The 57460-nt window shown below is 66.7% G+C and carries 49 protein-coding genes and 1 other RNA gene (1 of these 50 cut by a window edge); 30 read left to right on the top strand and 20 right to left on the bottom strand.

Translation table 11 applies throughout. The features are described 5' to 3' along the window. The 3 genes from CCS01_RS24410 to CCS01_RS24400 form a co-directional block, all read left to right on the top strand. On the top strand, positions 1-263 hold the final stretch of the coding sequence (locus CCS01_RS24410; protein ID WP_146101941.1) for a hypothetical protein. The gene continues 1303 nt to the left of window position 1, outside the view; 263 of the gene's 1566 nt are visible here — the last part of the coding sequence; its start codon lies beyond the left edge, outside the window; the stop codon is at positions 261-263. Between the two features lie 164 nt (positions 264-427). After that, positions 428-2686 carry a glycosyltransferase family 2 protein gene (locus CCS01_RS24405; protein WP_104521372.1) on the top strand — a complete coding sequence of 753 codons (2259 nt, stop codon included), beginning with the start codon at positions 428-430 and terminating at the stop codon, positions 2684-2686. Positions 2687-2778: 92 nt separating this feature from the next. Then, entirely contained in the window at positions 2779-3738 is a 960-nt protein-coding gene (locus tag CCS01_RS24400) for a tetratricopeptide repeat protein (RefSeq protein WP_146101940.1), read from the top strand. 25 nt (positions 3739-3763) lie between these two features. On the opposite strand, the gene CCS01_RS24395 is transcribed toward CCS01_RS24400, so the two are convergent. Next, the gene (locus CCS01_RS24395) at positions 3764-5500 is read right to left on the bottom strand and encodes a glycosyl hydrolase family 28 protein (protein WP_104521370.1); all 1737 of its coding nucleotides are present in this window, start codon (positions 5498-5500) and stop codon (positions 3764-3766) included. A gap of 271 nt (positions 5501-5771) precedes the next feature. Between CCS01_RS24395 and CCS01_RS24390 the strand changes: the two genes are divergently transcribed. The 4 genes from CCS01_RS24390 to CCS01_RS24375 all read left to right on the top strand — a co-directional run bounded on the left by CCS01_RS24390 (position 5772) and on the right by CCS01_RS24375 (position 10165). Further along, a complete protein-coding gene (locus CCS01_RS24390) occupies positions 5772-8384 on the top strand; it encodes a glycosyltransferase (RefSeq protein WP_104521369.1) in 2613 nt (870 codons plus the stop codon). A gap of 246 nt (positions 8385-8630) precedes the next feature. Next, a complete protein-coding gene (locus CCS01_RS24385) occupies positions 8631-8831 on the top strand; it encodes a hypothetical protein (protein WP_104521368.1) in 201 nt (66 codons plus the stop codon). A 122-nt stretch (positions 8832-8953) separates the two neighbouring features. After that, the gene (locus CCS01_RS24380) at positions 8954-9235 is read left to right on the top strand and encodes a ribbon-helix-helix domain-containing protein (RefSeq protein WP_104521367.1); all 282 of its coding nucleotides are present in this window, start codon (positions 8954-8956) and stop codon (positions 9233-9235) included. A gap of 588 nt (positions 9236-9823) precedes the next feature. Further along, positions 9824-10165: an EthD domain-containing protein gene (locus CCS01_RS24375; protein ID WP_104521366.1), complete on the top strand. Its 342-nt coding sequence runs from the start codon at positions 9824-9826 to the stop codon at positions 10163-10165. A gap of 41 nt (positions 10166-10206) precedes the next feature. Here CCS01_RS24375 and CCS01_RS24370 read toward each other — a convergent pair whose 3' ends face one another. Both CCS01_RS24370 and CCS01_RS24365 read right to left on the bottom strand, forming a co-directional pair. Further along, on the bottom strand, positions 10207-10728 hold the full coding sequence (locus tag CCS01_RS24370) for a cupin domain-containing protein (RefSeq protein ID WP_104521365.1): 522 nt from the start codon (positions 10726-10728) through the stop codon (positions 10207-10209). Positions 10729-10751: 23 nt separating this feature from the next. Then, positions 10752-11120, bottom strand: a complete 369-nt coding sequence (locus CCS01_RS24365) for a hypothetical protein (protein WP_204848421.1) — start codon at positions 11118-11120, stop codon at positions 10752-10754. 150 nt (positions 11121-11270) lie between these two features. Between CCS01_RS24365 and CCS01_RS24360 the strand changes: the two genes are divergently transcribed. From CCS01_RS24360 to CCS01_RS24340, 5 genes are all read left to right on the top strand, one after another. Continuing rightward, positions 11271-12914: a GMC family oxidoreductase gene (locus CCS01_RS24360; RefSeq protein WP_104521363.1), complete on the top strand. Its 1644-nt coding sequence runs from the start codon at positions 11271-11273 to the stop codon at positions 12912-12914. Positions 12915-13516: 602 nt separating this feature from the next. Beyond that, on the top strand, positions 13517-13897 hold the full coding sequence (locus CCS01_RS24355; protein WP_104521362.1) for a GxxExxY protein: 381 nt from the start codon (positions 13517-13519) through the stop codon (positions 13895-13897). Positions 13898-13959: 62 nt separating this feature from the next. Then, entirely contained in the window at positions 13960-14805 is an 846-nt protein-coding gene (locus tag CCS01_RS24350) for an AAA family ATPase (protein ID WP_104521361.1), read from the top strand. Then, positions 14806-15984, top strand: coding sequence for a vWA domain-containing protein (locus CCS01_RS24345; RefSeq protein ID WP_104521360.1), 1179 nt, complete (start codon positions 14806-14808; stop codon positions 15982-15984). It abuts the gene before it with no gap. 212 nt (positions 15985-16196) lie between these two features. Continuing rightward, complete coding sequence (locus tag CCS01_RS24340; protein ID WP_104521359.1) at positions 16197-16577, top strand: GxxExxY protein; 381 nt, start codon at positions 16197-16199, stop codon at positions 16575-16577. A 35-nt stretch (positions 16578-16612) separates the two neighbouring features. Here CCS01_RS24340 and CCS01_RS24335 read toward each other — a convergent pair whose 3' ends face one another. From CCS01_RS24335 to CCS01_RS34810, 4 genes are all read right to left on the bottom strand, one after another. Continuing rightward, a complete protein-coding gene (locus tag CCS01_RS24335) occupies positions 16613-17503 on the bottom strand; it encodes a ribokinase (RefSeq protein WP_104521358.1) in 891 nt (296 codons plus the stop codon). A 119-nt stretch (positions 17504-17622) separates the two neighbouring features. After that, positions 17623-18558: an alpha/beta fold hydrolase gene (locus tag CCS01_RS24330; RefSeq protein WP_104521357.1), complete on the bottom strand. Its 936-nt coding sequence runs from the start codon at positions 18556-18558 to the stop codon at positions 17623-17625. Positions 18559-18569: 11 nt separating this feature from the next. Beyond that, positions 18570-19964: an amidase gene (locus tag CCS01_RS24325; protein WP_204848420.1), complete on the bottom strand. Its 1395-nt coding sequence runs from the start codon at positions 19962-19964 to the stop codon at positions 18570-18572. Further along, positions 19961-20152: a hypothetical protein gene (locus CCS01_RS34810; RefSeq protein WP_204848419.1), complete on the bottom strand. Its 192-nt coding sequence runs from the start codon at positions 20150-20152 to the stop codon at positions 19961-19963. The genes CCS01_RS24325 and CCS01_RS34810 overlap by 4 nt, the downstream gene beginning before the upstream one ends. A 316-nt stretch (positions 20153-20468) precedes the next feature. Here CCS01_RS34810 and CCS01_RS24320 point away from each other — a divergent pair, with 316 nt between their 5' ends. From CCS01_RS24320 to CCS01_RS24310, 3 genes are all read left to right on the top strand, one after another. Next, on the top strand, positions 20469-21677 hold the full coding sequence (locus tag CCS01_RS24320) for a CaiB/BaiF CoA transferase family protein (RefSeq protein ID WP_104521355.1): 1209 nt from the start codon (positions 20469-20471) through the stop codon (positions 21675-21677). Positions 21678-21699: 22 nt separating this feature from the next. Continuing rightward, a complete protein-coding gene (locus CCS01_RS24315) occupies positions 21700-22221 on the top strand; it encodes a CHAP domain-containing protein (RefSeq protein WP_104521354.1) in 522 nt (173 codons plus the stop codon). Positions 22222-22634: 413 nt separating this feature from the next. Further along, complete coding sequence (locus CCS01_RS24310; RefSeq protein ID WP_104521353.1) at positions 22635-23507, top strand: NAD(P)-dependent oxidoreductase; 873 nt, start codon at positions 22635-22637, stop codon at positions 23505-23507. Positions 23508-23619: 112 nt separating this feature from the next. Here the strand turns inward: CCS01_RS24310 and CCS01_RS24305 are convergent, their stop codons facing one another. Next, complete coding sequence (locus CCS01_RS24305) at positions 23620-23910, bottom strand: hypothetical protein (protein WP_104521352.1); 291 nt, start codon at positions 23908-23910, stop codon at positions 23620-23622. A 2-nt stretch (positions 23911-23912) separates the two neighbouring features. Further along, on the bottom strand, positions 23913-24143 hold the full coding sequence (locus CCS01_RS24300) for a hypothetical protein (RefSeq protein ID WP_104521351.1): 231 nt from the start codon (positions 24141-24143) through the stop codon (positions 23913-23915). A 222-nt stretch (positions 24144-24365) separates the two neighbouring features. Between CCS01_RS24300 and CCS01_RS24295 the strand changes: the two genes are divergently transcribed. From CCS01_RS24295 to CCS01_RS24280, 5 genes are all read left to right on the top strand, one after another. After that, positions 24366-24746, top strand: a complete 381-nt coding sequence (locus tag CCS01_RS24295; RefSeq protein ID WP_104521350.1) for a rhodanese-like domain-containing protein — start codon at positions 24366-24368, stop codon at positions 24744-24746. Positions 24747-24861: 115 nt separating this feature from the next. Further along, positions 24862-25125, top strand: coding sequence for a type II toxin-antitoxin system Phd/YefM family antitoxin (locus CCS01_RS24290; protein WP_104521349.1), 264 nt, complete (start codon positions 24862-24864; stop codon positions 25123-25125). Continuing rightward, positions 25115-25477, top strand: a complete 363-nt coding sequence (locus CCS01_RS33155; RefSeq protein ID WP_146101939.1) for a PIN domain-containing protein — start codon at positions 25115-25117, stop codon at positions 25475-25477. Before CCS01_RS24290 ends, CCS01_RS33155 begins: the two co-directional genes overlap by 11 nt. A gap of 341 nt (positions 25478-25818) precedes the next feature. Beyond that, complete coding sequence (locus tag CCS01_RS33150) at positions 25819-25956, top strand: PIN domain-containing protein (RefSeq protein ID WP_146101938.1); 138 nt, start codon at positions 25819-25821, stop codon at positions 25954-25956. Positions 25957-26530: 574 nt separating this feature from the next. Further along, positions 26531-27718, top strand: coding sequence for an MFS transporter (locus tag CCS01_RS24280; RefSeq protein WP_158258580.1), 1188 nt, complete (start codon positions 26531-26533; stop codon positions 27716-27718). Here CCS01_RS24280 and CCS01_RS24275 read toward each other — a convergent pair. Continuing rightward, entirely contained in the window at positions 27666-28232 is a 567-nt protein-coding gene (locus CCS01_RS24275) for a 2'-5' RNA ligase family protein (RefSeq protein ID WP_104521346.1), read from the bottom strand. The two genes, CCS01_RS24280 and CCS01_RS24275, sit on opposite strands and share 53 nt — an antisense overlap. A 176-nt stretch (positions 28233-28408) precedes the next feature. On the opposite strand from CCS01_RS24275, the gene CCS01_RS24270 reads away from it, so the two are divergent. After that, a complete protein-coding gene (locus CCS01_RS24270; protein ID WP_104521345.1) occupies positions 28409-28840 on the top strand; it encodes a hypothetical protein in 432 nt (143 codons plus the stop codon). A 77-nt stretch (positions 28841-28917) separates the two neighbouring features. Here the strand turns inward: CCS01_RS24270 and CCS01_RS24265 are convergent, their stop codons facing one another. From CCS01_RS24265 to CCS01_RS24245, 5 genes are all read right to left on the bottom strand, one after another. Beyond that, positions 28918-29877, bottom strand: coding sequence for a branched-chain amino acid ABC transporter permease (locus CCS01_RS24265; RefSeq protein WP_104521344.1), 960 nt, complete (start codon positions 29875-29877; stop codon positions 28918-28920). A 1-nt stretch (position 29878) separates the two neighbouring features. Then, the gene (locus CCS01_RS24260) at positions 29879-30766 is read right to left on the bottom strand and encodes a branched-chain amino acid ABC transporter permease (RefSeq protein WP_104521343.1); all 888 of its coding nucleotides are present in this window, start codon (positions 30764-30766) and stop codon (positions 29879-29881) included. Positions 30767-30803: 37 nt separating this feature from the next. Then, positions 30804-32033 carry an ABC transporter substrate-binding protein gene (locus CCS01_RS24255; RefSeq protein WP_104521342.1) on the bottom strand — a complete coding sequence of 410 codons (1230 nt, stop codon included), beginning with the start codon at positions 32031-32033 and terminating at the stop codon, positions 30804-30806. A gap of 1022 nt (positions 32034-33055) precedes the next feature. Continuing rightward, on the bottom strand, positions 33056-33751 hold the full coding sequence (locus CCS01_RS24250; RefSeq protein WP_104521341.1) for an ABC transporter ATP-binding protein: 696 nt from the start codon (positions 33749-33751) through the stop codon (positions 33056-33058). Beyond that, complete coding sequence (locus tag CCS01_RS24245) at positions 33744-34496, bottom strand: ABC transporter ATP-binding protein (RefSeq protein WP_104521340.1); 753 nt, start codon at positions 34494-34496, stop codon at positions 33744-33746. Before CCS01_RS24245 ends, CCS01_RS24250 begins: the two co-directional genes overlap by 8 nt. 229 nt (positions 34497-34725) lie before the next feature. Between CCS01_RS24245 and CCS01_RS24240 the strand changes: the two genes are divergently transcribed. The 4 genes from CCS01_RS24240 (at position 34726) to CCS01_RS24225 (ending at position 42547) form a co-directional block, all read left to right on the top strand. Next, complete coding sequence (locus CCS01_RS24240; RefSeq protein WP_158258579.1) at positions 34726-36234, top strand: efflux transporter outer membrane subunit; 1509 nt, start codon at positions 34726-34728, stop codon at positions 36232-36234. Positions 36235-37113: 879 nt separating this feature from the next. Continuing rightward, positions 37114-37500, top strand: a complete 387-nt coding sequence (locus tag CCS01_RS24235; protein WP_146101937.1) for a hypothetical protein — start codon at positions 37114-37116, stop codon at positions 37498-37500. Positions 37501-37574: 74 nt separating this feature from the next. Further along, positions 37575-39422, top strand: a complete 1848-nt coding sequence (locus CCS01_RS24230) for a glycoside hydrolase family 15 protein (RefSeq protein WP_239992376.1) — start codon at positions 37575-37577, stop codon at positions 39420-39422. A 641-nt stretch (positions 39423-40063) separates the two neighbouring features. Then, positions 40064-42547 carry a methyl-accepting chemotaxis protein gene (locus CCS01_RS24225; protein WP_158258578.1) on the top strand — a complete coding sequence of 828 codons (2484 nt, stop codon included), beginning with the start codon at positions 40064-40066 and terminating at the stop codon, positions 42545-42547. A 199-nt stretch (positions 42548-42746) separates the two neighbouring features. Here the strand turns inward: CCS01_RS24225 and CCS01_RS24220 are convergent, their stop codons facing one another. Then, a complete protein-coding gene (locus tag CCS01_RS24220; protein WP_104521335.1) occupies positions 42747-43049 on the bottom strand; it encodes a hypothetical protein in 303 nt (100 codons plus the stop codon). Positions 43050-43410: 361 nt separating this feature from the next. Here CCS01_RS24220 and CCS01_RS33945 point away from each other — a divergent pair, with 361 nt between their 5' ends. Further along, the gene (locus CCS01_RS33945; protein WP_158258577.1) at positions 43411-43572 is read left to right on the top strand and encodes a hypothetical protein; all 162 of its coding nucleotides are present in this window, start codon (positions 43411-43413) and stop codon (positions 43570-43572) included. Between the two features lie 1021 nt (positions 43573-44593). Here the strand turns inward: CCS01_RS33945 and CCS01_RS24215 are convergent. Beyond that, complete coding sequence (locus CCS01_RS24215; RefSeq protein ID WP_104521334.1) at positions 44594-47698, bottom strand: efflux RND transporter permease subunit; 3105 nt, start codon at positions 47696-47698, stop codon at positions 44594-44596. Positions 47699-47790: 92 nt separating this feature from the next. On the opposite strand from CCS01_RS24215, the gene CCS01_RS24210 reads away from it, so the two are divergent. Next, entirely contained in the window at positions 47791-47985 is a 195-nt protein-coding gene (locus tag CCS01_RS24210) for a hypothetical protein (RefSeq protein ID WP_104521333.1), read from the top strand. Positions 47986-48436: 451 nt separating this feature from the next. On the opposite strand, the gene CCS01_RS24205 is transcribed toward CCS01_RS24210, so the two are convergent. Both CCS01_RS24205 and CCS01_RS24200 read right to left on the bottom strand, forming a co-directional pair. Further along, a complete protein-coding gene (locus tag CCS01_RS24205; protein WP_104521332.1) occupies positions 48437-51673 on the bottom strand; it encodes an efflux RND transporter permease subunit in 3237 nt (1078 codons plus the stop codon). Between the two features lie 194 nt (positions 51674-51867). Continuing rightward, the gene (locus tag CCS01_RS24200) at positions 51868-53133 is read right to left on the bottom strand and encodes an efflux RND transporter periplasmic adaptor subunit (RefSeq protein ID WP_104521331.1); all 1266 of its coding nucleotides are present in this window, start codon (positions 53131-53133) and stop codon (positions 51868-51870) included. Positions 53134-53388: 255 nt separating this feature from the next. Between CCS01_RS24200 and ssrS the strand changes: the two genes are divergently transcribed. Both ssrS and CCS01_RS24190 read left to right on the top strand, forming a co-directional pair. Next, positions 53389-53546, top strand: a non-coding RNA gene (gene ssrS / locus CCS01_RS24195) — 6S RNA. Positions 53547-53551: 5 nt separating this feature from the next. Beyond that, complete coding sequence (locus CCS01_RS24190; RefSeq protein WP_104521330.1) at positions 53552-53878, top strand: GxxExxY protein; 327 nt, start codon at positions 53552-53554, stop codon at positions 53876-53878. A gap of 469 nt (positions 53879-54347) precedes the next feature. Here the strand turns inward: CCS01_RS24190 and CCS01_RS24185 are convergent, their stop codons facing one another. After that, positions 54348-55265, bottom strand: coding sequence for a hypothetical protein (locus CCS01_RS24185; protein ID WP_104521329.1), 918 nt, complete (start codon positions 55263-55265; stop codon positions 54348-54350). 143 nt (positions 55266-55408) lie between these two features. Here CCS01_RS24185 and recQ point away from each other — a divergent pair, with 143 nt between their 5' ends. Beyond that, positions 55409-57274 (top strand): DNA helicase RecQ, encoded by a 1866-nt coding sequence (gene recQ / locus CCS01_RS24180; protein WP_104521328.1) that lies wholly within the window; start codon positions 55409-55411, stop codon positions 57272-57274. Positions 57275-57460: the final 186 nt, after the last annotated feature.

Here is a 57460-nt window from a genome sequence, read left to right as displayed (position 1 = left end):
CCCGCGCCGCGGTCGCCGCGTTCCTGGCGAATTTCGAAAGCGACAACGAACTTGTGCGTGCCCGTTGGTTTCCGCAACGGGAACGGCTGTTCAATGTCAACCTAGCGCAGTTTCCCGAGGTCGAGGCGGCTGCGAGTTTTGGCGTTGACGAGGTGATTGATATGTTTCAGCAGGTCCTGCTTATGGACCAGCAGTTATGCTTCAGCCTGACGCCACACGCTTTGCGCCGGATGTCGTCGGGCCTGTTGCCATATGAGGAGTAGTGTCATCTGGCGAGGTCTGGCACGCTTCATCTGACAAAAGTCCCTATTCAAACCTCTACGCGTTGCGCCGAAATGCCAGACGAGGTATAATTTCTTGGTCGAAAGCGTGCGAGCAAAAGCCATTTTTGCCGGTTTCGACCTACGAGATCTGGAGAAGCTATAACATGACCCGTGTAGCATGCCTGATGATGCAAAAGGACGAAAATATCCTGCTGCGTCCATGGCTCCTCTACCATGGTTATCTGTTTGGCTTCGAGAATCTCTACGTTTATGACAATGGCTCTTCAGACGACACCATAGCGGCTCTGCTGAAGGAGTTTGCGCTTCTGGGCGTGAACGTCAACACTACGTGGAATCAGCCTGTTGATTTTCAAAATAAAGGCAGGATAATTGGCGAGCGGATAGAAGAATTTCGCCAGGGAGACCGCTATGATATTGCTCTGCCGCTTGATTGCGACGAGTTCCTGGCGATCAACGGCGCTGATGGGATCAGCTGCAGCCGCACACAAATACACGAAGAACTCACCAACATCTTTCGTGGCGGGGTAGTCTGCCGAACCGCGCACTGCCTTGACAATCGTCCCGGATACGTTGACTTGTTCCGATACATTGGGCACATAAAGAGTATCGTGCTCGTGCATAGCTTTCTCGGTATCGACCACGGCTTTCACCAAGCTGGCCTGCCACCGGGAAAGGCGTACGGGACAACAAGCCTCATTCATATACACATGCACTTCAAGCCGTTCGATCAGTTGCTTCGGAGCGCCACCGAAAAGCTGGCGCCGTACGTTGATGTGACGGATAAGGAGGCTTTGAAAGCATTCGGCGGTGTCGGCAATCACTTGACGAAGTATTTTTTCATGGACGCCGTCTCCTATTACAATGAGTTGCACGGCTATCGGCGCCCACTGGTGCGCTTTGGTGGGTTCTGCAGATTAATCAGCGTGCTTATGGATTTCGATGCGACCCGGGATATATGGGAATCTGGGCGCCCAGGCCACTTGCCGGATGATCAACTCGAGATTGATCTCGATCAAACCCCCTTCAGGCCCGCCGGTTATCTTAAGGCTAATCCCGAACTAGGTGGGGATCTCTTCGACCATTTCCTACGCGCGGGATTTCAAGAGGGACGTCGGCTTGAGGTGTCAAAGGAGGCGTTAGACGAGGTCGTCGAGCGAATGGCCGCCATACGGGCGAAGAAGCGCGACGGGGTGGCTGGCTACGCGGGATGTTCGCTTGGGCTAAGTAGGGTGGGACGACATCAAGAAGCAGAAGACCTACTGCGCGACGCAACTAAGAAATTCGGGCGAACTTTAGTACTACTTAGAGAATATGCACTCTGCGCGATGTACGCAGGGCGTGAGAGCGATGCCGCGCAACGCTGGGGGGAATTTCGCCGCTTATTTCCGGATGATCCCGACGGGTACTACTACGGTGCCCTGTCCTGTCGGCGAATCGGCGAGATAGTTGAAGCGAAACGCATCCTCGCCGAAGGTCAATCTCGATTTCCGAGACACATAGGAATCGGAATGGAAGTTGCGGAGATTGCGGCTTTACAGGATGACTGGGAGCATGCGGCCAGCATGTGGCGGCGACTACTGGAAGAGCACCCAGATAATCCTGACGTGAGAAAACGCGCCGCATCTGCTTCCTACCAATTTCGCCTGAATGTCGCCGAAGGCGCGTCGGACCAGAAGCGTAGCGCTTTGAATGGTCCAGTGCAGGTCGACTTGCGCCCACGAGAAGCGCAGGAAGCGCTTGAATTTTTAGGACTAAGTACAACCGCAGAGATGCGCGAATTCTTTATGGGGTTCGAGAGTCTAGGGTGTAATTGCGAGTTTGGATTGGTCCAACGCAAGTTTGGTGCCGAACCTATTGGGCTTCTGCGATGGAATGCGATATTTTTTGCTGGTTTGAAAAAAGCATTGCTTGTAAATTTCGCGGGCATTGATGATCCTGATAATTTAGTGCTAGAGCTCAGAGGTGGACACGAATATTTTGTCCAAGATAAAAAATTCCTTACCTCTATGCATACGTTCACGCGGGTGGGGGAGGTGGAGGTAGAAAGGTTTCGGCAACAACAAATAAAGCGTATGTCATTCCTGAAAAGGAAAATAATATCAGATCTCGAAGCTGGTGACAAGATATTTGTATACCTAGACCACGAGCGACGTTCGAAAGATGATGTCCATCAATTATATAATGCATTCAAAAACTCGAGTCGAGGAACCTTACTTTATGTCCAGACTGCTGAGCTACCTGGCCAAGTCGGTTCTGTTGAATTAGCAGAAGATCGGCTACTATTGGGCTTTCTGGAGCGGCCAGGCCTGCGACCAGATGGTACATGGAGTGTTATGTTCGATAACTGGCTAAAAATTTGTTTCGCGGCGAGCCAAATCCAACGGGCCTTGGCTCCCTGCTAGGGCGGTGGCTTGCAGTGGGCGTATTGCTTGAAACTTTTTGGGATACGGTTGGCCGATGGCGGGCACTGCGTGAGGTTAGGGCGCGTGACCACGTGGCAGAGGAAGGTTACGAGGCTTACTTCAGCGAACAGATTTCTTCTGCGCAGGAAGCGCTTGGGGTTGGCGACCGGAAACGAGCGCTTGCCGTTTGGGCTGAGATGCATTCGCGCTTTCCTCGGCTGTGCGTTCAGTCGAAGGCGACCGTCAAGCTTCTGCTCGACCTTGCCCTTTTCGACGACGCTGAAGCCATTCTGCGGGCAGGGGGAAGGCGTTATCCAGGCAATCCGCAGTTTACGCTAGGTTTAGCGGAGCTTGATCAGCGCCGCGGAAAATTTGAGGATGCGCTGAGGCGTTGCAGGGACTTGCGGAGAAAATTTCCTAACAACGCCGACGGATATATAACTGCTGCACAGTGTCTGAAGAGTCTCGGGCGGCTGCCAGAAGCCGATGCTATGTTGAAGCAGGCGGCGGGTCGATTCCCATATGACTCTGAAGTTTTAATTCGGTACGCTGGGTCGGCTGAGCATCGACAAGATTGGGACGAAGCGGTACAGCGATGGCAAGTTGTACGAGGCCGTTTCGACAATCCTTCTACGGCATTGGGTTTGGCGGGATCGCTTCGGTTGGCCGGTCGTTTTGCTGATGCACAGGAGATTGTCACAGATATCCTTCTGCGAGCGCCCGGTAATCATTGGGCGCATGTGGAGATGGCTCGTATCGCTGCTGCAAAAGGGGATCATAATGAGGAATCACGCTCCTGGGCGTGCGTGCGTAAAAGGGCTCCGTTGCACCCTTTAGGGTATCTGGAGGGCGCGAACGCCGCGCGCCGGGCGGGCCGCGATTGGGACGCGGAGAACATTCTCGCCGACGCGGTTAAACGACTTGAGTCGAACCTGGATGTGCATCTTGAGTACGTCCGTAGTGCTGAGCGCAGCGGTGACAAAATTGCGGCACAGGAGCGATGGGCGCTGGTGCACGACCGCTTTCCCAACTATCAAAAAGTTGTTGGCTGAAGTGACACTTTGAAATTGCCTGCGTTCAGTCGTCCCGTCGGTCGATCTCAAGGCCCAGTCCAGCATTCCCGTCCATAATCAGCTCCCCACGTGACTTGGCATCCACTTGAACAACCGCCCGCGGATCGCAACGATTGCCGCTGAGTCGCGCAGCACGTACGTGGTGCAGGCTAAATGCTATGGACGAGGCTTGCTCGATGCGGTTCTCTTCGATGCGTAGGTCTCTCGTGGCCGCGGCAGAGATCGCCGCCCCATTGGGCTGCAAGAAGTGGTTGCCCTCGATAGCAACATTCCGGTTGATGATCGTCGATGTGGGAACCCCAGGACGGCCGGCGGGTGCCACAAACGCACCAACCAAGATTGCGGCTGGAGTCCGCGCCAACAGGTTGGCGGCCTGGATAAGGTTGCCGCGGACGACAGTCTGTTCGATTGCCGGCCCTTCCTGCCAATACAGGTCAGGAGCAAGAAGAATCGCCGAGTCCGACTGATGCTCAAAGCTGCTGCGTTCGACGATCGCGTCACTATGGGCAAGCACCCCGCGCGCCCGGTTCCCTGGAAAGGCACACCGTGACACAAGCAGGCGCGTCCGTGCCCGAAGGTCGATCGCAAACATTGGTTCGCTGCTTAGTCCGATGTGATCGGCCGGAACTTGAACCGCCCATCTTCCGCCATCCAGAGGCTCGACCGATTGCGCCTGAACTTCGTCGATGGGCTTCAACGTCGATCCGCTGACCAACCGCAAACGATCGCCGATGCGGGGCGCAGCCCAAGGTGGGGCGGGTGCGTACTGGCCGCCGGTCAGGATCAACCTTTGCTGCGCCTTGTCGGGCTCGACAGCAAGATACAGACCAGTGACATTGATTCCGTCATCGCCCATGCCACTGAATGTGCAGTCAGTGATTGTCAAATCGCCCGAGCACGATGCGCAGTGAAGGCCATCCGCATTGCTCGACATAAGTCGCGCAGAACCCGGCTGTTGCTCGACCCGAACACCACTGACAGTGCCGCCATCACATCCACCGATGCCAATTGCGATTGCTGGCGCCGCGTGGATTGCTAGGTTGCTGAGGACGAAATCCCGGCAGCGTTCCAAATGGATCACCGATGGCCCCCCTTGATGTCGAGCGACCACGGTATCGCCGATCGTAAAGGGCACGCGCCATTTGAGCGTCAATAGCAGCGTCTGAGGGGCGACAAGTATAGCGCCGGCAACGACGTTTCCGACGTCAATGCCATGTTTGGCCATGGCACGCGTGCGCCGATCATAGGTGCCAAGCTCCCGGATCGTCTCACCTCCGTCCACCGGAAACTCTGGATCGATGCGAATCGTAACCGACCTCCCGTCGAGGCCGACAGCAATTACCTCCCCCTGCGAGAACGGGGGCCTTTCCCAGTCGAATGTTAGGCCATGCAGCACCGGCGCCCGGCATCCGCGCATCAGCACAGGTGCAACCGTGCCGTTGAAAAGCAAAGTCGCACCCTCGCCTTCCACCGTCAGATGATCCATGTCATCGAACAGCATCGCGACGCCCTCCCGGGCGGCGAAGCGATACATTCCAGGCGGAAAGTGAAGAACGGCGCCAGGGCGCTTTCCCAGCCTTGCGATGGCTGCACGCACGCCAGGACCCGCGTCGTCCATGCCAGGCCGCACGCCGAAATCCGCGACCGATACGAAGCCCAAGTCGTCGGGTGATGCAGCCGCAGTCAGGCCGAGGCTCGCCATGCCCAGAAGGGCGCGCCGCCGGGAGATCAAAGGAAGCATGCATTCCTCCTGGCACGAATGGTCAGCCAGAGGTGCTTGCTCTGGTCAGCGCCTGGGTCAATCCAAGCCAGGGCCATGTACCGCATTGACTTGCTTATGACGAGGATATTATTGCGGTCAGCGCTAGCCGAAGGCCGGTCTTGATCCCATTGGAGCCGTCAATCTCCTTCCCATCGCATCAACGTACGTATCGACTTCGCTGTTGGCATCCGGATCCGGCCGCCCATCCGCTATCCCTTGTCAGCCGCCGCCAGGGCAGGCACCCCGCACCATGACCGAACTCCCCGCCTCCAAAGTCCTCGACCTGTTCGCCTCCCCCTTCGTCGAGGACTCCCTCTGCCTCGGCCGCCTGGGCGGCAGCAAGTCCGACCCCGACACGATCGGCCGTTACATGCGCCTGCCGATTCCCGCCCGCCCGGCGGTCTCGTTCTATTTCGACCGCGAGTACTACTGGCAGCGCTATCCGGACATCGCCGCCGTCGCGTTCGATCCGCTGGTGCATTTCATCGGCTGGGGCGCCGCGGAAGCCCGCTCGCCGCATCCGCTGATCGACATCCGCCAGATCCAGCGGGACCATCCCGGCCTGTTGCCGGACCCGCCCACCGCCGCGGCGCTGCATGATGTCCTCTCCCGCGACCTGGCCGATCCCGGGCGGCTGTTCTCGCGGGACTTCTACCGCACGCAGCTGGACGACCCGGCGCCGGAGGGCGGCCTGCTGCGCCATTTCCTGGAGCACGGCATCCTGCGCGGCCTGCGGCCCATTCCGTCGCTCGATCCCGTCGCCTGCTACCGCCGCGCCCGGGTGAAGACGGCCGATATCCGCTCCGGCCTGCGCTTTCACGCCCTCGGCGGCACCGCGGCGCAGCCCGAGGCGATCGACGATCCCCCCTCGGAAGGGCAGGGCAAGGCGCTGTTCCGGGCGAAGGCCCAGGCGGCGCTGCTGGCGCTCGCCCGCGCGCCGCTGGATTTCACCGTCGCCGCCCAGCCCGACGTCAGCGTGATCATGGTCGTGCACGACAATGTCGCCCTGACGCTGCACGCGCTTGCCTCGCTGCGCGCGGCCTGGCCGGGGCCGATCGAGCTGATCCTGGTCGATTCGGGGTCCAGCGACGAGACCCGGCACATCCAGCGCTATGTGCATGGCGCGCAGGTGCTGCGGTTCCAGGACAACGTCAGCTTCGTCCGCGGGTGCAACGCCGGCCTGGCCGCCGCCACGGCGGATGCGGTGCTCTACCTCAACAACGACGTCGCGCTGGCGGACGGCGCTATCGCGGCGGCGCTGCGGCGGTTGCGGTCGGATGAGGGCATCGGCGCGGTGGGGGCGAAGGTGATCCGCGCGCACGGCCTGCTGCAGGAAGCCGGCGGCATCGTCTGGCGCGACGGCTGGACCATCGGCTACCAGCGCGATCAACCGCCGCAGGTGCCCGAGGCCAACTTCGTCCGCGACGTCGATTTCTGCTCGGCGGTGTTCCTGCTGGTCCGCGCCGCCGTGCTGCACGCGCTGGAGGGGTTCGACGACGCCTTTGCCCCGGCCTATTACGAGGACATCGACCTCTGCCTGCGCATCCGTGCCGCCGGCCATCGGATCGTGTATGACCCGGCGGTGGTGGTGCACCACCTGGAATACGGCACGTCGCAGGGCACCGCGCACGAGCGGATCCACGCCGCGCACGAGACCTTCGTCCGCAAGCACGCCGATTGGCTGCGGTCGGGGCACGCGGCGGACAGTCACACTCTGCTGTTTGCCCGATCGGCCAGCCAGACGCGCGGCCGGGTGCTGCTGATCGAGGACCAGGTGCCGCTGCGCCGCCTGGGCTCCGGCTTCGTTCGGTCGAACGACGTGGTCCGGGCCATGGCGCGGCTCGGCTACCATGTCACGGTGTATCCGATCCATCCCAACCGCTACAGCCTGGCCGCGGTTTATGGGGATTTTCCCGACACCGTCGAGGTGATGCACGACCGCAGCCTGACCGACCTCGACTCGTTCCTGCGGGATCGGCGCGGCTACTACACCACCATCTGGATCGCGCGGACGCACAACCTGGACCTGGTCCGGCCGATGCTGGAGGCGATCGGCATGGAGGCAATGGGTCAGCCGCGCATCGTGCTGGACACGGAAGCGCTGGGTGCGACGCGTGAGGCGCAGAAGCGCGACGTGCTCAGGACGGCCGAGCGGTTCGACGCGGACCAGTCGCTGCGCGATGAACTGCGCAACGCGGCGTTTTGCCGGCACATCGTCTCGGTGAACCGGCAAGAGGCTGCCCGGATCCGGACGCTCGGCCTGTCCGATGTCAGTGTGCTTGGTCATGTCAGGCGCCTGGCGCTGACTCCCCGCAACTGGCGCGGTCGTGCCGGCCTGCTGTTCGTCGGTGCACTGCATACGATGGACTCGCCAAACTTCGATTCGCTGTGCTGGTTCGTCGACGAGGTGCTGCCGCGGGTTGAACAGCAACTCGGCTATGAGACACGCCTGACGATCGCCGGCTTCGTGGCGCCTGATGTCAATCTCGGCCGGTTTCAGGATCATCCCCGCGTCACGCTGCGCGGCGAGGTCGCCGACATGACGCCGCTGTATGACGCGCATCGCGTTTTCGTCGCCCCGACACGCTTTGCCGCCGGGATACCGTACAAGCTGCACGAGGCGGCATCCCAGGGGATACCCATCGTCGCCACGGAACTGCTGCGGCAACAGCTTGGATGGGAGAACTGGCAGGATATGCTTGCGGTCGACCAGACGGACCCTGGAACCTTCGCGGATCTGGTGGTCACGCTCTATCAGTCCGAGACCTTGTGGAACCAGCTTCGTGCCGGTGCGGCACAACGCATCCGCACGGAATGTGGCCAGGCGGCTTTCGAGCCGGTGGTGGCGGCGATCCTGCAATGACGCGACGCCGCGCAGGAGCCAGGCAAATGAGAATTCCTGCCTGAGGCGATCACCGGCGTAGCGCTGGCCCGTTCTGTACGGCGTAACGGCGTGATGCCAATCCGCCTTGAATGCGTCCGATGTCTGTCGACGCCTCAGTGTCATGGCAATGCCCACCCGGCGCGTGACTGCTGTCATGGTCCCATCAACATAGCAACGAAAGGGGTCCCAGTTGAACGTCGATCCGGAGTCCCGTTTGAATGCCGATTGACACTTTACAATCCCGTGGCTGCCGTCACGCATGACGGCCTGGCCAAGCAGGCGCCCAACCGCGAGACCCAGGCGGTGCTGCCGCTGCGGGGGAAAATCCTGAACGTCGCCAGTGCCTCGGCCGGCAAGCCGCGGCAGAACCAGGAACTGAGGGACCTGATCGACGGCCCTGCCGAACGATGCCCTTGGATGGCATGATCATGCTCGAACGCCGGCAATCAGTAGTCCATAGTGGGACTTCGGCTGCAAAATCCGGTAAATCGTCTTACGCGGTCCAGCCAACGAGGCTGCCGACTATCCCACCGCAACCGGAGGCAACCATGGTGATCGTGCAGGTTCATCTACCGGACCACGTCCAGTCCGCCATCGATCGGCAAATTGCCGAAGGGCGAGCCGCGTCCAAGGCGGACTATATCGTAGAAGCCCTACGCCTGTATGCCGATCACCTGGACGCCGAGGATGAGATCGCCGGGATGGCCGAACGGGCCGATGCCGATATAGCAGCGGGACGCTATGTGACAGTGGCAACTCCTGAAGACAGCGAAGCTCTGCATCAGGCCGCGATGACGCGCTTGCGAGCACGGTTGGCTGCCGAGCATTGAATTATCGGCTGGTGGGCGGAGCCGAGGACGATATCGACCGCATCCTGCCCCACAGCGCGCGTGACTGGGGCCTCGAAGCAGCTTGCCGTTGTGATCGTTGATGCGGGTGGCATCCTCCGTTGTGGCGGCTTCTCCCCTGCTTCCCGGGTCACGAGACGTTTCACGGGCCCCGGTGTCCGGGTTTGCCCGCTTCGCCTGTGCCGCCGGCTGGGTGACCCGGGGCACCGCCGGCCGTCCCGGGCGTCTTGGTCGTCTGCCGCATGGGCGCGGACGGCGTGGTCGAGAGCATCGGCGTCGCCCATGACCGGAGGCTGCTCAACGGATGCAACGGGACGCCGGTGAGCGATGGCGGCATGCTGCGCGGCGGTGCGGGGGCATCCGCCGGTGGCGGGACGGTACGACCGGTCGGCAGGGTCATTTCGAGACGCGGGTGGAGGCGCGGTCCGACGAATCGGCAGGCCGCCTGCCGCCGACGCAGTGACCCAGGGACAGGGCGCGGGCAGTGTCCCTGCGACGACGGGCCCGGCCGCTTGCAGAGGCCGATCATCCGGTCTGAACTGACGGGCGGACGACATCGGGAGAAACGTCATGATCAAAGTGCTCAGCCTGCTGACGCGCAAGGACGGCATCAGCCATGAGGCGTTCGTGCGCCGCTTGTACGAGATCCATGCGCCGCTGGCGCTCGCCGTTCCCGGCATCCGCCGCTACGTGCAGTCGCATATTCTCGATAGCCTGACCCGCCCCGACATTCCGGAAACCGACATGGCGGTCGATGGCATCGCGGAACTCTGGTACGATGACCTGGACAGCTTCCGGCACGCCGCCGCCACGCCGGAGATGAAGACGCTGACTGATGACGGCGCACTGTTCATTGGCCGGATCAAGACCTATGTGATCGAGGAGCGGGAGATCATTCCTAAAAACAAATGATGGAACGACGACGGAGTGGCAACGGGTATCGCCAGGCCCCGCTACGCCACCGCCGCCTTCTCCGCCACCGCCTGGTACGGGAACCGCCTGACCTTCGCCATGTTCAGGCCCTCAATCCGCAGCAGCCGCGTGTCGCCCTTGCGCTCCGGCGAGTGCAGCACGCCGACGTCATACAGATACGCATCCCCCGGCTTCATCACATAGTCCCGCACGAACGCCGCCTTCCCCGGCACGCTGTCGGTCGGCCGCGCCAGGCATTCCCAGTCGGTCATGATCGTCTCGCCCGCGGCCTGGCCGTAGATTGCCCAGGAGGGGCCATGGTCATGCGGCGCGCTGCCTTTCGCCCCGACATAGCCGTGCGCCAGGATGGCGAAGCCGAGTTCGGGGTCTTCGTACAGCAGGTGCCGCTCCGGCGTGCCGGGCGGAATATAGGTCGCGACGAAATCCGCATCCGCCAGCGCCCGCGCCACCAGCTCACGCACCTTCTCCCGCCCCGGCGTGCCCGGCGCCTGCGTCAGCGCGGCGCGACAATCGGCGGCGAATTGCTCCAGCGTGATGGCCATGACCCGTCCTCCCGTTCTGGTTTTCAGCGACGATAGGGGTAGCAACTCACCCGGTCCAGGGTGATGCGGTAATGGTCCGCCAGCGCCTTGATGGCGTCGGCGTGCTCGGGGTAGGGGTCGGTGTTGCCGGGGCCGACGATGATGCAGCCGCCGCTGCCCTTGCCCTTCGGCGGCAGCATGGCCGTGACCAGCGCTTTCCCCTCCTCGTCACGCAACGTCAGGAACAGCGGCATGGATCGGCGGATATGGTCCTCCTTGCCGATGTCCTGCTCGATGAACACCGACGTCCTGGGCTGGAAAGCCTCGATGGCGCGTTCCCTCTCCCGCCGGTAGTGTTTCTCCACTGCGTGCCGCATTTCCAGCGACTCCGCCACCGCTTCACCCTCGGTCATGAGGCGGAACCAGGTCCGTTTGTGCGGTGCGTCGCAGACATACTCCATGCGCGAACCTCGCTCTGCTTGGATTGGTCTGAGCCCCCAGCTTAGGATGGAACACGCCGCGGAGCAAACAACCGGCGTCCAACGGGAGCCAGGGGGAAAGTCATGGCGGATATGTTCGATTATGTCATCATCGGCAGCGGCGCCGCCGGTTCGGTGCTGTGCCGCCGCCTGACCGAGGACCCCGGCGTGACTGTCTGCGTCCTGGAATGCGGCCCGGCCGATCGGCATCCTTACATTCACATTCCGGCTGGTTTCATTAAGATGTTGTTCAATCCCGGTTATACGTTTCAGTTCCAGACGGAACCCGGCGAGGGCATCAAGGGCCGCCGCATCCCCACCACGCAGGGCCGCGTCCTGGGCGGGTCGAGTTCGATCAACGGCATGGTCTACAATCGCGGCCAGCGGGCGGATTTCGACAGTTGGGCGCAGCGCGGCAACCGCGGCTGGGGCTATGTCGACGTGCTGCCCTACTTCCAGCGCAGCCAGAAGCGCATCGGCAGCGGCGACGACCGCGTCCACGGCCGCGACGGCGTGCTGCCGATCACCGACAACGACTGGATCCACCCGGTGATGGAGGCGTTCATGACCGGCGCTCAGGAACTGGGGATCCCGCGCTGCCAGGATTACAACAGCGGCGACGAGCAGATGGGCGTCGGCTATTTCCAGCGGGCGATCCAGGGCGGCTACCGGCGCTCGGCGGCGCGGATGTTCCTGTACCCGGCACGCGAAACCGGGCGGCTGGCGGTGCGGACCGAGGCCCGCGCCTGCGGGATTTTGTTCGAGGGCACCAAGGCGACCGGGGTGGGCTATGTGCACGACCGCGACCCGTCGGTGCGGCGGGAGGTGTTTGCTCGCAAAGAAGTGATAGTTTCATCGGGTACTGTGAATACCGCGAAGCTGCTGCAGATCTCCGGCGTCGGGCCGGCCTGGCTGTTGCAACAGCTTGGCGTGCCGGTCGTGGCGGATCTGCCGGTGGGGGAGAATTTCCGCGACCACTACTCGACGCGCATTGTCGCACGAGTGAAGAACGCGCGCACCATCAACGAGATGGCGCGCGGCCCGGGGCTGGCGGCGCAGGTGGCGCGCTGGATGCTGGGTCGGCCGAGCATCCTGGCGGTGGCGCCGTCGATCGTGCACTGGTTCTGGAAGACCGAGGACACGATGCGGCAGCCGGATCTGCAGGGCGTGTTCAGCCCCGCGAGCTACAAGGCGGGCTTCGTCGGGCTGCTGGACGACTATCCCGGGATGACCTGCGGCGTGTGGCAGCACCGGCCGGAGAGCGTCGGCCATGTCCGTGCCCGCTCGGTCAACCCGTTCGAGGATCCGGTGATCCAGCCGAACTACCTGACCGACCCGATGGACCAGAGGGTGCTGGTGAAGGGCATGCACTGGGCGCGCCGGCTGCTGCACACCAAGGCGCTGGAACCGTATTTCGCGGCGGACGTGCTGCCGGGGCCGGCGGTGCGGACGGATGAGGAGTGGCTGGACTACGCACGGCAATACGGTTCTACAGCGTATCATTTGATCGGCACCGCGCGGATGGGTCCGGTGACGGACAAAACGGCGGTGGTGGATGATGAGTTGCGAGTGCACGGGCTGCAGGGGCTGCGGGTGGTGGATGCGTCGGTGATGCCGTCGATGCCGTCGGCGAATACCTACAGTTCGACGATGATGATTGCCGAGAAGGCGTCGGACATGATCCGCGGGCGGGAGGCGTTGGCGCCGGTGGAGGGCGTGGCGGCTTGATTTGTGCGTGATGGGGATGCGGCGGGGTGGTGGATGGGGCGGCAATCAAGCGGACACGGAGTTTCACGGTGTTCGCACGGAGTTCCGCAGAGTCGACCTGCTGGCTGCACCGGCTTCGGGACAACTGGCAATGAGGATGCCAGCGGAACCGTCATCATGCCGGGCCTGCCAAGCTGTGCAAAGCAGGTTTTCGGGCGACTGGGCATGATGAAGCATGTTTTCAGGCAGCTGCACGTGATTTTGCCCCGGCGAATCGAATGCCGTACCATGCTTGCCGAAGCCCGGCGCAGCCGATTGCGGCATAGCTTGTTGCCGTGACTGCTTGCGATTTCCGCTTGGTCTGCCGCCTCCGCTCTGGCGCTTGGCGGCCCATGCGTCACCTGTCATTTTCATGGCAGGCAAGAAACAGCACGCTTCGCGCGAAGCGCCTGAATGACCGGACCTCGGCAATGAGCCGATCAGGCCGCTATCCCCCAGAAGACTCTGCGAAACTCCGTGCAAACACCGTGTAACTCCGTGTTCGCTTGATTTCCATCCACCACGCCTGCCCTTTCCACGGCCCCGTTAACCCAAGCTTAACCAATCCCCGCCAGGCTACCCCCATGTCCCTGACCCACAATCCGGCTCTGACCGGTCAGATCATCGGCCTCGCCATGCGCGTCCACACCCACCTCGGCCCCGGCCTGCTGGAGAGCGTCTACGAACGCTGCCTCTGGTACGAATTCGACCACAACAACGTCCCGTACGCCCGCCAGGTCGCGTTGTCCCTGCATTATGACAGCGTCATGCTCGATTGCGGCTACCGCGCCGACCTGATCGTCGACAACGAAGTCCTGCTGGAAATCAAGGCAGTCGAAACGATCCTCCCCCTGCACGAAGCGCAGCTGCAGACGTACCTGCGGCTCAGTGGTTGCCGCGTCGGCCTTCTGCTCAACTTCAACACCGTCTCCCTCAAGCACGGCATCCGCCGCCGCGCCCTGTAAAGCCACTTGCCGTACGCCGCCAATCCCCCGAAACTCCTCCCAACAACGAGAGGACCCAAGGCGTGGCCGGATTCAAAAGCACCGAGAACTACATCGCGACCCGCGACCTGGAGGTGGCGGTCAACGCCGCCGTCACCCTGCAACGGCCGCTGCTGGTGAAGGGCGAGCCCGGCACCGGCAAGACCGTCCTCGCGCATGAGGTCGCCCAGTCCCTCGGGCTGCCGCTGATCGAGTGGCACATCAAGTCCACCACCAAGGCGCAGCAGGGCCTGTACGAGTACGACGCCGTCTCCCGCCTGCGCGACGGCCAGCTCGGCGACCCGCGGGTGCACGACATCGGCAACTACATCGTCCGCGGCAAGCTGTGGGACGCGTTCGACTCTGCCGAGCAGACGGTCGTGCTGATCGACGAGGTGGACAAGGCCGACATCGAGTTCCCCAACGACCTGCTGCTGGAACTCGACCGGATGCAGTTCTTCGTTTACGAGACCCGCCGGACGATCGTCGCGAAGCAGCGGCCGGTGGTGATCATTACCTCCAACAACGAGAAGGAGCTGCCCGACGCCTTCCTCCGCCGCTGCTTCTTCCACTACATCCGCTTCCCCGATCGGCCGACCATGGAACGGATCGTGCAGGCGCATTATCCTGACATCCGCAAGGACCTGGCGCGCGAGGCGCTGAACGTGTTCTTCCAGATCCGCGAGGTGCCCGGCCTGAAGAAGAAGCCCGCCACCTCGGAACTGCTCGACTGGCTCAGGCTGCTGATGGTCGAGGACCTGCCGCCCGAGGCGCTGCGCACCAACGAGAAGCACCTGGTCATTCCGCCGCTGTACGGCGCGCTGCTGAAGAACGAGCAGGACGTCCACCTGTTCGAGCGCCTGGCGTTCCTCGCCCGCAGGGGAGGATAGATGTTCGCGCACCTCGTCCTCGGCCTGCGCTCCGCCGGCCTGCCGGCGTCGATCACCGAATATCTCACGCTGATCGGTGCGATGAAGGCCGGCGTCACGGAATATAGTGTTGATGATTTCTACTACCTCGCCCGCGCCACGCTGGTGAAGGACGAGCGGCACCTCGACAAGTTCGACCGGGTGTTCGCCGAGTGCTTCAAGGGCTTGGAACCGCCCGAGGGCGTCGAGGTCCAGGACCTTCCCGAGGAATGGCTGCGCAAGCTGGCGGAAAAGCTGCTGACGCCCGAGGAGATGGAGCAGATCAAGGGGCTCGGCGGTTTCGATGCGATAATGAACCGACTGAAGGAACTCCTTGCGGAACAAAAAGGCCGCCACCAGGGCGGCTCCAAATGGATCGGCACTGCTGGTACCTCGCCTTTTGGCGCCTATGGCTACAACCCCGAAGGCGTGCGCATCGGCCAGGACGAATCCCGCCACCGCCGCGCCATCAAGGTGTGGGACAAGCGTGAGTACCGCGACCTGGACGACACGGTCGAGCTTGGCACGAGAGGCATGAAGCTGGCATTGCGCCGCCTGCGCCGTTTCGCCCGCCAGGGCGCCGCGACCGAGCTCGATCTTCCGGACACGATCCGATCCACCGCCAACAACGCCGGCACGCTGGACCTGAAGATGGTGCCCGAGCGGCACAACACGGTGAAGGTGCTGCTGTTTCTGGATGTCGGCGGCTCGATGGACGACCACATCCGACTGACCGAGGAGTTGTTCTCCGCCGCCCGCAGCGAGTTCAAGCACCTGGAGTATTATTACTTCCACAACTTCCCCTATGAGAAAGTCTGGAAGCACAACCGCCGCCGCTTCGAGGAAACCATCCCCACCTGGCAGGTCCTGCGCACCTACGGCCCCGACTACAAGCTGATCATCGTCGGCGACGCCGCCATGAGTCCGTATGAGATCACCATGCCCGGCGGCTCGGTCGAGCATTACAACGAGGAACCCGGCACCGTCTGGCTCGACCGCCTGTGTTCCCACTACCGCCGATCGGCGTGGCTGAACCCGACGCCGAAACAGAGTTGGGGGCATGTGCGGTCGATCACGATGGTCAACGACCTGATGCAGCATCGGATGTATCCGCTGACGGTAAACGGCATCGATGAGATGACGCGGGAGTTGAGCAGATAGGTTTGAAGGAGGCGAAGCCTTCATCAATATCTGCAACCGCACCGTCCCTGAACCCGCAAGTTGAACTTAGTGGCTTAATGTCTTTGTGTTAAAGCCCAGGCTCAACACGCCCCCGTCGGCGCCGATGTCGCACGGTCAGTGCCTCCGTTTACACTTCGTTAACCTTGCACCGTTATGTTTAACACAAAGACACTAAGCCACTAAGATTCCCCATGTGCAATAACGAAGATCACGATCTGAGCTGGCGGGTTATCGGCCTCGCGATCGAGGTACATCGCCAGCTCGGCCCTGGCCTGCTGGAACGGGTCTATGAAGAATGCCTGTGCTACGAACTCCAACAGGCGGGAATACCGTTCCTGCGCCAGTCTCGACTCCCGCTTCGCTACAAGGCAACCGAACTGAACTGCGGCTTCCTCATCGACCTTGTGATCGACAACAGCCTGATCGTCGAAATCAAGTCCGTCGACCAGATCCTTCCCGTCCACGAGGCCCAGCTTCTGACCCACCTCCGCCTCAGCCGCATCCCGCTCGGTCTGCTGATGAACTTCAACACCGCCGTGCTCAAGGACGGCATCAGGCGCCGCCGGGTCTGATCGGCTCGACGTCTCGATCCGGCCGGCAGCATGTCTCATCCAGCTTCGATGAACCCGTCCGTCTCCGCCCGCAACGGAATGCTCCCCTGGCTCCCCGCCCGGGTGCAGCACAGCGCCGCGGCGGCGCTGGCGCGACGGACGGCGGCGGCCAGCGTTCGTCCCTGGTCCAACTGGCCAGCCAGAACGCCGACGAAACAATCGCCCGCCGCCGTGGTATCAACCGCAACGACCTGCCGCGCCGGCTCCAGCCAGTTTCCTTCCTTGCCCGCAACCTCGGCGCCGTCCTCGCCGCGGGTCAGCACCACCGCCGGGCCTCCCAGCCGCCCCCGCAGCGCCGCGGCGGAGGCGCCGCAGCCCAGGTGCCCGGCCAGCCAGGCGCCTTCCGACTCGTTCACCACCAGCACGTCCACCGCCCGCAGCGCCGCCTCGGGCAGCGCGGCCGCCGGCGCCAGGTTCAGGATGATCCGCGCCGCCCGCGCCCGAGCACGGGCGATCAACGCCGCGGTCTCCTCTCCCGGCACCTCCATCTGCAGCACCAGCGTCGCCGCCGGGCCCAGCAGGGCGTCCTCGACCTGGGCAGCCGCCACCGCCAGATTGGCCCCCGACCCGACGGCGATCGCGTTGTGGCCCACAGGATCGACGGCAATTGCCGCGCAGCCGGTGCTGGCCTCGGCCTGCTTCACCCGCGCCAGGTCCACGCCCGCCTGCTGCAGCAGCGCCAGCGCCCCGGCGCCCAGTGGGTCGTTGCCAATGGCCCCTGCCATCGCCACGCTCGCGCCATCCCGCGCCGCCGCCACCGCCTGGTTGGCGCCCTTGCCGCCGGGCGCGATGCGCACCGCCGGGCCGAGCACCGTCTCACCCGCCGCCGGGATCTTCGGCAGGCTGAAACTCAGGTCCAGATTGATCGAGCCGAAAACGATCACCATCACGCCCCTCCGCTCACCACTCGTCCGGCTACAGGATCGCCGTCGCCGTGCCGCCCAGACGCCGCGCCGCTCCAGCCGCCCGCCGTCCCGTGCTTCGGCCAGCAACATCCTCCCCGCGCTCATGCCGCCAGGAACGCCCGCACCTCCCGCAGGAAGAACGCCAACTGGTCGTGGTGCACCCAGTGCCCGGCCTTCGGCACCGCCAGCACCCGCGCGTTGCGGAAATGCGCCAGCCGCCCGTCCTCGGCCGGGTTCGTCGCCCAACTTTCCGTGCCGTAGACCAGCAGGGTCGGGCAAGTGATCGCGCCCCACAGCCCGGCAATCGCCTCGCGCGTCATGTCATACGGCGGCCAGACGCGGACGTAGTGGTCGAACTTCCAGCTGTAGGTGCCGTCCTCGTTCTGGTTGACGCCGTACTGCGTCAGGTGCAGCGCCTGCGCGGGAGTCAGGTGCTTGTTCTCCTCCTGCATCCGCGCATACGCCGCTTCCAGGCTGGGATAGCGCCGCGGCTGGCGGCCGGCGTTGGCGCGCTGCTCGTCGATCCAGCGCCGCATCCGCTCGTCCATCGGCAGGCGATCCGCCTCGGCGTGCGAGCGCGGCCCCGGCCCGAGCCCCTCGATCGCCACCAGCCGGGCGACGTTGTCCGGATAGATCCCGGTGTAGCGCAGCGCGATGTTGCCGCCCAGCGAGTGGGCAACGATCGTCACCGGCGCCAGCCCCTGCTGGTGGATCAGTTGCGCCAGGTCATAGATATAGTTCGCCATGCTGTAGCTGCCCGAGGCCGACCACGCCGAATCGCCATGCCCGCGCAAATCCGGGCAGATCACGTGGTAATCCCGCCGCAGGTCCGCTGCGACCCAATCCCAGTTGCGGCAATGGTCGCGCCCGCCATGCAGCAGGATCAGCGGCGGCGCGTCCGGGTTGCCCCAATCGACGTAATGCATCCGCAGCCGCTGCGAGAAGTACACGCGCGACGTCGGGCCGGCGTCCGGTAGGCGTCCCGGGGGCAGGCGTCCCGGGGGCAGGCGTCCCGGGGGCAGGCGTCCCTGGCTCATCTTCCTCCTTCTCAGCCGATAGGCGGCTTCTTCTCGTGCCAGGCCGTCGCCCGTTCATACGCGGCGGCGACCCGCAGCACCGTTGCGTCGTCATGATACCGCCCGGCAAGCTGCAGCGAAACCGGCAGTCCGCCGCGGCTGAGCCCGGCCATCATCGCCACCGCCGGATGGCCAGTGACGTTGAACGGCGTGCGTGCCTGGCGGGAATAGGTGCGCGCGGTCTCCTCGGCATCATCCAGCCGGCTGGCCGGGTCCATCGAACTGGCGCACAGCAGCACGTCCACGTCGCGCAGGCAGTTCTCGACCGCGGCGATCACCTGGGTGCGACGGCGCTGGGCGCCGACATAGTCGCCGGCGGTCATGAACGCGCCCGGCAGCAGCCGCCGGCGGGTCAACTGGCCATAGTCGCCGGGCCGCGCGCGCAGCCACGGCGCGTGGATCGACCACGCCTCGCTGCACAGGATCACCCGGTTGATGCCGGCGAACTCGGTCAGGCTGGGCAGGGTGACGGTGCGGATTTCCGCGCCCTCGGCCTGCAGCGCCCGGGCGGCGTCCTCCAGCGCGGCGGCGACTTCGGGATGCGCCGGCATGTCGCGCTCGTGGAAATGCCGGATGAAGCCGATGCGCAGGCCGCGCACGCCGCGGTCGAGCAGCCGCCCGAACTGCCGTGCCGGCGCCGGCGTGCTGCCCGGATCGGCCGGATCGTGCCCGGCGATGCCATCCAGCAGCAGTGCGGCCTCGGCCACGGTGCGGGCCAACGGCCCCACATGATCCAGCGTGTACGACAGCGGGAACACCCCCCGCCGCGACACCAGCCCATAGGTCGGCTTCAGTCCGACGATGCCGCAGGCGCTGGCCGGGTTGCGCACCGACCCGCCGGTGTCGGAGCCCAGCGCCAGCGGGAACAACCCCGCGCACACCCCGGCGCCGGAGCCGGACGACGACCCACCCGGATGATGCGCCGGATTCCACGGGTTGCGCGCCGGCGGGAACGGCAGGTCGAAGCTTGGCCCGCCCAGGGCGAACTCGTGCGTGGACAGCTTGCCGATGATGATCGCCCCGGCCTGGCGCAGCCTCGCGATCACTGCCGCGTCCGCCGCGGCGACGTTGTCCAGCAGGATGCGCGAGTGGCAGGTCGTCGGCAGCCCGGCGACGTCGATGATGTCCTTGACGCCGACGGGGATGCCGTGCAGCGGCCCGCGGCCGCGCCCGGCGGCGATCTCGGATTCGGCAACCCGCGCCGCCTGCATCGCCGCGTCGGCGTCCAGCCGGACAAAGGCGTGCAGCGTCGGGTCCAGCGACTCGATTCGCGCCAGCAGCGCCGTCAGCAGTTCCACCGGCGACAGCGTCCGCGCGGCGTAGGCATGGGCGATTTCGGCCGCCGCCAGCCAGTGCGGCGCGGTCACAGGGTATCCCCCAGGCCAACCCCCGGGCGCATCGGCGGCCAGGGCTCGGCCGCGGGGGCGGTGGGAATCCGGATCACGTGCGCGTTGTGCAGCGCCTGCGCCGCGGCGGCTTCGACATCGTCGGGAAACTCGGCAAGCGCCTTGTCCAGGCCGGCCGCGCGCGCCAAGGCGGCGACATGAGCGTCCATCAGCATCACTCCCCATTCGTTTGTCTTGGGCCGATGATGCGGCGGGCCACGCGGCGAGGAAAGAGCCGGCAGGACCGCCGATTCTCGACAGGCCCGCCAGCCGCGGTAAAAAAAGGCGGTGCGACCGGGGGAGGGCCGCACCGCTTGAGTTCGTCGCGCGCGTCTGGGCGCGACATTCGGGGAGGAAACAGGACATCGCCTTTGCGATGTCGAAATCCTGTGTATAGGCAAAACATTAATGGAAGGTTAACAAAGCCGTGTACAAACCGTTTTTTCTCTGGATAACTTTTCTTTTTGGACAGGACAGGCGCCAGACATGAGCACGCCGCCGCTCAACGGGCTGAAAGTCCTCGAAATTGGCCACTATATTGCCGCGCCGTTCTGCACCCGAATCCTCGCCGATCTGGGCGCCGAGGTGATCAAGATCGAGCCGCCGGGCGGCGATCCGTTCCGCGGCTGGGGCGCGGCGAAGGATGGGCACTCGGTCTGGTTCAGCATCCATGGCCGCAACAAACTCTGCATCGAACTGGACTTGAAACGACAGCGCGACACGCTGCTGCAACTGGTCGCCCGCGCCGACGTCCTGGTCGAGAACCTGCGCGCCGGCCAGTTGGAGCGGCTGAACATAGGCCCCGAGGTGCTGCACGCGGTCAATCCGCGGCTGGTGATCGCCCGCATCTCCGGCTACGGCCAGGATGGCCCGTACCGCGACAAGCCGGCGTTCGGCGCCATCGGCGAGGCCATCGGCGGCCTGCGGCACCTGACCGCGCATCCCGGCGGCGCCACCGAACTGCCGCCGCCGCGCTGCGGCATTTCCATCAGCGACGACCTCGCCGGGCTGTATGCCGCCATCGGGCTGCTGTCGGCGGTGTGGCAGCGCGACGCCACCGGCACAGGGCGCGGCCGGATCGTCGACGTCAACCTGGTGGACAGCGTGTTCAGCCTGATGGAGGGGATGCTGCCGGAATACGCCATGGACGGCCGGATTCGCCAGCCGGCGGGGGCGGCGATCGCCACCGCCTCGCCGACCAACACCTATCCTTGCGCGGATGGCAGGTGGCTGTGCGTCGCCGGCAACTCCGACCTGATCTTCCGCCGGCTGATGGCTGCGATCGGCCGCCCGGAACTGGCCGACAATCCGGCCTACGCCACCAACGGGCTGCGCTGCCAGAACCGCGACGCGCTGGATACGGCGATCGCCGCCTGGACAAGGACGCTGCCGGCGAAGGACGCCGAAGCCACGCTGGAAGCGGCCGAGGTGCCGTGCTCGCGCCTGTTCGACATCGCCGACTGCGCCGCGGACCCGCATTTCCGCGCCCGGCAGGCGGTGCAGGACGTGGACGACCCTCTCATTGGCCCGACCCTGCATCCGGGGCCGACGATCCGCCTGGACGGCGAGCGGCCCGAGGACGTGGTGCGCTGGACCGGCCCCGCCGTCGGCGCGCACACCGGCTACGTGCTGCACACCCTGCTGGGCCTGCCGCGCCCCAAGGGGGATGCCCAAGGGGATTTGACGTCCGCCTGACCGCCCGAAGCAGGGACCTGCCATGCGCCGAGCCGTTGCGCTCGCCGTGCCGCTGCTCTGCCTGGCGCTGGCCGCCTGCGGCAGCCGGGATACCGGCGTGCGCGCGGCGGTCGAGTGCGCGCCGTTCGCCCGCGCCCTGACCGGCGTCGCCCTGTCCGGCCCGGCCGCCGGCTGGTGGTGGCAGGCGGCGGGACGCTATGACCGCGGCCCCCGGCCGGAGACTGGCAGCCTGCTGGTGTTCCGTCCCTCCCGGCGGCTGCCGGACGGGCACGTGGCGGTGGTGTCGCGGGTGCTGTCGCGACGGCGGATCCTGGTGATCCAGGCCAACTGGCAGCATCACCACGTCACCCAGGACCAGCCGGTGATCGACGTGTCCGAGGACGGCGACTGGAGCCTGGTGCGCGTCTGGTGGCCGCCGGCGGAGCGGATGGGGGCCTCGGCGTACCCCACCTACGGCTTCATCCGCCCGGACCATCCCGCCGGGCACGATCGGCTGGCCGAGGCGGTGCCGGCGGCGATCGAAAGCGCGCAGGCGGGCTGGTGAGGGCCGGCGGCGGGCGGCGAGCCTGTTCGATAGCGGCGTTGGCGTGATGTCCCACGGCCGTTGCGGTTTGGGGAGGGCTGTGAGCGCCGTGGCTTGGCACGGGTGTGATCCGAGAGGGTGCCTCCCGAGTGAGGACAGCGTGGTTGATGGCGTATTTCTGTTCGCACAGAGATGGTCTGAGGATTGGGGAGGGCCACAGGGGATCAGGGGGATAGTGAGCAGCCCCGTGCGGATGGCGCGGTCGGGGCAGGCAGTTCCACCGATCCGGCCACTTGGCGATGCCTGGCGTCGCATCGTCCGGATCGCCGCGCCACGGCACCGCCCTGCGGCGGCGCGGCCGGCCGGCAACTTGACACGCCCGGCGGCGAAGATGACGAATCCCGCAGACAGGCGCCACCGGTGGGAGGAGCGGCATGACCCAGGCAATCGGGATGATCGGCATCGGCCTGATGGGCCACGGCATCGCCCGCAACGTGGTGAAGCGGGGCTTCCCGCTGACCGTCATGGATCACCCCGGCAACCGTCCCCTCGACGAACTGCTGGCGGCCGGGGTCCAGGTGCGTCCGACCGCCGCCGCCGTGGCAGCCGAGGCTGACGTCGTCATCCTGTGCGTGACCGGCTCACCGCAGGTGGAGGCGGTGCTGGCCGGCCCGGCCGGCGTGCTGGAGACATTGCAGCCCGGCACGATCATCGTGGACTGCTCGACCGCGATGCCAAGCTCGACCCTGCGGATGGCGCAAGCGGTGGCGGAGAAGGGCGGGCGGTTCCTGGATGCGCCGATGACCCGGCTGGCGAAGCATGCGCACGAGGGTACGCTGAACCTGCTGGTGGGCGGCGACCCCGCGGTGCTGGCCGAGGTCCAGCCGCTGCTCGACAGCTTCACCGAGAACGTCACCCATGTCGGGCCCATCGGCGCCGGGCACCGGATGAAGCTGCTGCACAACTACGTCTCGATCGGCTTCATGACCTTGCTGGCCGAGGCCGCGGCACATGCCGGACACGCCGGGGTCGATCCGGCCGTGCTGGTCGACGTGCTGGCGAAAGGCGGCGGGGCAGGGGTCGCGCTGCAGCGGCTGAGCCCGTTCATGCTGACCCGCGACCCGTCCGACGTGCCGTTTTCCATCAGCAATGCCGCCAAGGATCTCGCCTATTACCGGGAAACCGCCTCCGAGGCGGGCGTGCGGCACACGATCGCCGATGCCATCGGCCAGACGCTGGAGAGCGCGGTGGGCTCCGGCCACGGTCAGGACTACGTTCCGCAGCTCGTCGCGCTGCTCGGGCGCTGAGATGGATTCCTGCCGCTGGACGGCGCCTGGATAGGGGCGGTCCGGGCTGTCAGCCTCGCCACGATCATTCCATGGACGGCCGCTTGCCGGCAGGGCGTGGGGCGCCATGCCCCTATCCGGCAAACCAGATCTCAACCACCTCGGGCGGGTCCGCGGGCTGCCGCTCCGACCGGGTCACGCCGGGTGGCAGCTGCGCCTGCACGCCGGCCAGCGTGTCGGCGACCAGGACGTACGGGCAGGGCGCGTTGGTCGCCAGCCGGGCGATGAACCGCTCGGGATACGCGGGCGCATCCCACATGACGACCCAGGCGACCAGGGCGTGGTCGCGACAGGCGTCGGCATGCAGCCCGCGGGCCATGGCGGCGTCGATGATCTGGTCGTTGCTGTAAGGCAGGCTGTCCATGCTCAACCGACCGAGGACGGCGCGTTGGACGTCGTCGGCGCCGGGCTGGGCGCCTCCCGCATCAGCACGAAGCCGGCGTGCGCCAGGTGCCGGATCAGTCGTTCGGCCGTCATGCGCGCCATGGCGTCATCGACGTGGTGCACGCGGCGTGTGCCCTCGTATCGCAGCGCATGCGACAGGGCATCGGCGACCTCGGTCGAATCGGCGGGACGGAGCGGAGGGGCGTTGGTCATGCCGCGACACTAGCCGATACGCCTTGAACGGATCAAGAACATAGTCAATGTCCTCCAGTCAATGTCCTCCGGCCGGGCCGGCGGAGCGCCCGGCTCCGGACGCCCGGGTGCCCCGGCACCTGATCGGCATCCGTCGCCAGGCAACGGCGGACGGCATTGAGCCTGGCCCCGATCGGTGTAAGGTCCTGCTGCATCTGAGCTGGAAATTGGAGGCATCGCACCATGTCCATGACCGTGAAGGACCTGATGTCCGCCGCGCGGGCCGCTGTTCCATCCGTGACTCCGGCCGAGGCGTCGGAACTGGTCAGAAGCGGCGACGCGCTGGTCGTCGACGTGCGCGACGGGATGGAGGTGGCCGCCAACGGCAAGGTCAAGGGCGCGCTGGCGATTTCGCGCGGCATGCTCGAATTCCGCGCCGACGCGGCCGTTCCGACCCATGAGCCGGCGCTGCGCAAGGACCGGCCGATCCTGCTGTACTGCGCGTCGGGCGGCCGATCGGCGCTGGCGGGGAAGACCTTGCTCGACATGGGGTTCAAGGACGTGCGGAACCTGGGCGGGTTCAAGGAACTGGTCGACGCGGGCTGGCCCGTCGAGCGTTCCTGACGGCGCCGGCCTGCCGGGTGGCCAATCGGGCCTGTCGTGGTGACGAACCAGCAGGTCCGGGATCAGTGCCTGGCTGTTGTCGCAACCGGACGTCCTGATTGAAATGTAGAGCGCGTTGCGCTACATTTTCGGCATGGTCAGGACCCTCACCCTCCGCGACGCCAACCAGTCCTTCGCCCGTTGCATACGCGACGTCGAGGCGGGCGAGGAGATCGTCGTGACGCGCAACGGCAGGCCTGTTGCGCGAATTGTTCCAGCGAGCCGCGTGCGTGTCCTGACGCCTGAACAGGAGGCCGCCTGGCAGCGGTTGGAAGCCGAAATGAACCATGGCTGGCGGCTGGGTGGCGCCTTCAATCGCGACGAACTCTATGAGCGATGATGCCTTCACGCTTGACACAAACATCCTGCTCCACAGCGTCGACCGCGATGCCGGGCATCGGCATGAGATCGCCGGGTCGATCCTCCGCGGCGCCCGCCGGCTGCCGTGCTACCTGACGCTGCAATCGATTTCGGAATTGCCTCTTGTCGGGTTCCGGGGTGGTCGGGTGAGGCGTTCCACGGTCCCGCAATCCAACCGGAACCGTGTTGAAAAGGTCCACGACAATGCCCTGTCGGATGACGTGCGCCCCCGCTGGGGCAACAGCCCCGCTGCATTTGCGTTCATCTGCGGTTCCATTTCTGCTTTGGAGCAGCACATATGCGTTGGAACATCCCTCCCGCCGCCAGGCTGATGCAGGAACCGCAGATGAACGCAAATGGGCCGGTGGTGAAACGGACCTCCGAACGTACTGTTGGCCGCGCGCCGATCGTTGCCGGGACGCTCGGTTGCGGTTTTCAAGGGTCCTGCCGGGTTCCGGATGGGCGGTGAAGCGTCTCACCACCCCGAAATCCAACAAGAGCCTCGGAATTTTGCGCAGCGGCAACTCGTAAGCGGCTGCTGCCGCGGGCGGTCGCGGCCCGTATCGCGAACGACCTGATGGGTGTGTTTCCGACCATAGCGCCATCCCAACCCGCGGTCCGCCAGGCGCTGCAGGTTGCTTCAAGTGGCCGGGCCTCCTATTGGGACGCTTTGTTGATCGCCACGGCAGGCGAGGCCAGTTGCGCCGAGGATCTTGCCGATGGTGATGTTCTCTTCGGGGGCAGGGTGATCAACCCGTTTGCCGGCACCGTGCCGTCGTCCGCGGCAGAGGCACTGCTCTCGGACGAGTAGCAGTCCAGGTCCGTTGCCTCGCCGTCATGGCCGGGCGTGTCCCCATGCATATCAGGATAAGACGACGGCCGGAGAAGGATTTGGCGCCGTGGCCGTTCCCTCACCGTCATGGCCGGGCGTGTCCCTACGCAATGCACACACCCTGGAAACGAGTCGGAAATGACCGTACAATCAAGTGCTTGCCTGGGCGCCAAGAGCGTTCCACCACCGTCATGGCCCGGCTTGTCCGGGCCACCTGTCGCGGCACAAGTGCTGGAATAGGTGGCCCGGACAAGCCGGGCCATGACGAAAGGGAAACGCAGCGGCGGACCGTTTCCGAGATGTGTGCATCCCGTAGGGCGTGTCCCGGCCATCCACCCCCCGCCGTCGAAGCGCAGATGGCCGGGACACGCCCGGCCATGACGATAGAGAGACGACCTCGCTCCGCCCGGTCCTTCCCTGATACACATCCGAACCGGCCCGGGCATCCGCATGCCTGCCGTGCCCTGCCGCGCCCTGGCATCCCGATGAAGCCTTGGTAAGCTTCCGCTCCATGGAAACGACCACACGGCATGGCTTGCGCCTGGAGCGCAGCATGAAGCGGAATCTCGTCCTTCTGATCTGCTGCCAGGCGATCGGCCAGTCCGCCAACACAATGATGTTCACGGCCACCGCGCTCTCGGTCATCACCTTCTTTCCGGACCGCGGCCTGGCCACCTTGCCGGTGACGGCGCAGCACCTCGGAGTCATGCTGTGGGTGTTCCCGGCGGCGTTGCTGATGCAACGGCAGGGACGGAGGTTCGGCTTCCGGCTCGGATCGGTGTTCGGCATGGCGGGCGCGTCCACCTGCGGCGCGGGGCTGTACTGGGGCAGCCTGCCGCTGATGTGCGCAGGCGGCCTGATTCTGGGCTACGCCGTCGCCAGCCTGCAGATGTATCGTTTCGCGGCCGTCGAACTGGTGCCGTCCGGCTACCGCGCCCGGGCCATTTCCTGGGTCACGACGGGCGGAGTCGTGGCGGGGATCATCGGCCCGTCCGTGGTGCAGTGGTCCTACGACAAGCTGATGCCAATCTACCTCGGCACCTACCTGGCGATGATCGGCGTACATGCCGTGGTATTCACCATCATGTCGTTTATCCGCTTTCCCTCCATGCGGGAACTGGCGGCGTCGGCCGGCTTCGCCGCGGACATGCCGCCCCGCAGCCTGCGGGAGATCGCCTCGCAGCCACGCTACGCCGCGGCGGTCATTGCCGCGATGGTTGCCTTCGGCACCATGTCGTTCCTGATGGGCGCCTTGCCGCTGGCGATCGTCGGCTGCGGGCTGCCGCACACCGAGGCGCACTGGGTGATCTTCCTGCACGTCATGGGCATGTTCGTCCCCTCGTTCTTCACCGGCAGCCTGATCGGCCGGTTCGGCGTCCTGGCCGTGATGGCCTGGGGCGCCGGTATCCTGCTGACCGGGGTCTCGGTCGCGCTGCTGGGCACCGAGGCGTGGAACTTCCGCATCGCCCTGACGCTGAACGGCGTCGGATGGAACTTTCTGTTCATCGGCGCCACCTCGCTGGTGACCACCTGCTACCGGCCGTCCGAGCGCGGCAAGGCGCAGGCGCTGAACGATTTCCTCGTGTTCGGCACCACCGCGACCGCCAGCTTCCTGGCCGGCTTCCTGCAGGAGCGGCTGGGCTGGCTGCCGCTCAACCAGGCGTCCATCATGCTGATCATGGTCGCCGTCATGGCGGTGACGTGGCTGTGGGTGCAGCAGCGCCAGGTGGTGCGGGCCTGAAGGAGGCGCCGGCCGCGAACGGGAACACGCCCACGGGCTCCCACGGACCGTCTCGATATCGCCACAGCGCCAGCCCGGCGGCAGTGATCGCAAACGGAACGAAACCCGCCGCCAGGTCCGCATGCAGCGCCTTCGCCACGGCCGGCGCCACCTTGTTCTGGATGGTGACGTGCGGCTGCCACGCTTGCCGGTCCTGCGGCGTCAGGCGCGCGGCCCACCGGGATCGCAAATCGGCGCGCAACCGGTGCAGCCTCTCTGACCCGAGGACGAACGCGACACCGCGCCCGAGGAACCGCAGGCCGGTCACCGAAACCGGGAAGGGCGCCCGGGCCGTGGCCTCGGCCTGCAGCGCCGGCGCGATGTCCGGGCCGTCCGGCAGGGCGTGAAACAGCGTCACGTGGGCGCCGACGAACCGGCGCTCCGGCGGAAAATGCGCGCTGCGCAGGGCATCGAACCGCGCCTGCGACTCCGGATCGAGCGCCAGGGTCAGAATCAGCGGAGGCGGGCCGGTCATCGGACCCCAAGCGCCGGCCGCGCGCGGTGGTTCCGCGCCGGACGGCGGCAGCCCGTCATACCCGTGGCGCGACCAGCGTCATGCCGTCCGCACTGCCTGTGACGCCCCGCCTGTGACACCAGTCACCCCGCCGGGCACGGCGACGTGGTGAATCCCGGCCAGAAGGAAAAGCAACGATGACCAAAACGACCGAACTCGTGCTGACCACCAATCCCGATCTGACCAATGAATTCACCCTGGCACATGCGAAAAGCACCGGCGCGGGGCCGGACTATCTGCAACTGACGTCGTTGTCGTTTGCATCCACCACGACCGGCACGGGTCCCGCGACCACGTTCGCGCTCGAGGCCGACACCGCCAACCAGGGATTCCTGAACAGGATCGTCCAGGATACCGCGGGGGCGAGCAAGCCGCCGCTGTATATCGACGAGTATGCCGTCAGCGCCACGAAGGGCGTCCAGCACCTCACGTTGGAGGGCACCTACACCCTGCTGGACTCCACGCTGACCGCCTTTCAGCAGAGCGGCGCCAGGAGCGTGCTCGACATCACGCCGGCCCGCTATGAGTTCACCGCGGCAGGCGGCGTCACCCATGGATCAACGTCCTGAGCGGCCCGGGCCAGAACAACCGATCCACCGCAGCCGGCACCGGCGGATCGGCTGTTTCACCCCGGCCCCAAGGCGCGCTACAGCGCCAGCTTCAGCTTCGCCGCCAGCTCGCCGATGATGCCGCGCCGGAACGCCAGCACGCAGATCATGAAAATCGCGCCCTGCGTCACCGTCACCCAGGCGCCGAACTGCGCCAGGTAGTTCTCCATCGACGTCACCACCACGGCGCCCATCGCCGGCCCGAATACCGTGCCCAGCCCGCCCAGCAGCGTCGTCAGCACAACCTCGCCCGACGTCGAGTAGTGCACGTCGGTCAGCGTCGCGATGCCGAACACCAGCGCCTTGGTGCCGCCGGCGACGCCGGAGATCGCGCAGGACAGCACGAAGGCGATCAGCTTGTAGTCGTCGGTGCGGTAGCCCAGCGAGGTCGCCCGTGGCTCGTTCTCGCGGATGCCCTTCAGCACCTGGCCGAACGGCGAGTGGATGATGCGGTGGATCAGCAGGAAGCCGCCGATGAAGACCGCGGCGACGACCCAGTACATCGTCATGTCGTTCGACAGGTCGATGAAGCCGAACAGGTGGCCGCGCGGCACCTGCTGGATGCCGTCCTCGCCGCCGGTGAACGGTGCCTCCAGACAGAAGAAATACACCATCTGCGCCAGCGCCAGGGTGATCATGGCGAAGTAGATGCCCGAGCGGCGGATCGCCAGGTAGCCCATCACCAGCCCCAGCGCCGCGCCGGTCAGGCCGCCCAGGATGATCGCGATGCTGGCGTCCACATGCCAGAACTTCATGGTCCAGGCGGCGATGTAGCTGCCCATGCCGAAGAACGCGGCATGGCCGAACGACAGCAGCCCGACATAGCCGATCATCAGGTTGAAGGCGCAGGCGAACAGCGCCGCGCACAGCACCTGCATCAGGAACACCGGATACAATACGAACGGGCTGGCCACGATCAGCGCCAGCATCACCGCGAAGGCGATCAGCTGCGCGCGCGAGAATCCGAACACCAGCGGGGAGCGCGAGGATGCGGCCATGTCAGGCGGTCCTTCCGAACAGGCCGCGCGGCCTGACAAGCAGGACGATCACCATCACCACGAACACCACCGTCGCCGAGGCCTGCGGATAGAACACCTTGGTCAGGCCCTCGATGACGCCCAGCCCGAAGCCGGTGATGATCGAGCCCATGATCGAGCCCATGCCGCCGATGACCACGACGGCGAACACCGTGTTGATGAAATTGCTGCCCATGTTCGGATTCACCGAGTAAATCGGCGCCGCCAGCACGCCGGCGAACGCCGCCAGCGCCACGCCGCCGGCATAGGTCAGCGTGATCAGCCGCGGCACGTCGACGCCGAACGCCTGCACCATCGGCGCGTTCTCCGTCGCCGCCCGCAGCGTCGCGCCCAGCGAGGTCTTCTCGATGATCGCCCAGGTGCTCAGGCAGACGACCAGCGCGGCCAGCACCACCCAGCCGCGGTAGTTGGGCATGTACATAAACCCCAGGTTGGTCGCGCCCTGCAGCACCGGCGGGATCTGGTAGGGCATGCCGGAGCTGCCATAGGCGTTGCGGAACAGGCCCTCGATCACCAGCGCCATGCCGAAGGTCAGCAGCAGGCCGTACAGGTGGTCCAGCTTGTACAGCCGGCTGATGATGGTCTTTTCCAGCACGATGCCGAACACGCCGACGATCAGCGGCGCAAGGATCAGCGCCGGGAAGTAGCCGATGCCAAGGTAGTTCAGCAGCATCCAGGACACGAACGCGCCCATCATGAAAAGCGCCCCGTGGGCGAAGTTGATGATGTTGAGCATGCCGAAGATGATGGCCAGCCCCAGCGACAGCATCGCGTAGAATGCGCCGTTGATCAGCCCCAGCAGCAGCTGTCCGAACAGCAGCGGGCCGGGAATGCCGAAGATCATGAACATGGTTGTTTCCCGGCCGTGCCGTCCCTCTTGCTGACTGTCAGGTCTTGATGAAAGAACAGTGCTCTTCGGCCATCGGCGGCCAGGCTTCGTCAGGCGGTGTGGTGACCTTCAGCTTGTAGTAGTCCCACGGCCCCTTGCTTTCCTGCGGCGTCTTCACCTCGAACAGGTAGGCCGGCACCATGTGGCAGCCGTCCTCGCGGATCCGGGTCTTGCCGAAGCAGTCGTCCTCGACCGGCATGGCCTTCATGTGGTTGATCGTCGCCACGCCGTCCTTCTTCGCCTCGGCCGCACCCATGGCGGCGACCGTCTTGAGGTAGTGCAGGGTGGCGGAGTAGCAGCCGGCGTGGATCATGTTCGGATAGTTGTTCGGCGTCTTCGGCAGCACCCGCCTGGTGAAGGCGCGGGTGTGGTCGTTCATGTCCCAGTAGAAGCTTTCCGTCAGCACCAGGCCGCCCGCGGTATCCAGGCCGAGCGCGTGCACGTCGGTGATGAACATCAGCAGCGCGGCGATCTTCATCGTGCTGTTCAGGCCGAACTCGTGCGCCTGCTTGATCGAGTTGACGGTGTCACCGCCGGCGTTGCACAGCCCCAGCACCTTGGCGCCGCTCGCCTGCGCCTGCACCAGGAAGGACGAGAAATCGGTGGTGCCCGGGAACGGATACGGCGCGGACCCCAGCACCTTGCCGCCCGCGGCCTTGACCAGCTTGGTGGTGTCGCTCTGCAACTGCTTGCCGAAGGCATAGTCCGCGGTCAGGAAGTACCAGGAATCGCCGCCCGCCTTCACCATCGCGCCGCCGGTCGATTTCGACAGCATGTAGGTGTCGTACACCCAATGGATGAAATTCGGCGAGCACTGGCTGCCGGTCAGCGCCGACGACGCCGCGCCGACATTGAGGTAAACCTTGTTCTTCTCCCGCACCACCGACTGCAGCGCCAGCGCCACCGACGACGTCGGCACGTCCAGCAGCATGTCGACTCCGTCACGATCGAACCACTGCCGGGCGATGGACACGGCGAGGTCCGGCTTGTTCTGGTGATCGGCCGAGATCACCTCGACATCCAGCCCCTTGGCGGCGACGCCGAAATCCGCCAGCGCCTGCTTGGCGCAGATCACCGAGGTGATGCCGCCGGTATTGGTATACGGACCGGACTGGTCGTTCAGGACGCCGATTTTGATAATCGGCTTCTGCGCGCGGGCCGGGCGGACCAGCGGCAGGGTTGCTGCCGCGGCCACACTGGCCAGAGCGGAGCGGCGTGTCAGTGTCATGGGGAGACCTCTATGCCTTCTCGTGGACGCAACCGCCCGGGCGGACGGGACGCTGGACCGGACGGCATCGCTGCGATGCGGTCAGGTGCCGTCCCACGATGTCTGCGGATCGTGGGCCTGCGTGCCCGTCCCGCGCCGGACGGGGAAGAGTTGCCGTGCCTGCAGCAGAAGCGTCGCGCGGGCGGCGGTCGTTGCCATTCCGTTGCCGCTACCCCGTCATGGCGGGCGCCGGTGCTTGCCGCCCCGTCATGGCGGGCGCAGGCCCGCCATCCACGCCTTCTGCCAAAATCAGCGCCGAACGCCTGAATGACGACCCGGCGCCGGCACCCGCGCCTGGCCCGGGCAGCCGCCATCATGGGAAGAGCGCCCCGGCCGGTCTTGGCCGCGTTACCGTTGAGCGGAAAGGACAGGCTTTCGGTCACCACGGCGTTCAACAGGCCAGGCCCGTCGATGCGGACCCACCGTGACCGAAGGTCGCCCGAATCCCTTCTCTGCGGACTCTGCGCCCCGCTCTGCGGACTCTGCGTCGAATCGCGGTGGCCGGGGCGCCGCCGGCGCGTCAGGTTGGGCGGCTCATTGGCAACGCCGATCTTTGTTGCGGCGCCGCATTTTTCAACGCAGAGTCCGCAGAGCGGGGCGCAGAGTCCGCAGAGAAGAATTTGTTGCGACCTGCGGTCGCAGGCGGCCGGCCTCGATCGCCGTACCCACTGCCGCACGCGCATATGGATAAAGTATCCGGCGGAACAAAGCCGTCTCTCTCTCGTCATGAGCCAGCCATCCGCGCCTCGACGTCGCGGGGTGGATGGCCGGGACACGCCCAGCCATGACGGAGGAGCAATCACCCTTGCCGCCGGCGCACGGCCGGACCGTGCGGCGATCCCCGGGGGATCCGCGGCGCAGTCGCGCAGGCTGACGGCATAAGACGATTTTACCAAGGCAACGTTTCCAACCCCGGACCTTTGGAGGCGTCCCGGTCTCCTTTGCCGATCATGCGAAACGGCGCGCCGGCGGCGCCAGGTTTGCTATACGCCCAGATACTCGTGCAGCTTGTCCATGCTGCTTTCGAGCAAATGGTTCGGAATCATGTCCACGATCTTCCCGTGTTCCATGACATAATGCCGATCGGCCACGGTGGCGGCGAAATGAAAGTTCTGCTCGACCAGCAGCACGGTGAAGCCGCGCTTCTTGATCTCGCGAATCGTGCGGCCGATCTGCTGGACGATGACCGGGGCGAGACCCTCGGTCGGCTCATCCAGCAGCAGCATCTTCGCGCCGGTGCGCAGGATGCGGGCGATCGCCAGCATCTGCTGCTCGCCACCCGACAGCCGCGTGCCGTGCGCGGTCCGCGCGCGCTCCTTCAGGTTGGGGAACAGCGTGTAGATCTCATCGATGCCCATCCCGCCCGGCGCCACGATCGGCGGCAGCATCAGGTTCTCGGTCACCGACAGAGAGCCGAAGATGCCGCGCTCCTCCGGGCAGATGGCAATGCCGGCGCGGGCGATCTGGTTCGGCATCAGACCGATCATCTCGGCGCCGCGGAACTTCACGTGCCCCGCGCGGCGCGGCACCAGGCCCATGATCGACTTCATCGTCGTGGTCTTGCCGGCGCCGTTGCGGCCGAGCAGAGTGACCACCTCGCCCTCCCGCACCTCGAAATCGACGCCGTGCAGGATGTGGCTTTCGCCGTACCACGCGTTCAGGCCATGGATCTCAAGCATCGACGGTTCCCAGGTAGGCGGCGATCACTTCGGGATTCTTCGACACGGTGGCGTAGTCGCCCTCCGCCAGCACCCGGCCGCGGGTCAGCACGGTGATGCGGTCGCACAGGCCCTCGACCACCGACAGGTTGTGCTCCACCATCAGGATAGTGCGCTTGGCGCGGATGCGCGCGATCAGTTGCACGATCCGGTCCACGTCGCCATGCGCCATGCCCGCCGTCGGCTCGTCCAGCAGCATCATCTCGGGATCGAGCGCCAGCGTCGTCGCGATCTCCAGCGCGCGCTTCAGGCCATAGGACAAGTCGGCGACCACGGCGTCGGCGAAGCCGGACAGGCCGACGTCGAACAGCAGTTCCCGCGCCCGGTCGTCGTACACCGTCAGCGTCCGCTCCGACCGCCAGAAGTCGAAATTGGCGCCGCGGGCGCGCTGCAAGGCCAGCCGCACGTTCTCCAGCGCCGTCAGGTGCGGGAACACTGCCGAGATCTGGAAGCTGCGCACCAGCCCCAGCCGCGCCACCATGGCCGGCTTCATGCCGGTGATGTCGCGCCCCTTGAACCGGATCCGGCCGCGCGTCGGCGGCAGGAACGAGGTCAGCAGGTTGAAGCAGGTGGTCTTGCCGGCGCCATTGGGGCCGATCAGCGCATGGATGTCGCCGGCCTTGACGCGGAGGTTGACGCCGTCGACGGCCAGGAAGCCGCCGAATTCGCGCGTCAGGCGTTCTGTCTCCAGGATGGTGTCTGTCACCCCCGGACGTCTCCCGTTTTTAGAATTGGTTCATATATGCGTGGCGTTTTGCATATACTGCGCCGGCATGCAAGGCCACGTTCGTAATATGATTCGGAGGCAATTCAAAAAGCAAAAACCGGATACCCTGCAGGACTGGGCGGATCGACGCACGGCCGTTACAGGAGGTCGCGACACTAACCATGCCACCGCCTCGGCATCAAGCCGGGCTCCAGAGGATACCGCGTTCTTGAGATTTGCTCCCTGCCGCCTGTCCGTCGTGTGCGCCGCCGCTTCCCTGTTGAGCGGATGCAACCTGGGCCCCAACTACCACCGGCCATCGCTCGACCTGCCGCCGGCCTATCGCGCGACGCAGGCAACCGCGGCGGCGGCCTGGCCGTCGGCGGACTGGTGGAAAGGCTTCCACTCGCCCGAGCTGGACATGCTGATCGCGCAGGCCCGGGCGCATAATTTCGACATCGCCGTGGCGATCGCGCAGGTCCGGCAGGCGGATGCCCAGGTGCGGATCGCCGGCGCGACGCTGCTGCCGGCGATCGGCGCCAGCGGCAGCGGCGCCTGGCAGCACCAGGGTCTGGGCGCCAACAGCAACCGGTTCGGCGGCGGCGGTGGCGGCATATCGAACGCCAGCATCGACTACCACAGCTACAGCGCCGGCCTGAACGCCTCCTATGAGCTGGATTTCTGGCAGCACAACCTGGGGCTGCGGCAGGCGGCGGTCGCATCGGCGGTGTTCAGCCGCTTCGACCAGGAAACCGTGGCGCTGACCGTCGTCACCGCCGTCGCCAACACCTGGTTCACCGCCCTGGCGTACGCCGATCAGCTTGCCGTGACGCGGCGCAACGTGGCCGCCGCCGAGCAGACCCTGGCGGTGGTGCGCGGCCGGTTCGCCGCCGGCACCGCCAGCGCGCTCGACGTCGCCAACCAGGAAGCGCTGGCGGCCGGCGAGCGGGCGCTGATCCCCAACTACGTCAGCCTGATGGAGCAGGAGGTCATCGCCCTGGGCATCCTGGTGGGCGAGCCGCCGGAGCGCGTCACCGTGCAGCCCGGGACGCTGACCGCGCTGGCCCTGCCGCCGGTCGCGGCCGGCCTGCCCTCGCAACTGCTGGCGCGGCGGCCGGACGTGGCGGCGGCCGAGGCGCAGCTGATCGCGCAGAACTTCAACATCAAGGTGGCGCGGGCGGCGTTCTTTCCCACCATCCAGCTGACCTCCAGCGCCGGCTACCAGGCCGCGGCGCTGAACCAGCTGATCATGCCGGGCAGCGCCCTGGCCTCGCTGGCCGCCGGCCTGACGCAGCCGCTGTTCGATGGCGGCGTCCTGCGCGGCCAGCTGGAGCAGGCGAAGGGGCTGTACGACCAGTTGCTGGCGCAGTACCGCAAGGCGGTGGTGCAGGCGTTCACCGACGTGGACACGGCCCTGACCGCCTGGCGCTTCACCTCCGAGCAGGAGAAGCTGCAGCGCGTCGCGGTGGTGGCGGCGAGGCGGGCGGCGGAGATCGCGCGCGCCCAGCTGGCGGCGGGGACGGTGGACATCACCACGGTGCTGACCGCGGAAACGACGCAGTTCAACGACGAGAGCCTGCTGGTCCAGGTCCGGCTGGCGCGCGCGCAGGCGCTGCTGAGTCTCTACAAGGCCCTCGGCGGCGGCTGGGTGCGGCCGAGCGGGGCCGTGTTCCCCGGGCTGCAGCCGGGCATGATCCCGGGCGGCGTGGCCCTGCCCATCGGCGGGAACGTCGATTGAGAGAGGGGGCGGGAGCGTTCCCGCATCGTCGTGGATGGGTGTGTCCGGGCCATCTGCCCCTGGTACAGCCCGCTGGAAATGCCGGCCCCGCTGGATGTGGCGGAAGGCCCTCCGACTTTGGCGCTGGCCACGGGATGGAGACTGGGGCGCTGAAGCCGTGGCGGGCGCTCGCAGCGTCCCCCGGCACCGTTCGTGCCTGTTCATTCTTTCTTGATTTTCAACACGGAGAGGACGGAGCACCACGAAGCGCCACGGAGACCGGACCTTGCGGGCGGCCCGGGGACCGGACGAACCGCATCCCTGGGCTGGCGATCGAAACGCCTCGCAGCAGCGCCGGATCTGCCCGGGGCAGTCTATAGCTTTCGGTGCGTCAGGGAATAACCGCGTCATTGGGTGCAGGGCAATGGCCTTCCCGCGTCGTGGCGGCCGCAGGGCCGCCATCCAAGCCTTTGCCGCGATCGGCACCGCCAGGCGTGGATGGTCCGCCTTCGCGGACCATGACGGGGAGAGGACGGTGCCCCATACCCAATGACGCGGTCATTCCCTCGCGGACCCTTTGTACGTGGCGCACGGCCTGCCTGACGCACGGCCTGCGCCGCGTCGTCGTCTGACTCGTTCACACCCTTCGTGGCCCTTCGTAGCCCTTCGTTTTCCTCTGTGTTGAAAGCGGTCGCCAATCCAGGCTCCCCCGCTGCCTTGACCCGCCCGGCCATGACGAGAGGGCGGCGACCACGCCGGCTCCCGGACGAGACGGCAACGGGCCGCCGCCATCGTCCGCCCCCACGCCTCCCGGCGCGCCGGCCAGGCAACTTTTTGATGTATCCAGCCCAGGCCGTTTGGGACATAATACCGTTACAGGCTGACGGCAGAAGTCGTGTCATGATGACCTCACCTTTCTCGTCATTGCGCCGGATTGCGGGTATTGCCGCGCTGTGCGCCATCGCGCTTGGACTGGCGGCTCCGCCGGCGCAGGCGCGGGTGTTCGTCGGGTTTGGCTTCGGGGTCCCATGGGCCTATGGCCCGGGCTTCTATCCGCCGCCCTATTATTACCCGCCGCCGGTCTACTACCCGCCGCCACCGGTGTACTACGCGCCGCCGCAGACCTACGCGCCCGTGCCGAGCTACACGCCCGGGCCCACCGCCCAGGTCGGGCAGTCCTGCCATGCCGGCGCCTATGTCTGTCCGATGGACCGGCCGGTGGCACCCGGCTCCAGCTGCTATTGCCTCGGCAACGGCGGCCAGCGAATCTGGGGACGCGCCAACTGATGCCGGAGGGCCGGCTGGGGCCCCACCACCCCAGGCGGGCGAAATCCAGCTCAGACCATTCACCTTCGGAACGAGTGGACAGCGCAACCGCTCCGGCCGTCGCCACGGCGATCGAGGACTATGCGCTGATCGGTGATTGCCATACCGCGGCATTGGTCAGCAAACAGGGCTCGATTGACTGGCTGTGCTGGCCCCGCTTCGACAGCCCGGCCTGCTTCGCCGCCCTGCTGGGCACCCCGGACAACGGCCGCTGGCGCATCGCGCCGGCCGAAACCCCCGTCAACATCACCCGGCGCTACCTGCCCGGGACCATGATCCTGGAAACCCTGTTCGAGACGCCGTCCGGGTCCGCCGCGCTGATCGACTTCATGGCGGTGGAGAAGGATTCGATCGTCCGCATCGTCGAGGGCCGCAGCGGCTCGGTCGAGATGCAGTTCGAGCTGTCGCTGCGCTTCGAATACGGCTCCGCCATCCCCTGGGTGACGCGGCTCAACCATGGCAGCGGCCTGCGCGCCATCGCCGGCCCCGACCAGGTGGTGCTGCACAGCGATATCAAGCTGCACGGCAAGGCGATGACCACGGTGGCGTCGTTCACCGTCAGGGCCGGCCAGCGTACCCGCTTCGTGATGTCGTACGCGCCGTCGCACCAGCCCCTGCCGGTGCCGCCCAAGGCCGACGAGGCGCTGGACGACGCCGAGGCCACCTGGACCGTCTGGAGCGGCCGCTGCGCCTATCGCGGCCGCTACCGCGAGCAGGTGCAGCGGTCCCTGCTGACCCTGAAGGCGCTGAGCTATTATCCCACCGGCGGCATCGTCGCCGCGCCGACGACCTCGCTGCCCGAGCAGCCGGGCGGCACGCGCAACTGGGACTACCGCTTCTGCTGGCTGCGCGACGCCACCTTCACGCTGCTGGCGCTGATGCACGCCGGCTACCGCGAGGAAGCCCAGGCCTGGGGCGCCTGGCTGCGCCGTACCGTCGCCGGGTCGCCCAGCCAGTTGCAGACCCTGTACGGCTTGGCCGGCGAGCGCTGGGTGCTGGAATGGGAGGTGCCGTGGCTCGAAGGCTACCAGGGCGCCAGCCCGGTGCGCGTCGGCAACGCTGCCAGCACGCAGCTGCAGCTCGACGTCTATGGCGAGCTGATCGACGCGCTGTACCAGGAAGCCACGCTCGGCCTCGTGCGCCCAACCGCAAGCTGGGACCTGCAGCGCGCCCTGATGCAGCACCTGGAGGAGATCTGGGAGCAGCCGGACGAAAGCATCTGGGAGGTGCGTGGCGGCGCGCAGAACTTCACCTTCTCCAAGGTGATGGTGTGGGTCGCCGTCGACCGGGCGATCCGCGGCGCCGAACAGTTCAACCTGCCGGCGCCGCTGGAGCGCTGGCGCGCGCTGCGCACCCGCGTCCACGACACCGTCTGCCGCTTCGGTTTCAGCCACGCCCGCAACAGCTTCGTGCAGTATTTCGGCGCCGACACCCTGGACGCCAGCCTGCTGCTGCTGCCGCTGGTCGGCTTTCTGCCGCCGGAGGACCCCCGCATCGCCGGGACCGTCGAGGCCATCGGCCGCGACCTGATGGTGGACGGGCTGATCCGCCGCTACCACACGCACCAGACCGCCGACGGCCTGAAGGGCAGCGAGGGCGTCTTCCTGGCCTGCAGTTTCTGGTACGTGGACAACCTGGTGCTGCAAGGCCGCCACCGGGAGGCGCGGACAATGTTCAGCCGGCTCCTGGCGCTGTGCAACGACGTCGGCCTGCTGGCCGAGGAATACGACCCGGTGAGCCGCCGCCAGCTCGGCAACTTCCCGCAGGCGTTCTCCCACCTCGCGCTGATCAACACCGCGCTGAACCTGGACACGCACGCCGGCCCGGCGGAACAGCGCAGCCAGGGCGGCGACGCGGACGGGGAGGTGGGTGAGGAGTACTGAGCCGGCAGGCGCCCTGGCCAGGGCTGCGGCGTAGCCTACGCTTCGGTTGGTCGTGGGCGATGGGCGTGCGGCCGACCCGTCCCTGAACATAACCACACAAAAAATACCGAGGCCCGCAGGGGGCCACCAAGACAGCCAGGCGGCGCAACCGGCACCAAGACAACCGAAAATGGGCGAGAGGCCCGCTGCCTCCCCGTCATGGCCGGGCGTGTCCCCACGGGCGCCAACGCAGGCCGCCGGCCGTGGCGCACCACCCCGTCGTCATGGCGGCGGCAGGCCCACCATGACGTTGGGGCAACGGCCGTGCCAGTGGCCGCCCAAGTCAGCGCCCGGCCCTGACGGGATGCCAACGGACCAGGCGCCAAGTCCTTCTCCACCCGCCACGACAGCAACATCCACACCGGGCCGCGCAATATCCCCCTGATCCCCTCTGGCCCTCCGCCATCCTCGCCTTACTTCTCTGTGCGAACAGAAATGCCCCATCAACCCCACCATCCAAGCCAGGGACGCACCCCATCAAACTCCACCCTCCAGCAAGCCCCTCCCAAGCAACCAACGACCCGCCATTAACCCTCCCTTAACACTCCCAAGCCAGAATGGCCCCACCGTTGCCCTCTCCCCAGCCACAGTGGAGATCGATCATGCGCATCAACGAGCCGGTGACCAATCGTGAGGTCGACTTCCCGGCCGACCAGCCGCTGGTATCACGCACCGATACCGGTGGGCGGATCGTGTTCGTCAACAAGGCCTTCACCGACGTCAGCGGCTTCACCGCCGAGGAACTTGTCGGCGCGCCGCACAACATCGTGCGGCATCCGCACATGCCCCAGGCGGCGTTCGCCGACTTGTGGGCGACGATCAAGCAGGGCCATCCGTGGGAGGGGCTGGTCAAGAACCGCGCCAAGTCCGGCGACTTCTACTGGGTCAGCGCCAACGTCACGCCGGTGGTCGAGAACGGCAAGGTCAGCGAGTACATCTCGATCCGCGCGAAACCCACGCGCCAGCAGGTCGCGGCGGCGGAGACCGCCTACGCGGCTATGCGCGCCGGCACGGCGACCGGCCTCGGGCTGCGGCACGGCGAACTGGTGCGGACCGGCCCGCTGCAAACGCTCAAGACCGCCTGGATGAGCGTCACCGGGCGCCTCGCGGTGATCCTGGCGGTGGCCATCCTGGCCCTCGGGCTCGTCGGCTGGCTGGGCCTGCAGGGCATGGGCCGCTCGCAGGAGGCGCTGCGCCAGATCCATAACGGCAGCGTGCGCGATGCCGCCCGCCTCACCGAGGTCCGCGACCGCATGCGCAGCGCCATGCAGCAGGTCACGCTGCTCGCGGCCGAGGCAGGCGCCACCGCGCAGCCGGATCACCAACGCTCCGTCGCGGACACGGTGCAGGCGATCCGGGACAATGCCGACCGGGACGATGCCCTGCTGCGCGGCTATGTGCCGGATGCGGCCTCGCCGGAGCAGCAGGACATGGCGCGCCGGTTCATCGAGCAGCGGAACGCGTTCGTGCGCGACGGCTTGCTGCCGGCGATCGGCCTGGCCGAAAAAGGCGACGCGGCCGCGCTGGTCGATCACCTGCATGCCCACCTGCTGCCGCTGTTCGCTGCGGCCGATGCCGCTAACGCCCGGCTGATTGCGCTTCAGCGCGACCAGGCCGATGCGGATTTCACGCAGTCGGAGGCGGCGTTCCACCAGCGCGCCTGGATCGAGCTCGCCACGATGCTGGGCGCCTGCGCCGCGCTGGCCGGCCTGGCCTTCCTGCTGCTGCGCGCCTTCCAGCGTCCGCTGCGCCAGCTTGGCGCCAGCTTCGACGCCATCGGCCGCAACGACCTGACCCAGCCGATCGAGACGCCGCCGGCACGGGAATTCTGGCAGATCGTGGACATGGTGCGCGCCATGCGCGCCAGGCTCGCCTATGCGGTGCACGAGCGGATTGAAACCCAGCGGCGGAACGAGGAAGAGCGGCGCAAGGCGGTCCAGGACATGGCCGACATCGTCGAGCGCGAGGCCAACCATGCCATGGAGCAGGTGGCCAGCGAGACGGACAGCATTGCCCAGCAGGCCAACGGCATGGCCGAACTGACGCAGCGCGTCAGCAGCAGCGCGGACAGCGTGACGGAATCGGCCGGCCACGCCCTGGCCAACGCCCAGGCCGTCGGCGCCGCCAGCGAGGAGCTGTCCGCCTCGATCCAGGAAATCGCCAGCCAGATCGGCCGGGCCGCCCAGGTCGCGCAACGCGCCGTCGACAGCGGGCAGAAGGCCCAGGCACGCATCCGCTCGCTGTCGGACGCGGCCATGCAGATCGGCGACGTGATCCAGTTGATCAAGGCGATCGCCGGACAGACCAACCTGCTCGCGCTCAACGCCACGATCGAGGCGGCGCGGGCCGGCGAGGCCGGACGCGGCTTCAGCGTGGTCGCCTCGGAGGTCAAGGGACTCGCCAACCAGACGGCGCGCTCGACCGAGGATATCGCGCGGCAGGTGACGGCGATCCAGGCGGCGACCACCGAGGCGGTCGCGGTCGTCGCCGAGGCCGGCCGGGCAATCGACGAAATCGCCGAGGTTTCCGCCAGCATCGCCGCGGCGATCGAGCAGCAGGCGGCCGCAACCCGCGAAATCGCCCGCAACGTGACGGAAAGCAGCGCGGCGGTGCAGGAGGTGACCGAGCGGATCGCCGACGTGTCGCGTGATGCGGCGATCAACCTGCAGCGGGCCGACGGCATTCGCGCCGGCTCGACCAGCGTGGCCGAGAGAATCGGCGCGCTCCGGGGCAGCATCGTGCGGACGATCCGCACCGCGACCGCGGACACGGATCGCCGGGCGCAGGCCCGGGTGCCGGTCGATGCAGGCTGTATGGTGAAACTTGGCGGCGTCCGGCACAGCGCGCGGCTGCTCGACGTGACCCGGGCCGGCGCGCGGATCATGGCGCCGGCGGCGATGGCGATGGGAAGCGGCGGGAGCCTGGTGCTGAATCGCCTCGGCCAAGAGGCGGAGGCTGCGTTCGTGGTGCGGTCGTCCCATCCGGACGGCAGCGTCGGCGTCGCTTTCGAGAGCGCCGCGCTCTCGGCCGACTTCATTCGGCAGGTCGAAGCGCTGCTGGGCGGTGGCGGCGAGCGGGCCGCCTGAACGCGGTCAACGGGGGGTGGTCAATCATGCCGCGGCCGATGGAGCCGCGGTCAATGGGCTTGGGAGAAACAACTGATCCGTCGGAGCCGGTGCCCCGGTCCCTCCGCGTCATGGCGGCCCTGTATGGCCACCATGACGATTGGAGCGTCCGTGCGACAAGTGGGGCGGTTATCCAGCACCGCGACCAGAGAGGCCGCAGTCAGTCCCGGGCGGGGATCAGCACTTCCAGCGCGACGGCCATGGTGTCGAACAGCATGGGCCGGCCCATCATCGGCTGCACGACGATGCCGTCGCAGGAGCGCCAGATCATCCAGCGGCGGTATTGGCTGGTGCCGTAGTACAGGCCGATGAGTTCCTCGTACTCCTCGGCGTCGGTGCCGGCGTCGAGCTCGACCTCCATGCGCAGGCCGTGGAAATCGGCCCAGGCCTGCACCATCAGCAGGTCGGGGATTTCGAATGACAGGCCGGTTGGAGACAGTATGGTCGCACGGCGTAGTTGCACTGGAACCTCCGTTTCGGCGCCCCTAGCCGGCCGCCACATTCACCAATAAGTGATCTCTTGCATCAGGGCTGCCGAAGCCCGCAAGCGTTTTGTTTCGATAGGAGTTCTTTTGGAACGATTTTCCCGGTCGGCTTCATCGGTGACCTAGCTTCTCTGTTGCAACTCTCTGAAAATGCCGAAAGACATAATCAGTTTGGTGTAGATTAATAATATTTATTAATTCAAATCGATTGCGTCAATTCGTTACCTTGCGCCGATGAATCACGGAATCGAGATTCAGTGCGATCTCGCGATTTTTTGATATTAGGTTGGCGTCCTATCACACCGCTGTTATCCGTGGCGCATGCACAGGAGCGCCGGAATGGCAGAAGTCGCACTGAAAACAGGAATTTTGTCTGAGCCAGACCGGGCCAGGCCTGCCGTCAACGATCAACGCTCGTTCGAACGAGGCCTCGTCGTGGGTGTTCTTCTGGCCATACCGGCATGGGCCGCAATCGTGGCCCTGGTCGTCCTGCTGGTCTGACCCGCTGCCCGGAAAAGCCCCATTCCCACATATACAGCCCGCCGGAAATGCCGACCCCGTTGGATGGAGCAGAAGGCCCACCGCCCTTGGCAAGGGATGGAGACCGGGGGCTGAAGCCGTGGCGGTGGCAGCGCCCTCCGGAACCGTCCGTGCCTGCGCATTCTTCCTTGATTCTCAACACGGAGAAAGCGGAGGACCACAAAGCGCCACGGAAACCGGACCTTGCTGGCGACCGGGGACCGGACAAGCCGCATTCCTGGGCCGGCCATCCACGCCTTGCTGTGATCAGTACGAAGCGTGGATGGTGGCCCGAAGCCTGTGCCCGGGCTTGACCCGGGTAGCCGCCATGACGGGGAAGCCCGATGCGCCGATCCGGGGGATCGGTTGTTTCGCCTCAGGTCCTTTATAACTGGCGCACGGCCTGCGCCGTGTCATCGACTGACTCGTTCACACCCTTCGTGGTCCTCGGTGGTCCTTCGCGTTCTACCATGAAAATACGCTTCGGGACGCTTGTTCGCGAGCGTCATGGCCCGGCTTGTCCCTACGGGATGCACAGATCTCGGAAACGGTCCGCCGCTGCGTTTCCCTTTCGTCATGGCCCGGCTTGTCCGGGCCACCTATTCCAGCACTTGTGCCGCGACAGGTGGCCCGGACAAGCCGGGCCATGACGATGGGGGAACGCTCTTGGCGCCCAGGCAAGCACTTGATTTTACAGTCATTTCCCACTCGTTTCCAGGATGTGTGCATCCCGTAGGGCTCGTCCGGGCCACCCGTCGCGGCATAGGTGCTTGAATAGGTGGCCCGGACAAGCCGGGCCATGACGGGGTGGCACCGATCTCGCCCATTTTCGGCCATTGCGGTGCCGGCGCGCCGGTTGGCTAACTCCGTGTTGAAGATCGGTCGCCGATCCAGGCTCTGCCGCTGCCTTGGCCCCCCCGGAGACGACACTGCCGCTCGTCGCAAGACCCCAGCAGGGAATCGGGTCGGCATTTCCGGCGGCCGGTGACAGCTCCATTCCCACTCAGACCTGACGCGGCTCCGTCATCGGCCGCACGATCGCCGAACGGCGGCCGGCCAGCCGCTCCAGCGCGAGATACACCACCGGAGTCGTATACAGCGTCAGCATCTGCGACACGATCAGTCCGCCGGCGATCGCGATGCCCAGCGGCCGGCGCAGCTCGGCGCCGGTGCCGAACGACAGCGCCAGCGGCAGCGCGCCCAGCAGCGCCGCCAGCGTGGTCATGATGATCGGGCGGAACCGCTCCAGGCAGGCGGCGCGAATCGCCGCGTGCGGCGCCATGCCAAGCTGCCGTTCCTGCTCCAGCGCGAAGTCCACCATCATGATGGCGTTCTTCTTCACGATGCCCATCAGCAGGATGATGCCGATGATGCCCATGATCGACAGCTCGGTGCCGGTCAGCCACAGCGCCAGCAAAGCCCCAAGCCCGGCCGACGGCAGGCTCGAGATGATCGTCAGGGCGTGCAGCAGGCTTTCGTACAGCACGCCCAGCACGATGTAGATCGAAATGAACGCCGCCGCGATCAGCAGCGGCTGCGATGCCAGCGATTGCTGCAGGAACTTGGCGTTGCCCTCGAAATCCGTGTGCACGTCGTCCGGCATGCGCAGGTCGCGGGCGGCGTCCGCCACCAGCGTTTCAGCGCTGCTCAGGGCAACGCCGGGGGCGAGATTGAAGCTGATCGTTCCCGATGCGAACGGCCCCCGGTGCCGCACCGCCAGCGGCGTGGTGCCGCGCTCGAACCGCGCCACCGCCGACAGCGGCACCTGGACGCCCCCGGGTTCGCCGACATACAGCCGATCCAGCAGCGACGGATCGGCCTGCAGCCGGGGATCGACCTCCAGCACCACCTTGTACTGGTTGCGCCGGGCGTAGATCGTCGACACCTGCCGCTGCGAGTAGGCGTTGTTCAGCGCGTTGTCGATGTCGGAAACCTGGATCCCCAGCCGCGCGGCGGCATCGCGGTCGATCACCACGTCAAGCTGCGGCCCCGCCTTGTCCTGGTCCGAGGAGACGTCGAGAATCCCCGGCGTGTGCTTCAGCCGCTCCTCCAGCGCCAGCGCCCAGTGGCGCATCTTCGCCAGGTTCTGGCTGATGACCACGAAGCCATACTGCGCCCCATCCTGCCGCCCGCCGCTGTGCAGGTCCTGCGCCGAGAACAGCACGGTATGCAGCCCGCTTACTTTCGCCAGCTTGCCGCGCAGCCGGTCGATCACCGCGTCCGACGACACGTGGCGCTCGCTCAGCGGCTTCAGGCTGATCGTCATCCAGCCGCGGTTCAGCGACGACCAGCCGGACGACACGCCCACCGTGGAGGACACCGCGGCGATCGCCGGATCGCTCAGCAGCACGTCCACCGCCGCGCGCTGGCGTTCCTCCATGGCGGCAAAGGAGATGTCCGGATCGGCGATGGTCGAGCCCTTGATGATGCCGGTGTCCTGCTGCGGCATGAAGCCCTTCGGCACGACGCCGTACATCCGCACCGTCAGCACCACCGTCAGCAGCGTGATCAGCAGCATGAACACCCAGTGTTCCAGCGCCCATTCCAGGGTGCGGGCATAGAACCGCATCACCGCCGCCAGAGCGCGGTCGATCGCCCGCCACAGCGTTCCGTGCCCGCCGGGCGGCTCGGCCAGTTTCATGTAGCGGCCGCAGATCATCGGCGTCAGCGTCAGTGACACCACCGCGGAGATCGTGATCGCCATCGTCAGCGTCATGGCGAACTCGTGGAACAGCCGCCCCAGGATGCCGCCCATGAACAGCAGCGGGATGAACACCGCCACCAGTGACACGGTGATCGAGATCACGGTAAAGCCGATCTGCCGGGCGCCGACGATGGCGGCCTGCAGCGGCGGCAGGCCGCGCTCGGCGTGGCGGACGATGTTCTCGATCATCACGATCGCGTCGTCCACGCAGAAGCCGACCGAAACGGTCAGCGCCATCAGCGAGAAATTGTCGATCGTGAAGCCCAGGAACCACATCCCGGCGAGGGTGCCGCCGATGGACAGCGGCACGGTGACGGCGGCGGCCAGGGTCGGCACCAGCCGGCGCATGAACACCAGCACCACCATCAGCACCAGCGCGATGGTGACCAGCAGCGTGTACTGCACGTCCGCCACGCTGGCGCGGATGGTCGTGGTGCGGTCGGCGATGACGGTCAGTTGGATGCCCGGCGGCAGCCACTTCAGCAGTTGCGGCAGCAGCGCGCGCAGCCCGTCCACCGTGTCGATGACGTTGGCGCCGGCGACCTTGGTGATGGTCAGCAGGATCGCCGGCTGCTTGCCGTCCCAGGCCGCCAGCCGCGTGTTGGCGGTGCCGTTCACCACCTTGGCGACATCGGACAGCCGCAGCACGTCGCCGTTGGCCGCCTTCAGCACCAGCGGCGCATACTGCCGGGCCTGCCACATCTGGCCGTTGATGCCGATGGTCTCGGCGCGGTCCGGTCCCTCGAAGCCGCCCAGCGGCTCCAGCACGTTGGCGCCGCGGATCACGTTGTAGACGTCCTGGCTGGACAATCCGGTCGCCGCCAGCCGCACCGGGTCGAGCTGGATGCGCACCGCCGGCTTTTCCGCGCCGTTCACCTGCACCTGCGCCACGCCCGGCGCCTGCGACAGGCGCTGCGCCAGGACGGTGTCGGCGGCGTCGTAGATCTGCGCCGTGGACAGCGTCGCCGAGGACAGCGCGATGATCATGATCGGCGCGTCGGCGGGGTTGAACTTCCGGTAGAACGGCCGCGTCGGCAGATCGGACGGCAGGTCCGGCGTCGCGGCGTTGATCGCCGCCTGCACGTCGCGCGCCGCCCCGTTGATGTCGCGGTCGATGTCGAACTGGATGATGATGCTGGTGTTGCCGGTGGCCGAGATCGAGGAAATCTCGGTCACCCCAGGGATCTGGCCGAGGTGCCGCTCCAGCGGCGCGGCAATCGAGTTCGCCATCGTCTCGGGGTCCGCCCCCGGGCGGGCGGCGAACACCACCATGGTGGGGATGTCGACGCTCGGCAGCGCCGCGACCGGCAGGAAGCGGGCGGCGACGAGGCCGGACAGCATCAGGCCGAGCGACAGCAGGATGGTGGCGACCGGGCGGGCGATGAAGAAGGCGGAGACGTTCATGCGCGTCCCCAAACCCAGCCATGCCAACCGGCCGGGTGCAACCGGCGCCGGGCACGGTCGTTAGGGCGGTTCTGCTGAATCGAGAGGTGCCTATGCGTAAACCGTTGATGATCGCCGCCTGCGCCGTGATGCTGGCGAGCCTGGCCGCCTGCCACCAGGAAGGTCCCGCCGAGAAGGCCGGCCAGAGCCTGGATCAGGCTGGGCAGAAGGTGCAGGACACGCTGAATCCGCCGCAGGGCCCGGCCCAGAAGGCCGGCCGCTCGGTCGACCGGGCGCTGGGGGAATGATGTCACAGGGCGGGCCGTTCGCCCTCTGTCGTGGCTGGGCTGTTCTCTCTCGTCGCTGCGGGCGGATCGTACTTTCTCCGTCATGGCCGGGCGTGTCCCTACGGGATGCACAGATCTCGGAAACGGTCCGCCGCTGCGTTTCCCTTTCGTCATGGCCCGGCTTGTCCGGGCCACCTATTCCAGCACGTGTGCCGCGACAGGTGGCCCGGACAAGCCGGGCCATGACGATGGGGGAACGCTCTTGGCGCCCAGGCAAGCACTTGATTTTACGGTCATTTCCCACTCGTTTCCAGGATGTGTGCATTGCGCAGGGCGTGTCCCGGCCATCCACCCCCCACCGTCGAAGCGCGGATGGCCGGGACACGCCCGGCCATGACGATGGCACGACGACCCTGCTCCGCCGCTTGACGGTCGTTCGCTCCCAACCGCGACGGGATTATGCGCCATCCCGCTACTCCGCCGCCGCCGGTTCCGGCGCGCTCGGGCCGGACAGCCGCAACCGCATCCGCTCGAACGCCAGATAGATCGCCGGCGTCGTGTACAGCGTCAGGAACTGCGACAGCAGCAGCCCGCCGATGATCGTCACGCCCAGCGGATAGCGCAGCTCCGACCCGGCGCCGCGCTCCAGCACCAGCGGCAGCGCGCCCAGCAGCGCCGCCATCGTCGTCATCATGATCGGGCGGAAGCGCAGCAGGCAGGCCTCCCGCATCGCCGCATGAGGCGGCAGGCCGCGCGTCCGCTCGGCCTCGATGGCGAAGTCCACCATCATGATGGCGTTCTTCTTCACGATGCCCATCAGCAGCACGATCCCGACCAGCGCCACCAGCGACAGGTCGATGCCGCAGGCCATCAGCGCCAGCAGCGCGCCGATGCCGGCCGAGGGCAGGGTGGACAGGATGGTGACAGGGTGGATCCAGCTTTCATACAGCACGCCCAGCACGATGTAGATCACGACCACCGCCGCCAGGATCAGCCACGGTTCCGCCGACAGCGTCTTGCGGAACTCCTCGGCGTCGCCGGAATAGCTGCCGGTGATCGTCTGCGGCATGCCGATCGCCGTCTCGGCGCGCGCCACCGCGTCGATCGCCTGGCCCAGCGCGTAGCCGGGGGCCAGGTCGAAGCTCAGCGTGATCGCCGGGAACTGCTCCTGGTGGCTGATCACCAGCGGCGCCGTGACCCGCTTGATCCGGGCGATGGCCGACAGCGGCACCTGCGGCATCGGCGTGGCCGGGACGACATTGGCGCCCGTCGTCACCGCGGCGGCCTTGGCGGTGCCGGAGGCCGCGCCCGTGCCCGATATCCCCGTGCTCGGGCCCGAGGTCGTCGTCGTGCCCGAGGTCGCGCTCGGCACCGATATGCTGTTGCCGCCCGGCACCCGCAGCAGCCGCAGGCTGTCGGGGTCCGCCTGCCACAGCGGATCGGCCTCCAGCACCACGCGGTACTGGTTGGCCTGGGAGAAGATGGTGGAGATCTGCCGCTGCCCGAACGCGTCGTAGAGCGTGTCCTGGATCGCCTGCATCGTCACGCCCAGGCGCATGGCGGCGTCGCGGTCCACCGTGATCATGGTGCGGAAGCCGTCGTCCTGCTGGTCGCTGGCGACGTTCCGCAGTTCCGGCAGGGTGGCCAGCTTCCGCTTCAGCCGCGGCGCCCAGGCGGCCAGTTCCGCCGCGTCGGTATCCATCAGCGTGTACTGGTAGGCGGTGCGGCTGACCCGCGTGCTGATCTGCACGTCCTGCACCGGCTGGAAGAACGCGGTGATGCCGGGGATGCCGCCGATGGCCGCCTGCAGGCGCGCGATCACGGTGTCCATGGGCGCGCGCTGGCCCACCGGCTTCAGCGCGATGGTCAGCCGCCCGGTGTTCGGCGTGGTGTTGATCGTCCCGGCGCCGACGAACGACACCACGCCGGTGACCGCCGGGTCCTGCCGGATGATCGCCGCCATCCGCGATTGCAGGTCCACCAGCTTCTGGATCGAGACGCTCTGCGCCGCCTCGGTCATCGCCAGCACCACCCCGGTGTCCTGGCGCGGCAGGAATCCCTTGGGGACGACCGCATACAGGCCGAGCGTGCCGGCCAGCGTCGCCGCGCCAATCAGCAGCACCAGGCGGTGGTGGCCGAAGCTCCAGTCCAGGGTCCGCCGGTAGCCGGCCAGCAGGCGGTCGAAGCCGCGCTCGCTCAGCCGCGCGAGCCAGCCCGACTTCTCGTCGGCGGCCGAGCGCAGCAGCCGCCCGCACATCATCGGCGTCAGGGTCAGCGACACCGCGGCCGAAACCACCACGGCCACCGCCAGGGTGACCGAGAACTCCTTGAACAGCCGCCCGACCACGCCGGTCATGAACAGCAGCGGGATGAACACGGCGATCAGCGACACCGTTAGCGAAACGATGGTGAAGCCGATCTGCGCGGCGCCGCGGAAGGCGGCTTCCAGCGGGGGGACGCCGCGCTCGATGAAGCGCACGACGTTCTCGATCATGACGATGGCGTCGTCGACGACGAACCCGGTGGCGACGGTCAGCGCCATCAGTGACAGGTTGTCCAGGCCGAAGCCCAGCATCTGCATGATGCCGAAGGTGCCGATCAGCGACAGCGGCAGGGCGACGGCGGGGATGAAGGTGGCGCGGGCGCTGCGCAGGAAGACGAAGATCACCAGCACCACCAGCAGCACCGACATCACCAGTGTGTACTGCACGTCGGCGACGCTGGCCCGGATCGTCTCGGTGCGGTCGGTGACGATGGCGATCTTCACGCCCGACGGCATGGCCTTCTGCAGCCGCGGCATCGCGTCCTTGATCGCCTGCACCGTCTCGACGATGTTGGCCCCCGGCTGGCGCTGGATGTCCAGCACCACCGCCGGCGTGCCGTCATAGAGCGCCGAGACGCGGGCGTTCTCCACCCCGGCGACGACGCTGCCCACCGCCGACAGCCGCACCGGCGCGCCGTTGCGCCAAGCGACGATCAGGTTCCGATAGGCCGCCGCATCGACCAACTGGTCGTTGGCGCCCAGCGCGAAGGACTGGCGCGGCCCGTCGAACCCGCCTTTGGCGCCGTTGACGTTGGCGGCGGCCACGGCGGTGCGGACATCCTCCATCGACATGCCGTAGGCCGCGAGCCGCGCCGGATCGACCCGCACCCGCACCGCCGGCCGCATGCCGCCCTGCACGGTGACGCGCCCGACGCCGGCGATCTCCGAGAACTTCGGCTGCAGCAGCGTGTCCGCCGCGTCGCTGACGACGTCGATCGGCACGGTGTCGGAGGTCAGCGCCAGCGTCAGGATCGGCGCGTCCGCCGGGTTCACCTTGGAGTAGACCGGCGGATACGGCAGGTTCGGCGGCAGGGTGGCCGACGCCGCGTCGATCGCCGCCTGCACGTCCTGCGCCGCGTTGTCCATCGACCGCTGCAGGCCGAACTGCAGGGTGATCTGGCTGGTGCCCTCGGCGCTCTGCGAGGTCATCAGCTCCAGCCCCGGGATCTGGCCGAACTGCCGTTCCAGCGAGGCGGTGACCAGCGTCTCGATGGTTTCCGGGCTGGCGCCGGGCAGTTGGGTCACCACCTGGATGGTCGGGAAATCCACCTCGGGCAGCGCCGAGACCGGCAGCGCGCGGTAGCCCAGGAACCCAGCCAGCAGGATGGCGACGGCCAGCAGCCAGGTGGCGATGGGACGAGCGATGAAGGGCGCCGAGATGTTCATGCGCCAGGGACTTGGGGCGAAATAACCGATTCGCCGGGGCCGGCGCACCGGCCCCTCGACGTCATGGTGGGCGCAGGCCCACCATCCACGCCTGTGGCGCGATCAGCACTGCAAAGCGTGGATGGCCGGCCTGCGCCGGCCATGACGGTTGGCCCGTCCGTGCGACAATCGTAGCGGTTGTTCCGCATCACGCCCTACCCGGCCGCGCGCGACCGCTGCCGGTTGGTGCCCGGCGCCGTCGGCTGCTCCGGCACCGACGGGGTGGAGTCGGGGGCGGTGATGGTGACCCGGGTGCCGTCCGACAGGCGGGAGGCGCCGTCCACCACCACCTCGTCCCCCGGTTTCACGCCGCTGCTGATGATGGAGACGTCCTGGTCCTCATAGCCGACGGTGACCGGCTGGCGCCTCGCCGTGTTGCCCGGGTTGACCACGAAGACATACGGCCCACGCGGCCCGCGCTGGACGCCGGCGGGCGGCACCACGGTCGCGTCCCGGGCGATCCCGGTGCGCAGCCGGACGCCGACGAAGCCGCCGGGCCACAGGCGGTGCGCGGGGTTGGGGAATGTGGCTTTCAGCCTGATGGTGCCGGTGGTGGTGTCGACCTGGTTGTCCAGCACCGTCAGCGTGCCGGTGTCCAGCACCTGCGCCGGTTGGCCGGGCGCGTCCTGCGCCAGCGCCAGCACCGGCGCCGGCCCGGACGCCATCGCCTGCGCCACCGCCGGCAGCGCCTGCTGCGGCAGGGTGAACACCACGGAAATCGGCTGCAGCTGGGTGATGACGACGATCCCGGTGGTGTCCGCCGCATGCACGATGTTGCCCGGATCGACCAGCCGGATGCCGGTCAGCCCGTCGATCGGCGCGGTGATCCTGGTGTAGCTGAGGTTGGTGCGGGCATTGTCGATCTGCGCCTGGTCCTGCTGCACCAGCGCCACGAACTCCGCCACCTGCGCCTTGGCGGTGTCGGCCTGCTGCGCCGAGGCATAGTTCCGCGCCACCAGTTTCTCATAGCGGGCGAGGTCCAGGCGGGCGTTGGCGAGTTGCGCCTCGTCCTGCGCTTTCTTGGCGACGGCGGTGTCCAGCGCCGCCTGGTAGATGCGGGGATCGATCTGCGCCAGGACGTCGCCCTTGTGGACGGCCTGGCCTTCCCGGAAATTCACCGCGACCAGCGGACCGTCGACCATCGCCTTGAGGGTGACGGTATAGAACGCCTGCACGGTGCCGAGGCCGTCCTGGTAGATCGGGATATCCCGGGACCCGGCGGCCGCGGTCACCACGGGGATCGCCTGGGTGGCAGCGGTGTCCATCTTTTTCGGCGGCGGCGCGGCGGGGAAGAACCAGACCGCATAGACGATCGCCGCGAGCGCCAGCAGGCACAGCAGCACCATGCGGCCTTTGCGCAGGCGGGACCGGGAGCGGGGCCGGACAGGGTCTCGGGTCAGGGCGTCCAAGGAAGAGTCCATGCAGGGGATGCTTCAGCAAGCCGATGGCAATATCGGGGCGTATCGCGTTCGCGCCAGTCTTACCAGACGATCCTGCGGCACCGCTGTTACAACCTCGTCATGGCGGCGGGCGGCCAACCGCATGTTTTCCGGCGCCGGCCGCCGGTGTGGTTGCGGATGCCGTCCGGATGCCGGTCCGTGCGGCGATCCGGCATAATCGAGCATGTGCACCACGGAAGCCATTGCCGGGAGCCTCCTGCTTGCCTAGGTTAGCGATGCGGGCTGCCCGGTGCGTCAGGCAAGACATCCCCTGGGCCAGTAAGCAACTCCCTCGGGAGCTGGCTCTGCCGGAACCCTGGTTTCGGTACCCGGCGCCCACCTGCACACGCAGGCTCTGGGAGGATGCAAATGCCAACGGCCAGGGCGGCTTCGCACTTCAATGACATTTCAGGACCGGCGGTCCGGGCCTGCTCTGACCGGTGTATGCCGCCTGCCTATGCGACGAACTGCGCAAGCCGGCATTCCGTTCCAGCGGGAGGCCGGAGTGCCCGTGATGTATAAAGCCAGGAGCCTGACGCCGGGCTTCCGCGCCGGCATCCTGGTGGTGGACACGGTTCTCGTCGCGGTCAAGGCTGTCGCCGCGCTGCTGCCGGCGCACAACGCCCGGGTCCCGATCTATCCGCGCGTGAGTCCCATCCGGGAGGGCCTGCCGATGAATTGCCACGCCACCCGGCTGAAGGACGGCCTGCGGCGCTTCATCGCCTGACTCGTTCACACCCTTCGTGGCCCTCCGTCGTCCTTCGTTCACTCCGTGTTAAAACCGGTAGTCGATCCACACCCTGTCGTTGCCTTGACCCCACTGAAAAGACTTTCAACCCCCGATGCCGCTCGCCGGGAGAGGCCCCCACCGGAGCGTGACACACCGCCTTTGCCGCCCGGCCCGTGATCCGCGGCGGCTGCGGGAATGGGATTGAATCTCCGGCGGGCGGCACCAGGGCTATCTTGCCGGCCGGCAACGGACCGGGGCTGGTCCAGCACCGTCAGACGTGGATGGCGGCCCTGCGGCCGCCATGACGACGGGGCGGACGAGCCAGGCCATGACGATAGAGACAGAGACGACCTCGCCCCCTCTCATACCAACCCGCCTAAAGAATCACCCATCCCGACTGCGAAGATGTAGCCAATATCAGAGGCTTACTGTGCGATGGATGGAGCCATTTTTCGGCGGGTTGGTATCAGGCCCGCTTCAGCAGCCGCCCGATCCGCACCGCAAGACGGGCCAGCGCCGGCGTGGTCGTCGGCCGCAGCAGGCGGGTGTCGTAGCCGGCGAAGCGGCGGTCGTTCTCGCTCAGGCAGATCGCCATCAGGCCGAACGGACTCAGGTCGCGGTCGCTCAGCGCCTGCCCGCCGGTCAGGGTGAAGTTGTTGTCCGGCGCCTGCTTGCCGCCGCCGTCGATGTCCTTGGCCAGGCCGATGCGCTCGTACGCCAGGAAGATCCACGCCTGCGCCACCCGCAGCTCGAACCGCAGGCGCTGCCACGGCCCGAGCCGCTTGCGGTGCCAGGCGAGCCAGTTGGCGAACAGCAGGATGTGGCGGGCTTCCTCCTGGATCACCGGCTCGAACGTCTCCACCAGCTCGGCCGGGAAGTAGCCGGACCGGCGGGCCAGCTCGAACAGGCCGAAGGCGAAGAAGCTGTCGATGCATTCGGAAAAGCCGGTGACCAGGTAGCCCCATTCCCGGTCTGCTGGCGGCGTGTCCGAGGCCTCGGGCGCCAGCGGGATGCCATAGCTGGTGACGAGGTGGGACAGCACCTCCCGGTGGCGCTGTTCCTCCCAGCCGTTCTGGCCGATGGCCTCGCGCCAGGTTGGATCGGCCGTCGATTCGCCATAGCGCAGCATCCGGGCGCTGGCCTTGTTCTCGGTGCTGACGGCGATGTCCCAGATCGGCAGGCTGGTCAGCCGCTGCAGCGCGTCGGGATCAAGTTTCGGCCAGTCGATCACCGACGGCTTGTACGGGTTGAACGTGTCGCGGAACATCCGGCACGCCGCGTCGCGATGGGCGTCCGAGCCGACGGGCAGCGCGCCCCGCTCCGGCCAGTGCCATTCACGCGCCCGCGTGTCGGCGGCTTCGATTTCGACTTGAGAAGGCAACATCCGCGCTCAGATACGGTCTGATCGGCATTCTGCAAAGCCCCACACGGTCACGAGAGCGTGGCAAAAACGGGCCGGCTCGCCCTATACTCCCAGTTGCCGCGGCGATTCGGCTGTTCGGCAGAGTTTGGAGTGACCCGCGCCGGATGCTGGATACCCCGACGATCGATCCCGCCGGCGTGCTGCGCCGGGTGTTCGGCTTCTCCGGCTTCCGCGGCCAGCAGGAACCGGCGGTGCGCCACGTCGTGGCCGGCGGCGACGCCCTGGTGCTGATGCCGACCGGCGGGGGCAAGAGCATCTGCTACCAGGTGCCGGCGCTGTGCCGCCCGGGCACCGCGGTGATCGTCTCGCCGCTGATCGCGCTGATGGACGACCAGGTCGCCGCGCTGCGCCAGGTCGGCGTCAACGCCGGCGCGCTGCACTCGGAAGTCGCGCCGGACGAGGCCCGGCTGATTGGCCGCGACCTGTTCGACGGCCAGCTCGACCTGCTGTACGTCTCGCCCGAGCGGCTGCTGGGCTACGGCACGCCCGAGCGCCTGTCGCACATCCGCCTGTCGCTGGTGGCAATCGACGAGGCGCACTGCGTCTCGCAATGGGGCCACGAGTTCCGGCCGGAGTTCCGCGAACTGTCGCGCCTGCCCGACATGTTCCCCGGCGTGCCACGGGTCGCGCTGACCGCGACGGCGGACCCGCGGACGCAGCAGGACATCCTGGCGGCGCTGCGGATGCAGCAGGCGAAGGTGTTCGTCTCCAGCTTCCACCGCCCGAACCTGCGCCTGTCGGCCGCGCCGAAGGTTGGCGAAACCGCGCAACTGCTGGACTTCCTGAAGGCGCACCGCGGCGATTGCGGCATCGTCTATTGCGGCAGCCGCGCCAAGACCGAGCGGATGGCGGCCAAGCTGGTGGAGAAGGGCTTTCCCGCCGTGCCGTTCCACGCCGGCCTGGACCCGGAGCTGAAGCGCCAGGCGCTGGCACGGTTCCGCTCCGGCGAGCCGGTGGTGGTGGTGGCGACCATCGCCTTCGGCATGGGCATCGATCGGCCCGACGTCCGCTTCGTCGTGCACCTGGATATGCCGGACAGCCCCGAGGCCTACTACCAGCAGATCGGCCGCGCCGGCCGCGACGGCGATCCCTCCGACACGCTGCTGCTGTACGGCGGGCAGGATGTGGCGCAGGCGCGGCACTGGCTGGCGCAGTCGGCGGCACCCGAGGCCCGCAAGCGGGTGATGCGGACGAAGCTCGAGGAAATGGTCGCTCTGACCGAGACGGTGACGTGCCGCACGAAGTCGCTGCTGGGATGTTTCGGCGAGACGCTGCCGTGCGACTGCGGCCACTGCGACAACTGCGAGGTCCCGCCGGTCACGGTGGATGCGACGACCGAGGCACAGATGGCGCTGTCGGCGGTATACCGCACCAGCCAGATTTTTGGCGCCGCGCACATCGTCTCGGTGCTGCGCGGGGAGAAGACCGAGGGCGTGCTGCGGCACGGGCACGACAAGCTGAAGACGTTCGGCATCGGCGCGGCGCATGCGCCGGCCTACTGGCGCGGCCTGATAAGGCAACTGATCGCGCTGCGGGCGCTGGACGTGGATACTGAGGGACACGGCGGGCTGTACCTGGTGCAGGAGGAGGCGCGGCCGATCCTGCGCGGGGAACGGCCGGTGATTTTGCGGCAGGAGGGGCGGGCGCCGGCGCGGGCCGCGCGTCCGGCGGAGAAGCCGGCGCCGGTTGCCGCCTCCGCGGCGGCCGCGGCGGCCGCGGACCCGCACAGCAAGACCCTGTACGAGGCGCTGCGGCTGTGGCGGCTGGCCGAGGCGAAAGGGCAGGGGATTCCGCCCTACGTCATCTTCCACGACTCGGTGCTGCGCGACATCGCCGCCATGCGTCCGATCAGCCTGGAGGAACTGGCGCAGATCAAGGGCGTTGGCGCGTCCAAGCTGGAACGGTATGGCGAGCGGGTCCTGGGGGTGCTGGCCGCGGCCGTGCCGGAGGGGCTGACGCGGCGGGGTTAGGGCGTCTCCAGCAGCTACCGATCGGCCTTAATCGAATATACAGAAGACTACATAGATCTTCCTGCTTACGCACTTTTCTCAGCCTCTGGGGCATGATACATAGCATGAACATCCGGTTGTAGCGAGGCGGTGGCAATGGCTCGGAACAAGGTGCAATTCCAAAAGGGCCTCAGCGAGGCGGCGTTC

Origin of the sequence: Rhodopila globiformis (genome assembly GCF_002937115.1) — a bacterium.
Lineage (GTDB): Bacteria > Pseudomonadota > Alphaproteobacteria > Acetobacterales > Acetobacteraceae > Rhodopila > Rhodopila globiformis.
This window is presented reverse-complemented; position numbering and strand designations above follow the sequence as displayed.

What these genes read in the sequence shown, in the direction of transcription:
- CCS01_RS24405 (WP_104521372.1), top strand. Translation starts at nt 428, where the DNA reads ATGACCCGTGTAGCATGCCTGATGATGCAAAAGGACGAAAATATCCTG.
- CCS01_RS24395 (WP_104521370.1), bottom strand. Translation starts at nt 5,500, where the DNA reads ATGCTTCCTTTGATCTCCCGGCGGCGCGCCCTTCTGGGCATGGCGAGC.
- CCS01_RS24390 (WP_104521369.1), top strand. Translation starts at nt 5,772, where the DNA reads ATGACCGAACTCCCCGCCTCCAAAGTCCTCGACCTGTTCGCCTCCCCC.
- CCS01_RS24380 (WP_104521367.1), top strand. Translation starts at nt 8,954, where the DNA reads ATGGTGATCGTGCAGGTTCATCTACCGGACCACGTCCAGTCCGCCATC.
- CCS01_RS24375 (WP_104521366.1), top strand. Translation starts at nt 9,824, where the DNA reads ATGATCAAAGTGCTCAGCCTGCTGACGCGCAAGGACGGCATCAGCCAT.
- CCS01_RS24370 (WP_104521365.1), bottom strand. Translation starts at nt 10,728, where the DNA reads ATGGCCATCACGCTGGAGCAATTCGCCGCCGATTGTCGCGCCGCGCTG.
- CCS01_RS24365 (WP_204848421.1), bottom strand. Translation starts at nt 11,120, where the DNA reads ATGACCGAGGGTGAAGCGGTGGCGGAGTCGCTGGAAATGCGGCACGCA.
- CCS01_RS24360 (WP_104521363.1), top strand. Translation starts at nt 11,271, where the DNA reads ATGGCGGATATGTTCGATTATGTCATCATCGGCAGCGGCGCCGCCGGT.
- CCS01_RS24355 (WP_104521362.1), top strand. Translation starts at nt 13,517, where the DNA reads ATGTCCCTGACCCACAATCCGGCTCTGACCGGTCAGATCATCGGCCTC.
- CCS01_RS24345 (WP_104521360.1), top strand. Translation starts at nt 14,806, where the DNA reads ATGTTCGCGCACCTCGTCCTCGGCCTGCGCTCCGCCGGCCTGCCGGCG.
- CCS01_RS24340 (WP_104521359.1), top strand. Translation starts at nt 16,197, where the DNA reads ATGTGCAATAACGAAGATCACGATCTGAGCTGGCGGGTTATCGGCCTC.
- CCS01_RS24335 (WP_104521358.1), bottom strand. Translation starts at nt 17,503, where the DNA reads ATGGTGATCGTTTTCGGCTCGATCAATCTGGACCTGAGTTTCAGCCTG.
- CCS01_RS24330 (WP_104521357.1), bottom strand. Translation starts at nt 18,558, where the DNA reads ATGAGCCAGGGACGCCTGCCCCCGGGACGCCTGCCCCCGGGACGCCTG.
- CCS01_RS34810 (WP_204848419.1), bottom strand. Translation starts at nt 20,152, where the DNA reads ATGGACGCTCATGTCGCCGCCTTGGCGCGCGCGGCCGGCCTGGACAAG.
- CCS01_RS24320 (WP_104521355.1), top strand. Translation starts at nt 20,469, where the DNA reads ATGAGCACGCCGCCGCTCAACGGGCTGAAAGTCCTCGAAATTGGCCAC.
- CCS01_RS24315 (WP_104521354.1), top strand. Translation starts at nt 21,700, where the DNA reads ATGCGCCGAGCCGTTGCGCTCGCCGTGCCGCTGCTCTGCCTGGCGCTG.
- CCS01_RS24310 (WP_104521353.1), top strand. Translation starts at nt 22,635, where the DNA reads ATGACCCAGGCAATCGGGATGATCGGCATCGGCCTGATGGGCCACGGC.
- CCS01_RS24305 (WP_104521352.1), bottom strand. Translation starts at nt 23,910, where the DNA reads ATGGACAGCCTGCCTTACAGCAACGACCAGATCATCGACGCCGCCATG.
- CCS01_RS24300 (WP_104521351.1), bottom strand. Translation starts at nt 24,143, where the DNA reads ATGACCAACGCCCCTCCGCTCCGTCCCGCCGATTCGACCGAGGTCGCC.
- CCS01_RS24295 (WP_104521350.1), top strand. Translation starts at nt 24,366, where the DNA reads ATGTCCATGACCGTGAAGGACCTGATGTCCGCCGCGCGGGCCGCTGTT.
- CCS01_RS33155 (WP_146101939.1), top strand. Translation starts at nt 25,115, where the DNA reads ATGAGCGATGATGCCTTCACGCTTGACACAAACATCCTGCTCCACAGC.
- CCS01_RS24280 (WP_158258580.1), top strand. Translation starts at nt 26,531, where the DNA reads ATGAAGCGGAATCTCGTCCTTCTGATCTGCTGCCAGGCGATCGGCCAG.
- CCS01_RS24275 (WP_104521346.1), bottom strand. Translation starts at nt 28,232, where the DNA reads ATGACCGGCCCGCCTCCGCTGATTCTGACCCTGGCGCTCGATCCGGAG.
- CCS01_RS24270 (WP_104521345.1), top strand. Translation starts at nt 28,409, where the DNA reads ATGACCAAAACGACCGAACTCGTGCTGACCACCAATCCCGATCTGACC.
- CCS01_RS24265 (WP_104521344.1), bottom strand. Translation starts at nt 29,877, where the DNA reads ATGGCCGCATCCTCGCGCTCCCCGCTGGTGTTCGGATTCTCGCGCGCG.
- CCS01_RS24260 (WP_104521343.1), bottom strand. Translation starts at nt 30,766, where the DNA reads ATGTTCATGATCTTCGGCATTCCCGGCCCGCTGCTGTTCGGACAGCTG.
- CCS01_RS24255 (WP_104521342.1), bottom strand. Translation starts at nt 32,033, where the DNA reads ATGACACTGACACGCCGCTCCGCTCTGGCCAGTGTGGCCGCGGCAGCA.
- CCS01_RS24250 (WP_104521341.1), bottom strand. Translation starts at nt 33,751, where the DNA reads ATGCTTGAGATCCATGGCCTGAACGCGTGGTACGGCGAAAGCCACATC.
- CCS01_RS24235 (WP_146101937.1), top strand. Translation starts at nt 37,114, where the DNA reads ATGATGACCTCACCTTTCTCGTCATTGCGCCGGATTGCGGGTATTGCC.
- CCS01_RS24225 (WP_158258578.1), top strand. Translation starts at nt 40,064, where the DNA reads ATGCGCATCAACGAGCCGGTGACCAATCGTGAGGTCGACTTCCCGGCC.
- CCS01_RS33945 (WP_158258577.1), top strand. Translation starts at nt 43,411, where the DNA reads ATGGCAGAAGTCGCACTGAAAACAGGAATTTTGTCTGAGCCAGACCGG.
- CCS01_RS24215 (WP_104521334.1), bottom strand. Translation starts at nt 47,698, where the DNA reads ATGAACGTCTCCGCCTTCTTCATCGCCCGCCCGGTCGCCACCATCCTG.
- CCS01_RS24210 (WP_104521333.1), top strand. Translation starts at nt 47,791, where the DNA reads ATGCGTAAACCGTTGATGATCGCCGCCTGCGCCGTGATGCTGGCGAGC.
- CCS01_RS24205 (WP_104521332.1), bottom strand. Translation starts at nt 51,673, where the DNA reads ATGAACATCTCGGCGCCCTTCATCGCTCGTCCCATCGCCACCTGGCTG.
- CCS01_RS24200 (WP_104521331.1), bottom strand. Translation starts at nt 53,133, where the DNA reads ATGGACTCTTCCTTGGACGCCCTGACCCGAGACCCTGTCCGGCCCCGC.
- CCS01_RS24190 (WP_104521330.1), top strand. Translation starts at nt 53,552, where the DNA reads ATGACATTTCAGGACCGGCGGTCCGGGCCTGCTCTGACCGGTGTATGC.
- CCS01_RS24185 (WP_104521329.1), bottom strand. Translation starts at nt 55,265, where the DNA reads ATGTTGCCTTCTCAAGTCGAAATCGAAGCCGCCGACACGCGGGCGCGT.
- recQ (WP_104521328.1), top strand. Translation starts at nt 55,409, where the DNA reads ATGCTGGATACCCCGACGATCGATCCCGCCGGCGTGCTGCGCCGGGTG.